The organism is Pseudomonas sp. PNPG3 (assembly GCF_023093815.1).
Taxonomy (GTDB): Bacteria; Pseudomonadota; Gammaproteobacteria; order Pseudomonadales; family Pseudomonadaceae; genus Aquipseudomonas; species Aquipseudomonas asiatica.
This window is the reverse complement of sequence record NZ_JALLKV010000001.1, coordinates 169,221-225,492: the sequence shown is the minus strand read 5'-3', so window position 1 is coordinate 225,492 and position 56,272 is coordinate 169,221. Positions and strand designations below refer to the sequence as shown.

51 protein-coding genes and 3 pseudogenes (2 of these 54 only partly in view) are annotated in these 56,272 nt (G+C 61.1%); 34 read left to right on the top strand and 20 right to left on the bottom strand.

Annotation, left to right across the window (positions count from 1 at the left end; translation table 11 throughout):
- Positions 1–793, top strand: the 3' portion of a protein-coding gene (hutH, locus tag MJ643_RS01045; protein WP_023661494.1) for a histidine ammonia-lyase. It extends 731 nt beyond the left edge of the window; 793 of the gene's 1,524 nt are visible here — the last part of the coding sequence; its start codon lies beyond the left edge, outside the window; the stop codon is at positions 791–793.
- Positions 794–939: 146 nt separating this feature from the next.
- Here hutH and MJ643_RS01040 read toward each other — a convergent pair.
- Positions 940–1,134, bottom strand: a pseudogene (locus MJ643_RS01040) (general stress protein); the annotation flags it as partial.
- Between the two features lie 224 nt (positions 1,135–1,358).
- On the bottom strand, positions 1,359–2,684 hold the full coding sequence (locus MJ643_RS01035; RefSeq protein ID WP_038409413.1) for an SDR family oxidoreductase: 1,326 nt from the start codon (positions 2,682–2,684) through the stop codon (positions 1,359–1,361).
- A 360-nt stretch (positions 2,685–3,044) separates the two neighbouring features.
- Here MJ643_RS01035 and MJ643_RS01030 point away from each other — a divergent pair, with 360 nt between their 5' ends.
- Positions 3,045–4,673, top strand: coding sequence for a mechanosensitive ion channel domain-containing protein (locus tag MJ643_RS01030; protein WP_023661498.1), 1,629 nt, complete (start codon positions 3,045–3,047; stop codon positions 4,671–4,673).
- A 125-nt stretch (positions 4,674–4,798) separates the two neighbouring features.
- Here MJ643_RS01030 and MJ643_RS01025 read toward each other — a convergent pair whose 3' ends face one another.
- Genes MJ643_RS01025 through MJ643_RS01015 form a run of 3 tightly spaced genes read right to left on the bottom strand, consistent with a single transcriptional unit; the run spans position 4,799 to position 7,094 of the window.
- On the bottom strand, positions 4,799–6,037 hold the full coding sequence (locus MJ643_RS01025; protein WP_208209230.1) for a DUF4010 domain-containing protein: 1,239 nt from the start codon (positions 6,035–6,037) through the stop codon (positions 4,799–4,801).
- Positions 6,022–6,843: a helix-turn-helix domain-containing protein gene (locus MJ643_RS01020; protein ID WP_208209229.1), complete on the bottom strand. Its 822-nt coding sequence runs from the start codon at positions 6,841–6,843 to the stop codon at positions 6,022–6,024. Before MJ643_RS01020 ends, MJ643_RS01025 begins: the two co-directional genes overlap by 16 nt.
- 2 nt (positions 6,844–6,845) lie before the next feature.
- Positions 6,846–7,094 carry a hypothetical protein gene (locus MJ643_RS01015; protein ID WP_031324572.1) on the bottom strand — a complete coding sequence of 83 codons (249 nt, stop codon included), beginning with the start codon at positions 7,092–7,094 and terminating at the stop codon, positions 6,846–6,848.
- A 372-nt stretch (positions 7,095–7,466) separates the two neighbouring features.
- Here MJ643_RS01015 and MJ643_RS01010 point away from each other — a divergent pair, with 372 nt between their 5' ends.
- Positions 7,467–8,393 carry a universal stress protein gene (locus tag MJ643_RS01010; RefSeq protein ID WP_038409417.1) on the top strand — a complete coding sequence of 309 codons (927 nt, stop codon included), beginning with the start codon at positions 7,467–7,469 and terminating at the stop codon, positions 8,391–8,393.
- 27 nt (positions 8,394–8,420) lie between these two features.
- Here the strand turns inward: MJ643_RS01010 and MJ643_RS01005 are convergent, their stop codons facing one another.
- The gene (locus MJ643_RS01005; RefSeq protein WP_024086871.1) at positions 8,421–8,969 is read right to left on the bottom strand and encodes a GNAT family N-acetyltransferase; all 549 of its coding nucleotides are present in this window, start codon (positions 8,967–8,969) and stop codon (positions 8,421–8,423) included.
- A 186-nt stretch (positions 8,970–9,155) separates the two neighbouring features.
- Between MJ643_RS01005 and MJ643_RS01000 the strand changes: the two genes are divergently transcribed.
- From MJ643_RS01000 to MJ643_RS00980, 5 genes are all read left to right on the top strand, one after another.
- A complete protein-coding gene (locus MJ643_RS01000; protein WP_038409419.1) occupies positions 9,156–10,070 on the top strand; it encodes a universal stress protein in 915 nt (304 codons plus the stop codon).
- 2 nt (positions 10,071–10,072) lie between these two features.
- Entirely contained in the window at positions 10,073–11,440 is a 1,368-nt protein-coding gene (locus tag MJ643_RS00995) for an MBL fold metallo-hydrolase (RefSeq protein ID WP_038409421.1), read from the top strand.
- A gap of 55 nt (positions 11,441–11,495) precedes the next feature.
- Positions 11,496–12,104 carry a hypothetical protein gene (locus MJ643_RS00990; RefSeq protein WP_023661505.1) on the top strand — a complete coding sequence of 203 codons (609 nt, stop codon included), beginning with the start codon at positions 11,496–11,498 and terminating at the stop codon, positions 12,102–12,104.
- 62 nt (positions 12,105–12,166) lie between these two features.
- Entirely contained in the window at positions 12,167–12,871 is a 705-nt protein-coding gene (locus tag MJ643_RS00985; RefSeq protein WP_038409423.1) for a phosphoribosyltransferase, read from the top strand.
- Positions 12,864–13,523 (top strand): alpha/beta family hydrolase, encoded by a 660-nt coding sequence (locus tag MJ643_RS00980; protein ID WP_038409425.1) that lies wholly within the window; start codon positions 12,864–12,866, stop codon positions 13,521–13,523. The genes MJ643_RS00985 and MJ643_RS00980 overlap by 8 nt, the downstream gene beginning before the upstream one ends.
- An 18-nt stretch (positions 13,524–13,541) precedes the next feature.
- On the opposite strand, the gene MJ643_RS00975 is transcribed toward MJ643_RS00980, so the two are convergent.
- From MJ643_RS00975 to MJ643_RS00965, 3 genes are all read right to left on the bottom strand, one after another.
- The gene (locus MJ643_RS00975) at positions 13,542–14,909 is read right to left on the bottom strand and encodes an erythromycin esterase family protein (protein ID WP_038409427.1); all 1,368 of its coding nucleotides are present in this window, start codon (positions 14,907–14,909) and stop codon (positions 13,542–13,544) included.
- 95 nt (positions 14,910–15,004) lie between these two features.
- Entirely contained in the window at positions 15,005–15,574 is a 570-nt protein-coding gene (locus MJ643_RS00970; RefSeq protein ID WP_015270127.1) for a GNAT family N-acetyltransferase, read from the bottom strand.
- A gap of 57 nt (positions 15,575–15,631) precedes the next feature.
- A complete protein-coding gene (locus MJ643_RS00965; protein ID WP_038409429.1) occupies positions 15,632–16,090 on the bottom strand; it encodes a hemerythrin domain-containing protein in 459 nt (152 codons plus the stop codon).
- A gap of 234 nt (positions 16,091–16,324) precedes the next feature.
- Between MJ643_RS00965 and MJ643_RS00960 the strand changes: the two genes are divergently transcribed.
- The gene (locus MJ643_RS00960) at positions 16,325–17,056 is read left to right on the top strand and encodes a helix-turn-helix domain-containing protein (protein WP_038409431.1); all 732 of its coding nucleotides are present in this window, start codon (positions 16,325–16,327) and stop codon (positions 17,054–17,056) included.
- Here MJ643_RS00960 and MJ643_RS00955 read toward each other — a convergent pair.
- The gene (locus MJ643_RS00955) at positions 17,031–17,756 is read right to left on the bottom strand and encodes a hypothetical protein (protein WP_023663331.1); all 726 of its coding nucleotides are present in this window, start codon (positions 17,754–17,756) and stop codon (positions 17,031–17,033) included. The two genes, MJ643_RS00960 and MJ643_RS00955, sit on opposite strands and share 26 nt — an antisense overlap.
- 194 nt (positions 17,757–17,950) lie before the next feature.
- On the opposite strand from MJ643_RS00955, the gene MJ643_RS00950 reads away from it, so the two are divergent.
- The 3 genes from MJ643_RS00950 (at position 17,951) to MJ643_RS00940 (ending at position 21,459) form a co-directional block, all read left to right on the top strand.
- Positions 17,951–18,511 (top strand): Hsp20/alpha crystallin family protein, encoded by a 561-nt coding sequence (locus tag MJ643_RS00950; RefSeq protein ID WP_023663330.1) that lies wholly within the window; start codon positions 17,951–17,953, stop codon positions 18,509–18,511.
- 63 nt (positions 18,512–18,574) lie between these two features.
- Complete coding sequence (locus MJ643_RS00945; protein ID WP_003256840.1) at positions 18,575–19,039, top strand: CBS domain-containing protein; 465 nt, start codon at positions 18,575–18,577, stop codon at positions 19,037–19,039.
- 44 nt (positions 19,040–19,083) lie between these two features.
- Positions 19,084–21,459: a phosphoketolase family protein gene (locus MJ643_RS00940; RefSeq protein WP_023663329.1), complete on the top strand. Its 2,376-nt coding sequence runs from the start codon at positions 19,084–19,086 to the stop codon at positions 21,457–21,459.
- Positions 21,460–21,466: 7 nt separating this feature from the next.
- Here the strand turns inward: MJ643_RS00940 and MJ643_RS00935 are convergent, their stop codons facing one another.
- From MJ643_RS00935 to MJ643_RS00925, 3 genes and pseudogenes are all read right to left on the bottom strand, one after another.
- Positions 21,467–21,892 carry a potassium channel family protein gene (locus MJ643_RS00935; RefSeq protein ID WP_003256841.1) on the bottom strand — a complete coding sequence of 142 codons (426 nt, stop codon included), beginning with the start codon at positions 21,890–21,892 and terminating at the stop codon, positions 21,467–21,469.
- Between the two features lie 27 nt (positions 21,893–21,919).
- Positions 21,920–23,760: pseudogene (ftsH, locus tag MJ643_RS00930) on the bottom strand (ATP-dependent zinc metalloprotease FtsH).
- Between the two features lie 27 nt (positions 23,761–23,787).
- On the bottom strand, positions 23,788–24,435 hold the full coding sequence (locus MJ643_RS00925; protein ID WP_003256842.1) for a BON domain-containing protein: 648 nt from the start codon (positions 24,433–24,435) through the stop codon (positions 23,788–23,790).
- A 197-nt stretch (positions 24,436–24,632) separates the two neighbouring features.
- Between MJ643_RS00925 and MJ643_RS00920 the strand changes: the two genes are divergently transcribed.
- From MJ643_RS00920 to MJ643_RS00905, 4 genes are all read left to right on the top strand, one after another.
- The gene (locus tag MJ643_RS00920; protein ID WP_024086880.1) at positions 24,633–24,887 is read left to right on the top strand and encodes a hypothetical protein; all 255 of its coding nucleotides are present in this window, start codon (positions 24,633–24,635) and stop codon (positions 24,885–24,887) included.
- A gap of 5 nt (positions 24,888–24,892) precedes the next feature.
- Complete coding sequence (locus tag MJ643_RS00915) at positions 24,893–27,175, top strand: heavy metal translocating P-type ATPase (RefSeq protein WP_038410398.1); 2,283 nt, start codon at positions 24,893–24,895, stop codon at positions 27,173–27,175.
- Between the two features lie 110 nt (positions 27,176–27,285).
- Positions 27,286–28,905, top strand: a complete 1,620-nt coding sequence (gene groL / locus MJ643_RS00910) for a chaperonin GroEL (protein ID WP_024086882.1) — start codon at positions 27,286–27,288, stop codon at positions 28,903–28,905.
- A 28-nt stretch (positions 28,906–28,933) separates the two neighbouring features.
- The gene (locus MJ643_RS00905) at positions 28,934–29,824 is read left to right on the top strand and encodes a universal stress protein (RefSeq protein WP_023662712.1); all 891 of its coding nucleotides are present in this window, start codon (positions 28,934–28,936) and stop codon (positions 29,822–29,824) included.
- Positions 29,825–29,839: 15 nt separating this feature from the next.
- Here MJ643_RS00905 and prs read toward each other — a convergent pair whose 3' ends face one another.
- Positions 29,840–30,799: a ribose-phosphate diphosphokinase gene (gene prs, locus MJ643_RS00900; RefSeq protein WP_038409436.1), complete on the bottom strand. Its 960-nt coding sequence runs from the start codon at positions 30,797–30,799 to the stop codon at positions 29,840–29,842.
- Between the two features lie 154 nt (positions 30,800–30,953).
- Between prs and MJ643_RS00895 the strand changes: the two genes are divergently transcribed.
- Positions 30,954–31,445 carry a BCAM0308 family protein gene (locus tag MJ643_RS00895; protein WP_023662714.1) on the top strand — a complete coding sequence of 164 codons (492 nt, stop codon included), beginning with the start codon at positions 30,954–30,956 and terminating at the stop codon, positions 31,443–31,445.
- Positions 31,446–31,500: 55 nt separating this feature from the next.
- Here MJ643_RS00895 and MJ643_RS00890 read toward each other — a convergent pair whose 3' ends face one another.
- Positions 31,501–32,490, bottom strand: coding sequence for a universal stress protein (locus tag MJ643_RS00890; protein ID WP_031325551.1), 990 nt, complete (start codon positions 32,488–32,490; stop codon positions 31,501–31,503).
- A 69-nt stretch (positions 32,491–32,559) separates the two neighbouring features.
- On the opposite strand from MJ643_RS00890, the gene MJ643_RS00885 reads away from it, so the two are divergent.
- The gene (locus tag MJ643_RS00885) at positions 32,560–33,450 is read left to right on the top strand and encodes a universal stress protein (protein WP_023662716.1); all 891 of its coding nucleotides are present in this window, start codon (positions 32,560–32,562) and stop codon (positions 33,448–33,450) included.
- A gap of 1 nt (position 33,451) precedes the next feature.
- On the opposite strand, the gene MJ643_RS00880 is transcribed toward MJ643_RS00885, so the two are convergent.
- Positions 33,452–34,027 carry a phosphoribosyltransferase family protein gene (locus MJ643_RS00880; protein ID WP_023662717.1) on the bottom strand — a complete coding sequence of 192 codons (576 nt, stop codon included), beginning with the start codon at positions 34,025–34,027 and terminating at the stop codon, positions 33,452–33,454.
- A gap of 271 nt (positions 34,028–34,298) precedes the next feature.
- On the opposite strand from MJ643_RS00880, the gene MJ643_RS00875 reads away from it, so the two are divergent.
- Genes MJ643_RS00875 through MJ643_RS00865 form a run of 3 tightly spaced genes read left to right on the top strand, consistent with a single transcriptional unit; the run spans position 34,299 to position 37,774 of the window.
- Entirely contained in the window at positions 34,299–35,492 is a 1,194-nt protein-coding gene (locus MJ643_RS00875; protein ID WP_023662718.1) for a cation:proton antiporter, read from the top strand.
- 39 nt (positions 35,493–35,531) lie between these two features.
- Positions 35,532–36,863, top strand: a complete 1,332-nt coding sequence (gene potE, locus MJ643_RS00870) for a putrescine-ornithine antiporter (RefSeq protein WP_038409439.1) — start codon at positions 35,532–35,534, stop codon at positions 36,861–36,863.
- The gene (locus MJ643_RS00865) at positions 36,860–37,774 is read left to right on the top strand and encodes a transporter substrate-binding domain-containing protein (protein ID WP_023662720.1); all 915 of its coding nucleotides are present in this window, start codon (positions 36,860–36,862) and stop codon (positions 37,772–37,774) included. The genes potE and MJ643_RS00865 overlap by 4 nt, the downstream gene beginning before the upstream one ends.
- A 109-nt stretch (positions 37,775–37,883) precedes the next feature.
- On the opposite strand, the gene MJ643_RS00860 is transcribed toward MJ643_RS00865, so the two are convergent.
- The 4 genes and pseudogenes from MJ643_RS00860 to MJ643_RS00840 all read right to left on the bottom strand — a co-directional run bounded on the left by MJ643_RS00860 (position 37,884) and on the right by MJ643_RS00840 (position 42,270).
- Positions 37,884–38,879, bottom strand: coding sequence for a hypothetical protein (locus tag MJ643_RS00860; RefSeq protein ID WP_232108990.1), 996 nt, complete (start codon positions 38,877–38,879; stop codon positions 37,884–37,886).
- A 58-nt stretch (positions 38,880–38,937) separates the two neighbouring features.
- A complete protein-coding gene (locus MJ643_RS00855; protein ID WP_232108991.1) occupies positions 38,938–40,356 on the bottom strand; it encodes a DUF2252 domain-containing protein in 1,419 nt (472 codons plus the stop codon).
- 335 nt (positions 40,357–40,691) lie between these two features.
- Positions 40,692–41,420 (bottom strand): annotated as a pseudogene (locus tag MJ643_RS00845) (divalent metal cation transporter); the annotation flags it as partial.
- 97 nt (positions 41,421–41,517) lie between these two features.
- On the bottom strand, positions 41,518–42,270 hold the full coding sequence (locus MJ643_RS00840) for an SDR family oxidoreductase (protein ID WP_023662722.1): 753 nt from the start codon (positions 42,268–42,270) through the stop codon (positions 41,518–41,520).
- Between the two features lie 100 nt (positions 42,271–42,370).
- Here MJ643_RS00840 and MJ643_RS00835 point away from each other — a divergent pair, with 100 nt between their 5' ends.
- From MJ643_RS00835 to MJ643_RS00775, 13 genes are all read left to right on the top strand, one after another.
- On the top strand, positions 42,371–43,327 hold the full coding sequence (locus tag MJ643_RS00835; RefSeq protein WP_023662723.1) for a LysR family transcriptional regulator: 957 nt from the start codon (positions 42,371–42,373) through the stop codon (positions 43,325–43,327).
- A gap of 127 nt (positions 43,328–43,454) precedes the next feature.
- A complete protein-coding gene (locus MJ643_RS00830) occupies positions 43,455–43,652 on the top strand; it encodes a hypothetical protein (protein ID WP_023662724.1) in 198 nt (65 codons plus the stop codon).
- A gap of 325 nt (positions 43,653–43,977) precedes the next feature.
- Positions 43,978–44,547, top strand: a complete 570-nt coding sequence (locus MJ643_RS00825) for an acyl carrier protein (RefSeq protein ID WP_023662725.1) — start codon at positions 43,978–43,980, stop codon at positions 44,545–44,547.
- Positions 44,548–44,558: 11 nt separating this feature from the next.
- On the top strand, positions 44,559–45,833 hold the full coding sequence (locus tag MJ643_RS00820; protein WP_100413531.1) for a beta-ketoacyl-[acyl-carrier-protein] synthase family protein: 1,275 nt from the start codon (positions 44,559–44,561) through the stop codon (positions 45,831–45,833).
- A gap of 157 nt (positions 45,834–45,990) precedes the next feature.
- On the top strand, positions 45,991–46,917 hold the full coding sequence (locus MJ643_RS00815) for a beta-ketoacyl synthase (RefSeq protein ID WP_208209235.1): 927 nt from the start codon (positions 45,991–45,993) through the stop codon (positions 46,915–46,917).
- The gene (locus MJ643_RS00810; protein WP_208209228.1) at positions 46,914–48,212 is read left to right on the top strand and encodes a beta-ketoacyl-[acyl-carrier-protein] synthase family protein; all 1,299 of its coding nucleotides are present in this window, start codon (positions 46,914–46,916) and stop codon (positions 48,210–48,212) included. The genes MJ643_RS00815 and MJ643_RS00810 overlap by 4 nt, the downstream gene beginning before the upstream one ends.
- Positions 48,209–49,414: a beta-ketoacyl synthase N-terminal-like domain-containing protein gene (locus MJ643_RS00805; protein WP_208209227.1), complete on the top strand. Its 1,206-nt coding sequence runs from the start codon at positions 48,209–48,211 to the stop codon at positions 49,412–49,414. The genes MJ643_RS00810 and MJ643_RS00805 overlap by 4 nt, the downstream gene beginning before the upstream one ends.
- 43 nt (positions 49,415–49,457) lie before the next feature.
- Entirely contained in the window at positions 49,458–52,328 is a 2,871-nt protein-coding gene (locus tag MJ643_RS00800) for an aminotransferase class III-fold pyridoxal phosphate-dependent enzyme (protein WP_024086889.1), read from the top strand.
- Between the two features lie 9 nt (positions 52,329–52,337).
- Positions 52,338–53,075, top strand: coding sequence for a 3-oxoacyl-ACP reductase family protein (locus tag MJ643_RS00795; protein WP_024086890.1), 738 nt, complete (start codon positions 52,338–52,340; stop codon positions 53,073–53,075).
- Positions 53,072–53,836 carry an SDR family NAD(P)-dependent oxidoreductase gene (locus tag MJ643_RS00790; RefSeq protein ID WP_039612918.1) on the top strand — a complete coding sequence of 255 codons (765 nt, stop codon included), beginning with the start codon at positions 53,072–53,074 and terminating at the stop codon, positions 53,834–53,836. The genes MJ643_RS00795 and MJ643_RS00790 overlap by 4 nt, the downstream gene beginning before the upstream one ends.
- A gap of 2 nt (positions 53,837–53,838) precedes the next feature.
- Positions 53,839–55,122, top strand: coding sequence for a DUF1302 family protein (locus tag MJ643_RS00785; RefSeq protein WP_208209226.1), 1,284 nt, complete (start codon positions 53,839–53,841; stop codon positions 55,120–55,122).
- A 50-nt stretch (positions 55,123–55,172) separates the two neighbouring features.
- Positions 55,173–56,009, top strand: coding sequence for an outer membrane lipoprotein-sorting protein (locus MJ643_RS00780; protein ID WP_024086892.1), 837 nt, complete (start codon positions 55,173–55,175; stop codon positions 56,007–56,009).
- Between the two features lie 33 nt (positions 56,010–56,042).
- Positions 56,043–56,272, top strand: partial view of an MMPL family transporter gene (locus tag MJ643_RS00775; protein WP_015270144.1) — the beginning only. 2,380 nt of this gene lie beyond the right edge of the window; only the first 230 of its 2,610 coding nucleotides appear in the window; its start codon is at positions 56,043–56,045; its stop codon lies beyond the right edge, outside the window.

The following is a 56,272-nucleotide window of genomic DNA, read 5'->3' as shown; positions in this document are numbered from 1 at the left end:
GAAACCGCACCCCGGCATGCAGCGCGTGGGCAGTAACCTGCGGCGCCTGCTCGACGGCAGCGAAATCATTGCCAGCAGCCAAGGCATTCGCACCCAGGACGCGTTGAGCATTCGCTCGATTCCGCAGGTTCATGGCGCCGCCCGCGACCAGCTGGACCACGCTGCGCGGCAGATCGAAACCGAACTCAACTCCACCACCGACAACCCGATGCTGCTGGGTACGCCCGAGTCGTATCGGGTGGTTTCCCAGGCGAATCCGCACGGCCAGTCGGTGGCCATGGCGGCTGACTTGCTGGCCATCGCGGTGGCCGAGATCGGGGCGATTGCCGAGCGTCGTCTCGATCGCCTGATCAACCCGTTGGTCAGCGGTTTGCCGGCTTTCCTGGTCAGCCAGCCGGGAGTTAATTCGGGGATGATGATTGTCCAGTACGTGGCTGCTTCACTGTGTGCAGAAAACCGTCAGCTGGCACAACCGGCAGTCGTCGACAACTACGTCACCTCCGGCCTGCAGGAGGATCATCTGAGCATGGGCACCAATGCCGGGTTGAAGCTGCACCGCGCCCTGGAGAACTGCACGCAGATCCTCGCCATCGAATACCTGTTGGCGGCCCAGGCATTCGAGTTCCTCAAGGAGCAGCGCTTTGGCGCGGGTACCAACGTTGCCTGGCGGTTGTTGCGCGAACGGGTCCCGGCGTATGCCCAGGACCGTTGGCTGGCCCCGGATATCGCCAGCAGCGCATCGATCCTGAAGGATCCGGGCCTGCTTGGCGCTGCATTCCCCGAGCTGCTATGACCAATGCAAGGGCCACTCATGGCTTCGGCTCGTGAGGGGCAGGACCTGTGCAATCGGGGGGGGGGCAAATGCCCCCTTGATTGTGAACGACCAATATTCAGAAAAAAGGCCAGGGTGCCATGCACCCTGGCCGAGCTCATTTCAAGTTAGCGATTTTCGCTACCACGACCGCCGCCGTGGCTGTTCTGTCCGCCTTTACGTCCAGCCTCGGAGGCGCGTTCACGGTCGTTGGCAAAGTTGCCCCCAGAGCTCTGACCGCCTTTGCGACCTGCCTCCGATGCCTTCTCACGGTCATTGGCAAAGTTGCCTGGGTTGTTCTGTGCGTTACCACCTTGGTTGCCACGATTGCTTTGGTTGTCAGCCATGATCTTTCACCTCATGTCGTCACACAGGAAAGTCTGTGTTCAATTCGGACGTCAGGCAGAGGGGCGTTTGCTCTACTGCATTTTGTTCGGCCCGACGGGTTGCGCGAAAGAACCCGTGCGGGCGCCTGTGGTGCAGCAGAGCTTTGTTCGCCAACCTTTGGGAAGGACCTGGCTTGCATCGACTTTGACGGCACGGTTGTTCAGCTCCTGCGTCGTGAATGGGTGATTGCAAAGCCTACGATCATTCCAAGCGCCGCGGCGCCGATCAGGAGAGGCGTCTTGTCCTTTGGCTTCCTCCAGCCTCCGTCGACACTCCTCCTGCCGCTCGGCGGCTCAAAGAGGTTGCCAGATGATGTTTCGGCTTTGGGACTGCGGTTTATCCCCCGACGCGTCAGCCACCCCGATAACAGAGGCAGGCCCGGTACCAGGTAGCTGGCCAGATGCGCCAGGCGGGCTGTGGCACCGACCGTGGTGTGAGCGCGTGGTGAAATTGCACAGGCCACCATCGCCTTCGCCACAAGTTCGGGATCATATACAGGGCCCGGAGGCGTCAGCGCATGGCCTGTGTAGTTGCCGCCGTCTCGGAAGCCCGGTGTGTCCATGACGGCCGGATAGATATCGCACACGTGGATATCGGGAAACTCCGTCAGTTCCCCCCGCAGCGCCTCGGTCAGGCCGCGCAAGCCGAACTTGCTCGCCGAGTACGCGGCTGCATAGGGTTGGGCCACCCAGCTGCCCAGTGACAGCGTGTTGATCAGGATGCCGCTGCCCTGGGCTTTGAAGAGGGGGAGGGCTACGAACGCACCGCGCAGGTAACCCATCAGGTCGGTCTGAATGACCTGCTCGTGGGCCTCCAGCGGTGTTTCCTCGAAATTGCCGACCGCCCCAACGCCGGCGTTGTTGATCCAGATATCGATTCGCCCGTGGCCGAACTCTGCTGCCTGTGCGGCCAGCGCTTGCACCTGGTCGTTGCGGGTGACGTCGGTCGTGATCGCGATGGCATCGGTACCGCAGTCGGTGCATTCATCCAGCACGTCGAACAACGCCTCTTCATCGCGCGCAGCGAGCACCAGGCGAGCACCCTTGCAGGCAAATGCGTGCGCGGCGGCCCGGCCGATACCGCTGGAAGCGCCAGTGATCACCACGACTTTGCCGCGCAGTGGACCTCTGCTCTGAACGCCCCCGCGGGGCGCTTCCTGTTCTGTGCCAGATTTCTTGTGGTCGTCAAGTGGCGCGATCGTTTCGCTGGCCTCGATCCGAGAAAGCTCAAGAGCGGTGCCATCGACCAGGGTCAACCTCAGCCCTTCAATCGTGCCAGCCTCCCGGTTCGGAAACACGGGTTCACCCTCGGCATCCACGCTGTCGTAGATGAAGCGCGTGCCTTCGATCCACCCCACGGCGGTCAAAAGCTCAGGGCCGAGATAATACTTCCCGTCTTGAAAGAAGCCAGGGAACTGATGAGCCCGCTCCACGTTTTCCACGCGATAGCGTTCTCCTGGTTTCATACCTGTCGCTTGATCGATCATTTTGCAAACCCCTGTAGTTGGACCTCGGAAATGCCAGCCTTTGCTGTGCTAGTCAGAAGCAGGCCCGGTGCGCTTGACGCCGCGCGGGCCAGCAACGCTCCGGATACCAACGCGCTCGTTGGCACCTGCCCGGCAGGCGCATCTTTGCGTGTTGGATATGCAGGGGAAGCCAGGGCGGACGGCAAAGTTCAGACCAACAAGTCCGGTGGTACCAAACGGTGCTTCGTTGCATCCGTGTGTCACTGGATGATGTCCTGAACCGCCGCGCCCGTATTTCCGCTGGTTCCTCGGCCCTGGGCAGTAAACGCTGTGCTATCACTACCTGCATGGTTTTCGCCATAGGGGCCCGGGGATTTCATGATGAAGCGCCTTTATTGCCTGCTGTTGATTCTTTTCACCCTGCAGCCCTTGGCCGGGCACGGTATCGACGTTGCAGGCAGTGCCACAGATGGCGTACCCGGTGAACCGGCCGAGCTGACCATCGCCAATCGCAGCATCTTCATCTTCCACGCCACCTTGCTGGGGGAAACGCCGGCGGCGCGGGTGCAACGGGCCACAGCCGTGATCGAAGAGGCATTGCGCGGGACTGATGAGCTGAAGGTCAGCGTCGACCCCATCCTGAATAGCCACCTGGTGCTATTGGGAGAGCGGCGTGCCTTCATCATTGCGCCGCAGGACCTGGGCCTGGCCGGTGGCGATACTCGCGAAGCCGCCGAGCAGGCAGCCGCTATGCTGCGCCTGGTGGTCGACGAGACCGGTCAGGCCCGCAGCCTGCGCTTTCTGCTCAAGGCAGCAGGCTACTCGGTGCTGGCCACGTTGATCTACGTGGTGCTCATCAAGGGCACCAACCTGGCTCGGCGCAGGCTCCAAGGCCTGTTGCCGCAGCTGATGCGCGAGCGCGCCCGGCAGATACGGCTCGGGCAGATGCCGCTGTTGGACATGCAGCTGGTCTACACCGTGATCGAACGCCTGTTGCGGCTGCTGCACTGGGGCGTAGTACTGTTGCTGAGCTACCAGTGGCTGAGCTTCGTGCTGTCGCAATTCCCCTACACCCGGCCTTGGGGGGAAAGCCTCAACGTCCACTTGATCGACCTGTTACGTTATCTGCTCGACGGCATTTTGCAGGCAATTCCCGGCATCGCCGTGGCCATCATCATTTTTTTCATCGCCCGCGGTATCAGTGGCTTCAGTCGGCGCCTGCTGGAGCGCATGGCCCGGCCGGGCACCCTCAAGTGGCTGACCGAGGAAACCCTGCAGCCAACCACACGCCTGACCTCACTTGCCATCTGGCTGTTCGCCCTGGTGATGGCGTACCCGTACCTGCCGGGTTCCGGCACCGACGCCTTCAAGGGGCTGTCAGTGCTGCTCGGTCTGATGATTTCTCTCGGCGCCTCCAGCATTGTCGGGCAGGCGGCAGCGGGCCTGATCCTGACCTATTCACGCACCTTGAAGGCTGGCGAGTATGTGCGGGTAGGTGACCACGAGGGCACGGTGACCGAAGTCGGCATGTTCAACACCACGATCCGCACTGGACTGGGCGAAGTCTTGACCTTGCCCAACTCGATGATCACCGGCTCGGTGACACGCAATTTTTCACGTGTTGTACAGGGGCAGGGCTACATCGTCGATACTGTGGTCACCATCGGTTACGACACGCCGTGGCGCCAAGTGGAGGCGATGCTGGTGGAGGCGGCCAAGCGTACCGACGGCATACTGGAAAAACCCAGGCCGCAGGTGTTTCAGACCGGGCTTTCGGATTTCTACCCCGAGTATCGCCTGGTGGCGCAGGCGGTGCCGAGTGAGCCACGGCCTCGGGCAGAACTGCTGAGCCTGTTGCACGGCAATATTCAGGATGTGTTCAACGAGTACGGGGTGCAGATCATGTCGCCGCATTACCTGGGCGACCCCGCGCAGGAAAAGTGGGTGCCGCACGAGCGCTGGTTCACGGCACCTGCGCGGAAACCTGATGTTGGCCAGCAGGGGGAATAGCGTCATAACCGGCGATCACGGGGTCGCCATGCTGCCGACGGTGCTCCCGAACCCGCGTTGGCCAGGCCGTTGCCTTCCTGGCCGGCTTCGTTGCGGGCACGCCTCTTCAGGTTGCTGATACAACCTCATATCAAAAGCCCCAGCCACATTGCGCCGAGGATGACCAGTTGGCCGGGAACAAGGTATCTCCCGAAGCTGCAGCCGCCGCTACCGAGGGACAGAATACATTTGGTCAATGTATTGCCGGTCAATGCCAGTAAACCGGGTACTACCAGGCCATCTACACCGAGTCTACCGGCAACGACCAGTGAGGCGACCGACGCTGTCGCTACGTGAGCATCGGCCAATCCGCTGATGAAGGCCGCGATACTGACCCCGTTGTGGCCCAGATGGTGAAGTAGAAATGCACAGAACAAGGCGATTCCGGTCAGCGCGACGGTGATGATCAGGGCTGTGAAGAGATCGAAGGCACCATCGCCCTGATGCGCTGTTGAAGTGCCTTGGTCGCTGCGCCAGGGCGCAAGCAACAAAGTGCCGTAAACCACCGTACCCACGGTACCGAGCCCGATCGAGGCCACGAAAGGCTTCAACAGGTGTCGGTCGACGATGCCTAGCACCAGGGCGAATTGCGCGATGCTGGCGAGGTTCGACAGTACGGCAGCGGCGGCCAAGGGCCTCACGGCTGTGACTTGCCGACGTGCCTCATGGGCAAGCAGCGCAATGGTTGCCGTGCCGGAGGCGAAACCTGAGGCGATCGCGCTCAGGGGCAAGCCGTAGCGTGGGCCCACCAGACGCATTGCGATATGCCCCAGTGCACCGACGGTCATCAGCAGGACGACCAGCGTACAGATGGTGCGAGGGTTGAGTGCGCCATACGGCCCCATGAACCTGTCCGGTGTCAACGGTAGCACCACCAGCGCTACCGTCAGCAGCATCAAACCATCGCGCAGCTCTTCCTCGCTCAGCTGCTGGAGCACGAAATGGTGCAGCTCGCGGCGCAGTGCCAGCAGCACGGTCAACACCACGCCGACCGCCGTGGCAAGTTCTGGCTCGTCAAGGCTCAGTGCGCCCAGCGTCAGCACCAGTAGCAGAGCGATTTCGCTGGTGACTTCAGGGTCTTTGTCGGCGTGTTTGCGGTAATGCATGCACAGCATCAGAACCAGGCCCAGGCTGGCGACCCCGACCAGCACCGGCCCGGCCAGCAACATGCTGACGTAGCCCAGCAGGGCGGTGATGGCGAAGGTCCTAAGGCCAGCAGCGGCATGATCTTCATTGCGGCCTTTCTTGCGCTCGCGCTCAAGCCCCACCAGCATGCCGATGCCCAGCGCGATGGCACCGTGGCCGACATTCACCGCGTCGAGCATGGCGCCTTCGGGGTGTCCTTGGGGGTGACTTCCGCGCTGCCTTGCTCGAGGGCTATCAAGGCTGGCAAATCGAGTATCTCGACAAGCCTGCCACGCATGCTGACGATGCCCAGCGCGCGCAAGCGGGCGACCGAGCGACACACGGTTTCCAGGCGCAGGCCCAGGTACGAAGCCATGTCTTCCCGGGACATGCGCAGCATGAAGCCGTGGGCAGAGTAACCGCGGCTGACGAAGCGCTGTGACAACCCAACCAGGAAGCTTGCCAGGCGCTGTTCGGCGGTGAGGTTGCACAGCATCAGCACCCGCTCATGCTCACGCACGATTTCTCGGCTCATCAAACGGTTCAGGCTTTGCTGCAGGACGGGAAAGTTACGCGCCAATGCCTGCAGCCGGCGATAGGGGACAGGGCACACCTCGCTGTCTTCCAGGGCAATGGCATCGCATACGTGATGTTCGGTGGCGATGGCGTCGAGCCCAAGTACATCGCCCGGCATCCAGAAATTGATCACCACTCCCTGGCCTTCGGCGCTGTTCAGGCTGGTCTTGAAGCTGCCACAGCGCACGGCATAAAGCGTCGTCAGCGGATCGTTGGCGTTGAACAGCGCGGCGCCTTTGCGAATACGCATGCGCGGGCCGATCAGTGCGCCCAGGCAACTGTTGTCATGCACGGGTAAACCGGTGGGCAGGCACAGCCCGCTGACACGGCACTCTGTGCACAGGGTCGTCAGCGGTTTCAGGTGAATCGGTGTTGCCGGGCTCGACGCTGCAGGTTGGTCGAGCAAGGTCACTTTCAGTAGGCCAGTCATTTTCAGGCCTCCTTCGCGCATCGGAGACCTGCCTGGGCTGCCATCCCTGCATTGGTTTTGCCAACGCTGCCCATACCTGGGCGTGGTGACCAGTCGGCGAGCATGTCCCGCGAGTGGGGCGCGTTGAGGCGCGCATTCAACCGGTCGACAAAGGCTTGCGCTTCGGCGGACGTAACGAAGCTCACCCGGCAGTCGTCCATGCGGACCCACCAGCGGTTCTGCTGAGGGCTATTTTCGACGTAGATGTTCATGGAAGCCTCCAAAAGCATGCATGAGCAAACCAACTGCAAATCCATGCGAAAACGAAGGCATCCCTGCCGGCAACAGGGGTGTTCAGGGCGTGATGGCCATTTTCATCGCACTATCGCGCCGGTTGGCGAACGACCATAGGCGACACTCGATGGTTTTCATGAGCGCCATGGCACGCCTCCGGGGCATTCGATGATTGTTGTTGGTGTAGGGTCAGATTGCGCCGTTAAGGGCCAGGAGCTTTGACCAGCATCAAATTTTCGCCCAGCGGGCGTTGCCGTTTGTCCGCCCAGTGGTTCAGTTGATAAACATCAAATCCGCCAGGTGCGGGTGATGGATGATCCAGGAACACTTCCCAACCGCTGAGGTGCGCCATGGACAACCCGCAAAGACTCCTGCTGATCGCCTCGCCTCTGATGCGGCGCACCCCGGTCTACGACCGTGCGGCTGCGCTGGCCAAGGCCAAGGGCATGGCCCTGCATATCGTTGCTTTCGACTATCTCGAAGGCCTTGCCACGGCGGGCCTGGTCAACGACAAGGCACTGGCTGTGATGCGTGAAGGTTATGTACAGCAACACCGTGGATGGCTGGAAACCCAAGCGCTTTCGATGCGCCGTAACGGGGTCACGGTCACCACCGAAGTGGTATGGGTGCAGCATCCGCTGGACGAGATCCTCGTCCACCTGCGCGAGCAGCCGTTCGCCATGCTGATCAAGGCCTTCGAGCATGAGCCCTGGTGGGCGCGGGCGATGTTCACCTCGCTCGACATTCAGTTGCTGCGGGAAACCCGCATCCCCCTGCACCTGGTGCATCAGGCCAGCCACGCGCTGCCGCGCAAGATTCTGGCTGCCGTGGACCTGTCCCGCCCCGAGGACCAGTTCGAGGGGTTCAACGACCAGATCATCAGTGAAGCGCTGAAACTGGCATTACAGTGCAACGCCCAGATCGAACTGCTATATGCCTACGACCTGGGGTCCATGTACCTGGACTCAGGCGGCAGCCGCGAGCATTCGTTTCTGTTCGACTCCAACCTCGCCCAGACGCTGCACGAGGCGCAAAGCGAGGCATTCCAGGCACTGGCCGAACGTAACGGTATCGCCGCCGAACACCGCCACCTGCGGCTGGGAGACCCTGCCAAGGTGCTGGCGCTGTTCATGGAGAACAATGATATCGATGTGCTGGTCATGGGCAGTTACCACCATCGCGGCATTGGCTGGTTCATCGGTAGCACTGCGGAGCGGGTATTGCATCGGTTGTCCAGCAGCGTGCTGGTGATATCACCAGAGCATTCCCAAGGCTGAGAGACAAGGCCCGAAAGGGCCTTGCTTTCAGGCGTGAAGATCGAGCTCGTGAAGGATTTCGCTGACATCGCCACCCAGGTAGCGGGAGGTGAACCCCAGGGTCTTGGTCAGCCGGTGCATGGCGTAGTTGTTCGCCAGGTCCCTGGAGATCATGCAGTGGAAGCCATTGCGCTTCGCGGCCGCAATCAGGTGCTGCATCAGCAGCCGGCCCAGCCCCTTGCGTTGCCATTCTTCATTTACGGCTACCGCGCATTCGCACTGGAGGCTGCCGGGAACACTGGCATACCGGCTGACCCCGATCTGGCGCAACTGGCCATCTGCATGGACCAGGGCAACGTAGGCTTCGCACTGGTGATGATCCACTGGCATATGCTGCGCATCCAGGCTCGGCACACCGCCACTGAGGCCGGCAATGAAGCGGAAACGCCGGGCCTCGTAGGCGATCGTGCTGAGAAAGCGGCGGTCCCTTTCGCGGTCTTCCTCGCGCAGGGGGCGGATCAGTACGGCAGAGCCATCAGAAAGCTTTTCGATCCAATACTCGCACGCGTCTGGCTTTTCAGTCTGCTGCCTGTTCATGTCGCCTCCCGGACACCTGGTCGATGCTTGCCAGAGCTGTTGTACCGTGCTGGGCGGCGCCGGTTCTGACAATCGTCAAGTTCCGGCTCGGATGGTGGTTTTCTGATCTGCATCAAGCGCGAACAGGCCTGCTTTCGGACAATCGCCTACATCATCACGCCAGCCGCGCAAGCCCGGAGGTTCGCCATGGGTCAATATCGACAACTGCTGGTGCTGCTCACCGAGCTCGATCCGCATTCGGCCGCGCTGCGCCGGGCCCTGGCGCTGGCGCATGTCAGTGGTGCCAGTGTGCATGTACTGGGCTTGTTCGAACCGACGCAGGAGCACCTGCTGCGCGAAGAGCGATTGAACGAGGCCGATATCCGGCGTCAGTTCGACCACTACGGTTTGCGGCTGGCGGGGTTGGTCGAGCGTCACCGTGGCAGCGGCATCGCTCTGACGGTCGACACCTTGCAGGCAGATGACATCCGCAGCCAGGCCATCGACTACATCAGCGAACTGCACCCCGATATGGTCATCAAGGACAGCGAAGTGACGCCAACCATGGTGCGCCTGTTCAGCACGCCTCTGGATTGCGCGTTGATGCGGGGCTTGAAGGGCATCACGCACTTCGTACCGGAGGCGGCGGTGTCGCTGCCCCGGCGCGTGCTGGTCGCCGTGGACACCTCCTTCAGCGAAACCCCCGAGGACCAGGCGTCCTTCAACCGCAGGCTGATTCGTGCCGCGCAGGCGCTGGCACTGCAATGTGATGCACAGCTGCACCTGCTCTCGGCCTACAACCTGGCGGGCGTGTTCGCCTCGGACATGAACGTTACCCAGGCGTGGATCGATGAGATGCGCAATGCCTTGAAGGAGCCGTTCGACACCTTGGCGGATGCCGAGGGGGTCCCGGCCGATTGCCGCCACTTCCTGGAAGGTGGCCCGGTTCAGGTGATTCGCGAGCAAGTCGCTGCGCTGGATATCGACGCGGTGGTCATGGGCGTCGTGCAGCCAAAGGGCCTGGACAAACTGCTCGGCGACACCACTGAACGCATCGTCAGCCGCCCGCCGTGCAGCGTCCTTGCGGTTCACCCTCAAGCGGCCGAAACCTTGGAGCCCTAGCCATGCAACTGACATTCCTCGGTGGTACCGGGACCGTGACGGGCAGCAAGTTCCTGTTGACCCGCGACAGCAGCCGCGTGCTGATCGACTGTGGGCTGTTCCAAGGCTACAAGCAACTGCGCCTGCGCAACTGGGAACCGTTATCGGCGGCGCTGCGCGCGCTCGATGCCGTGGTGCTGACCCACGCCCACCTCGACCACAGCGGTTATCTTCCGGTGCTCGCCAAGGAAGGCTATACCGGGCCGATCTACGCAACACCGGCCACCTGTGCCTTGGCCGAAATCCTGTTGCTCGACAGTGCCCGGCTGCAAGAAGAGCAGGCAGAGCATGCCAACCGGCACGGCTACTCGAAGCATTCGCCGGCACGCCCGCTTTACACCGAACAGGATGCAAAGCGTGCCTTGGCATTGTTGCGCCCTGTGGAGTTGCGTCACCCGACCATGATTGCGCCGGGGATGGAGCTGCTGTTGCGCACGGCTGGGCACATACTCGGCGCGGCGACGGTACAGATCAAGGTCGACGGCCAGACCTTGGTCTTCTCTGGCGACCTGGGCCGGCCACAAGACCCGATCATGCGCGCGCCGGAACTGATCAGGACGGCAGACGTGCTGCTGGTGGAGTCCACCTATGGCGATCGCCAGCATCCAAGCGAATCGACCGAGCAGTTTCTGGCCCAGGTCATCAACCAGACTCTCCTGCGCCACGGCATCACCTTGGTGCCCTCATTCGCGGTTGGCCGGGCCCAGTTGCTGATGTATTACCTGTACAAGCTCAAGCGCGATGGCCTGATACCCGACATTCCGGTCTACCTCAACAGCCCGATGGCTACAGACGCAACCACCCTTTACCAGCAGTTCCGGAGCGAGCATCGCCTGACGTTGGCGGAATGCGCCGAAATGTGCAGGGGCACGCATATCATCCGTACCGTCGATGAATCCCGGCATCTGGATCAGCTGCGTGAGCCCGCGGTCATTATCGCCGCCAGTGGCATGGCGACCGGTGGACGAGTCTTGCACCATCTCAAGGCACTGGCACCCAACCCGCGCAACAGCATTCTGTTCTCTGGTTTCCAGGCCGGTGGTACGCGCGGTGCCGACATCGTCGCCGGTGCGCGCAGTGTCCGCCTGCACGGTGAAGACGTGCCTATCCGGGCCCAGGTGCATGCGATGGATAATCTCTCTGCGCACGCCGATGCCGACGAGATCATGGAGTGGTTGCGCGGTTTCGCCCGCCCGCCACGCCAGACCTATGTCATCCACGGTGAGCCGCACGCCGCCGACACGTTGCGGCGGCGGATCAGCATCGAGCTCGGTTGGCAGGTGTACGTACCCGAGTACCACGAAACGGTTGCTATTGACCCAGTGCGCTAGCCTGGGCCGGGAGGCTGTCATGGATACACAAGCAAGGGCGAAACTCCGGGCCTGGATGCATCGGCCACGGGGTAGCCTGGGGTTTATCGTGGCAATCTTCGCACTGCTCGTCGTGATCGCTGCCTACCGGTCGTTGAACCCGAACTGGCGCCTGCCGATGCAACATCCACTTATGCTGCTGGCCTTGCTCGCCCTGTGCGTGGCGTTGGGGTGGGTGGTGCAGCGTGGCGTGAAACGCACGGTAGGCAAGACCATATTCAACGGCCAGGCCACGGGCTGGCAGGCTCGGCTTGCCTTCCTGCGCTCGGTCACCCAGGAGTCGAACGTGCTCTTGGGCATGTTGCTGTTCCTGGCGTTGCTCGCTGGCGGCACGGTTTGGCTGGCGGGGCGCTCGGTGGACCGAATCGTGGAGAATTGCACAGACAGCCTGCAGGCCCGGGTGAACACCCCTGAGGATGAAAAGCTCACGGCATTGGTCGGCAAGCCGGTGTGTACCTGCCTGGCGCAAACGTTTCTGGACCGTAATGGGGTGATACGCCTGGCCTTGTTCGATACGCCGATGCGGGAAGTGAGCGCATACAAGGCGTTGACGGCAGACGATGAACAGCGCTGCCTCGAGCAGTTCGACCTGCTGCCTGAAGAGGCCCGGGCGACGCTGCCTTGAATGGCGGTAGTGCTTGCCAGTAGCTGAAACGACAGGCGCCCGTCGCGGCGCGGGAGGTTTCCATGTCGCATGATCTTGCTCGTCGCACCCTGTACCCCGACCGTGCTGAAGCCGGTCGCTGCCTGGTGGCGTCGTTGAGCCGATATGCCGGACGGGCTGATGTGATCGTGCTCGCCTTGCCACGAGGCGGCGTGCCGGTGGCTTACGAGGTCGCTACCGCCCTCAAGGTTCGCCTTGACCTGCTGGTAGTGCGCAAGCTTGGAATACCGTCGCACCCTGAATATGCCATGGGTGCGATCGCCGGGGGCGGGGTGAAGATTCTCAACGACGATGCACTGCGGGCTTACCCGGTCGATCGCACCTTGCTGGAAAGCGTGGTTGCCAGGGAAACCCAGGAACTGATACGTCGCGAGCGCGCTTATCGAGGTACCCGACCACCGCTTCGGCTCAAGGACCAGACCGTAATCCTGGTTGATGATGGCCTGGCAACCGGGGCCTCGATGATGGCGGCCATTCAGGCGACACGAGCGTTGTCCCCTTTGCGTATCGTAGTCGCGGTGCCAGTCGCGCCACCGGAAACGCTGGAGGCCATGTGGGGCGAAGTAGACGAGGTGGTCTGCCCGCTGGTGCCTGAGCGGATGGTTTCGGTCGGCTACTGGTACCAGGACTTTCCCCAGACGTCGGACGAAGAAGTCATCGCGCTGATGGACAAGGCCGGGCTCGCGGAGTCCTCCAGGGCGCGTGCCGGGGAGGCTGAAGATGACTGAGGTGCAGCTGCGTTCGATGAAATGGCCGGGCGTAGAACTGCTGGCGGACCTACGGTTACCTACCGACACCCGTGCCTTGGTCATTTTTGCCCATGGCAGCGGCAGCGGCCGGCTGAGCGCCAGAAACCAGTATGTGGCGGACGTGCTCGCCAGTCGCGGCCTCGGCTCGTTGCTGTTCGACCTGTTGACCGAGCAGGAGCTGAGGCTGGACAACCAGACTGCAGCGCTGCGCTTTGATATCCCGCTGCTGACGAAGCGGCTTACGGATGTCATCGACTGGGTGGAGCAGGACCCCGAGCTTCGCTCATTGCGAATCGGCGTGTTCGGCGCCAGCACGGGTGCGGCGGCGGCACTGTGTGCGGCGGCTGACCGCCCGGAGGTGGTGGCAGCGCTGGTCAGCCGGGGAGGGCGTGCCGATCTGGCAGGTGAAGCGCTAAGTCGTGTGCAAGCCCCAACCCTGCAGATCGTCGGTGGCAGGGACGTGCAGGTCCTGGAGTTGAATCGCCTGGCCAGCGAGATGCTGCGTTGCGAGCATCGCCTGGAGGTGGTGGCGGGCGCTTCGCATCTGTTTGAAGAGCCAGGTACCCTGACCGAAGTTGCCGTCCTGGCAGGCGACTGGTTCGTCACCCACCTGCAAGCCTCTTCCCCCTGAGGCTTGCAGGCCGGATATTCAGACACCGAACGGATAGGTTTCGTCTTCCGGTTCGAGGTGCTGTTGTTTCGGTAGTGGCAGGGCGTTGACCGGCTGGGTCTGTTCGATCCAGAGCATGGCATCGAATTGCTCGGCCAGCACTGCTTCGAAGTAATGGCTCAGCCGTTCGCTTTCCGGTCGGTAGATGACGCCGATCGCGCGCTCGAGCAGTGGCATGGACAAGATGCGACGCAACTCCTTGCGCTGTGGGTCTCGCCAGTCGGTCAAAGAAGCCGGTACGCCTGCCAGGCGGAACTGGTGCTCCCAGCTGTCCGACCGCGAAGGGCGGACGTCCTTGATCAGCATGTCGCCATCCCAGTCACTGGCGGCGGCCACTTGACCGCGGTCAGTGGTCATGCCGATCAGCACGGCCTCCCGGCCAAAGGCTTTACGGCACAGTTGGCCGATGTTGAACTGGCCTTTCCAACCCATTTCCGTGGCATCTGCGTTGCCGATGTGGGAATTGTGTGCCCAGACCACGGCTTTGGCGTGTGGTCCGCGATGTTCCAGCAGTGCGCGCAGGGTATCGAACATATGCCGGTCGCGCAGGTTCCAGGAGGCGGTCGAGCCTCGGTAGATCGCGCGGTAATATTGCTCCGCAGCGATGATCACCCGTGCGTTCTGGGTGGCATTGAAGAACGCTTCGTCATTGCGGATCAGGCCCGACAGCTGTTCGGCCAGCATCACATTCAGTTGTTCTACCACAGGCTGCTCGCACGGCATGACGCCACCGCGCTCGACGAAGTGGCCGTACAGGGCCGGGTCATCCTGCCAGGGCGTCAGGCAACCATAACGGTGGCGCGCTTCGCGGGCCAGGTGCGGATCTGCCCGGTCCAGAAAGGCCAGCACTTCATGAATGGAGTTGCGCAGGCTGTAGACGTCCAGGCCTCTGAACTCCACGCGGCGCTCGACGGCCAGCAGGCGATTGTGTCCATGCAGCCAGTGGGCGAATGCCTTGACCTCGCTGTTGCGCCACATCCAGGTTGGGAAACGGCTGAAAATATGGCGCTTCCATGCCGAATGGGCCAAGCCCCGCACGTACTGGTCGACGTGCCCGGCATCCGGCCAGTCGGCTTCGACGGCCACGATGTTGAAGCCGTGCTGTTCGATCAACCGGCGGGTAATTGCCGCGCGGGCGCGATAGAACTCGCTGGTGCCATGGCTTGCCTCGCCCAGCATCACCACACGGGCGTCGGCGTAGCGGTCGAACAGCGCAGCGAAAGCGGGGGAGTCCAGGTCAGGCAAGGGTTCGGCGAATTGATGCAGCAGGGGGGCGATCTCAGCGCTGTCGACCTGGTATTGCTTGCCGTAGAGCTTTTCCATCAGTTTCCGCGAATTACCGTTCATGGATACCCTCCTCGTGCGGATAGGGCCGGAGGTCGTGGGGCTTGCAGCGGGCGGGGCAGCACGGTGGCTGCCCCAGGCGCTGGCGCAGCGGCGCTTCAGGTCAGGTTGAGGCGATGGATGACCTGGGCCGGATCATCCGGATCGGTAGTGGTGGTGAATCCTGCCGCCTTGGCCAGGTCGCGCATCGCCAGGTTGGCGGCTGAGTCGATCGAGTACATCTGCCGCAGGCCTTTTGCCCGGGCATGATCGGTCAGGTGCTTGAGCAGCAGGCGGCCCAGGCCATGGTGCTGCCAGCTGTCGAGTACTGTCACGGCGCATTCGCATTCATCCTTGCCGGCAATGGCGGCATAACGCGATATGCCCACCTCCTGCAGCTCGCCGTCCACATGGGCGAGGGCGACATAAGCCGCTTGTCGGTCCTGGTCGACCGCCATCAACTGGTCGAGCATCGCCTCACCGGGCTCTTTGATCTGGCACAGGAAGCGAAAATGCCGCGACTGCGGTGACAGCCGTTCGATGAAGGCCCTCTCGCGCTCCCGGTCCTTGGCTTGCAGCGGCCTGATCAGTACATGGGTGCCATTGTCGAGGGCTTCGATCCAATGTTCGCCCGCAGGCTTGGGAAACGAGGGCGCGGTATGTTGACGGGAAGTATCAGCAGAAGCCATGGCAGTATCCTCGTGTGATTGAGATGGGGCGGTTGGGCGCTTGAATTTGCAATCCGGTTAATGCCATTGATGTTTTATTTCCAGCCATTGACTGTTTGAAAGCCATTTGTCTGCAGCTGGAAAGAATATGTTTTCCTCCGACTCCATGTGGTCGTAATATTTTTCGATATAGTCATCGACAGTGTCAGCGATAACTTTCGTGTCTTTTGCCGTAGCCGCTAATGTCTTCAATTGCCCAGCAATGCGCGCAAATGCCTGGTGATCTCGCTCGATATCCAGGATCCGCGGGTGGATCGGCGCCTCCGTGGCCAGCAAGGCTCGCCGAATGATTTCTTCATTCTCATGGTGGTGCCGCTCTGCGTTGCTGTGCAAGGCCTCCAACATTTCGAACAAAAGCTTACAGTCATCAGTGGCATCGGGTTCATGCTTTAGCTTTTTCAGCAACTTCCTGATCTGGCTTATCTTATTGGCCATGTCATGATGATAGGCGTGAAGTTCGTTCAGTAAGGTATTCATGACACATCCTCTTCACGTTACCAGACAATGCAGATTTATAAGGCCCAGGGGCCTTCAGACAGGAACACGGGTTGAAGGCTGTCTAAGTCGAGCATGAGGGCAGCGCATTGGCCTGACTTGATCTTGATCAAGCTTTAGTGGGGCACCACCATGACCCTTGGTCAGTTGCCTCAGAAACCTCGGGCGAAGCGGCTAGCGTTTATAGAGCCCGCAAGAAAAAGCGGAGACATCGTCATGTCAGGCCCTGAAGATATGGGTATAAAGCCCCAGGTAAAGTGCCTTGCGTGCTCTTTGAGCCGACTGTGCCTGCCCGCCAGCCTAAGCGTCGATGAAGTGGAAAAGCTGGAGCGTATCATTCGCCGTAACCGCCCTTTGAAGAAGGGCGAGTATCTGTTCAAGGCCGATGAGCCCATGGGGCATGTGTTTGCCCTGCGCTCAGGGGTCATCAAGAATTTTCTGATTGATTCCGAGGGCAACGAGCGGGTCACCGGCTTCGTTCTGCCGGGCGAAATCTTGGGGCTGGACGCTATCGGGGCAAGTCATTATCGGAGCTATGCGTTGGCGCTGGACGTTTCGCTGGTCTGCTCGATCCGGCTGGACCAGTTGGTTGATCTGTCGGGGCAGATACCCGGATTGCGCTATCAACTGTTGCACATGCTCAGCCTGGGTATTCAAGGCAAGGACGAACACCTGCGCTGCTGCCACGGGCGAGCCGAGCAGCGCCTTTCGCTTTTCCTGTTGGGCATGGCGGCGCGTTATCAAGAAAGAGGTTTGCGTGCAGACGTCCTTAATCTGCCCATGTCGCGAGGAGATATCGCAAACTACCTGGACCTTACCCTGGAAACTGTCTCCCGGCTGTTCAGCCGGTTCAATCAGGCTGGGCTCCTGCAATGCGTTGGCCGGGAAGTCCGACTCATCGATCAACAGGGCCTGCTCAAGCTCAGTCGGATGGAGGAGCCGAATTGAGGGCCTCGAGAATCCTGTCATAACGTTGCACAGGCCCATTCAGAGGAAATTGACAATTCCAGAATGGACGCGACACATGGTCTGCCCGCAACCAGATACGCTGTATCGGGACACCTTTTTGCCAACAGATGCGCGCGGCATGCCTTGCCACCAAGGATGGCGCGCAGCAGTAGACAGTGTCCGGCTTGAAATCCTCCAGCTGTTCAGTCAGTTGACTCCAAACGCTTCTGCTGTTGCGCGGCACCGAGGTAAACGCTGAGATCCATGGCTTACATTCAGCGGGCAGGTGCTCCTGCTCAAAGCTTTCGTGCAACAGCCTCACCTCTACCCAAGGTAGCCAACAGCGAACCTCATCCAGTGTGCAAAGTAGCGCCAAAACCCCCTCACCGTGAGTGATAGCCAGCAGTCGCACAGTCTGCAAGGGCACCGGCCATGCGCTGCCCAGAGGGCCTGAGTACTCGAGCAGATCTCCGACCTTCAATGCCAGGACGCTGCGGGTGGCGACCATGAACCGACCTGCTGCGCCAGGCATGCTGATGTAGTTGCAGGTCCAGCGCTGGGTTTGATTCGTCAGTTGGCAATACTGGCCTGGCATCGCCTCGCTGCGTTGCGGGTTGCACAGCATCAGGCGAAGGTACTGTATGCCGGGCCCCGGCAATGTTTCCAGCAAACGGACACACTCACTGTCATCCTGGTCCATATGCGTCTCGAACAGGTTTGGGCGGGCCACGTTCCATATAAGCTAAGCCCCTGCGATGGCAACACTTTGATCAGGATCAAACCGACAGAGGATGGTGGCCGCATCCTGATTGATAAAGGTCAAACGGGGGCTTGCCTGCCAGCGCAATATCGAGGCGTCTCCCAGGGAGGCATTACTCATTAGAGGAGGTCGCCATGTCCGAAACAGCGAAGAAAGTACCTGTCACTTCCGCAACCACCCAACCTGCCAAGGCTACGCCGCCAAGTACCGAGCCATCGGACCTGTGGCGCCCATTCCAGCAGTTGCGGCGTCAGATCGACAGCCTGTTCGACGATTTCGGTCGCCGGCCATTGCGCATGCCGTTCAGCCATACCCCGTTCGATGTCGAGCCATTCTGGCGCCGTGAACTGTTCAGCCATGGCATGCCGGCGATGGATATCAGCGAACTGGCCGATGAGTTTCGCATCAGCGCCGAACTGCCTGGTGTGGACGACAAGGACATCGAGATCAAGCTGGTCAATGGCAACGTTGTGATCCGCGGCGAGAAGCAGGAAGAGGTTGACGAAAAACGCAAGGAGTACCACTTGTCAGAGCGGCACTACGGCAGCTTCGAGCGGGTTTTCCAGCTACCCCGTGAAGTAGATGCGGAAAAGATTAATGCACAATTCGCCAAGGGCGTGCTGCTGGTGCATCTGCCCAAGCGTGCAGAAGCGATTCACCCTGAGAAAGTGATTCCTATCAAAAGCAGCAAGTGATTGACCTGACCGATTTCAGGAGCAGGGACGCTCCGTCTTCGCATTCCAAAAAGGTGAAGCATCATGTCCATCGGCAAATACTGCAACCGGGATGTGGTCACTGCGCTCCCCAGCATTTCGATCTTCGCCGCAGCGCGGATGATGAGTCGGTACCACGTCGGTGACCTGGTGCTGGCCGAGCCTGTCGATCGAGACCGTTACCGGCCTATCGGCCTGATCACCGACCGTGACCTTGCGCTGAGGATCATCGCCTGCAACCCTCCTGACCAGGAAGACCTCCAGGCCATCGATGTCCTGCCACGCCCATTGATTACCGCAAACCAGAATGAAGACCTGTTCGATGTGATTCTGAACATGCGACGGGCCAACATCAGGCGGATCCCGGTGGTCGATGACTTTGGCCTGTTGGTCGGCATTGTCACTGCAGACGACCTGGTGGGGCTGTTGGCCGACCACCTGCACGAGCTGACCTTGCTGATCCGTCAGCAGAGCCGACGGGAAGAAGATATCCGCGCCGGGGATATCTGAACGCGTACACATACGCGTGCGCGCCATCGACAGAGAGGGCGATCATGAACGATTATCCAGGTACCGAGGAACTCGAATGGCTGGATGCCTACTGGCGGGCCGCGAACTACCTTACCGTTGGCCAGATCTATCTCCAAGGCAACCCCTTGCTGGCCACCCCGCTGAAGTTGGCCGACATCAAGCCTCGGTTGCTGGGGCACTGGGGCACATCGCCGGGGCTGAACCTGATCTACACCCATCTGAACCGGCTGATCCGCCATTACGATCTCAACATGCTCTTCGTCACCGGCCCTGGCCATGGCGGCCCGGCCATGGTTGCCCAGGCGTATCTGGATGGTACCTATACCGAGCTGAACCCTGCGATAGAACGCAATGCGCAGGGGATGGCACGGTTGTTTCGTCAGTTTTCATGGCCGTATGGCATTGGCAGCCATGTCGGCCCGCATGTTCCGGGTTCTCTGCACGAGGGTGGCGAGCTTGGCTATGCCCTGGTCCATGCCTATGGCGCTGCCCTGGATAACCCGCAGTTGATCGTGGCCTGCGTCATAGGCGACGGCGAAGCGGAAACCGGCGCGCTGGCCGCAAGTTGGCATTGCAACAAGTTCCTCAATGCCGCGCGCGACGGTGCGGTACTGCCGATCCTGCATCTGAACGGCTACAAGATCGCCAACCCGACGGTGCTGGCGCGGATCAGCGAGGACGAGCTGACCAGCCTGATGTATGGCTATGGCTATGACCCCTATTTTGTCGAGGGCGACGAACCGATGGAAGTTCATCGGGCGTTGGCCAGGACGCTTGATGTGATCTACGAGAAAATCTGCCAGATCCAGCGCCTTGCCCGGCACACCGAATCGGGCGTAGCCATCGACCGGCCGTTGTGGCCAATGCTGGTATTGCGCACCCCCAAAGGCTGGACGGGGCCGAAATTCGTCGATGGGCAGCGGGTAGAAGGGACCTGGCGCTCCCACCAACTGCCCCTGGGTGATCTTCGCAAGCCGCTGCACTTGCAGCAATTGCAGCAATGGCTGGAAAGCTACCGCCCTCATGAGCTGTTCGATGCCCAGGGCGCGTTGTTGCCGGAACTGGCCGCACTGGTCCCGACCGGACGGCGGCGCATGAGCGCAAACCCTCATGCCAATGGCGGGCTGCTGTTGCGGGCGCTCGACCTTCCGCGCTTCAGCGATTACAGCGTGAAGATGGACGCACCTGGACAGGTGCGTGCAGAGGCGACGCGGGTTCTTGGCAGTTACTTGCGCGATGTCATGAAGAACAGCCTGGTGTCCCGCGATTTCCGCCTGTTCGGGCCTGACGAGACGGCGTCCAACCGGCTGGACGCCGTGTTCGAGGCGACCAGCAAGGTCTGGCTGGATCCCCACGGCGTCGAAGATAACCACCTCGGGCCAGACGGCAGGGTAATGGAGATACTCAGCGAACATATATGCGAAGGTTGGCTGGAAGGTTACCTGTTGACCGGTCGGCACGGCCTGTTTTCCTGCTATGAAGCATTCATTCATATCGTCGATTCGATGATCAACCAGCATGCCAAATGGCTCAAGACCGCCGCCGAAGTGCCTTGGCGCAAGCCGATCGCCTCGCTGAACATCCTCCTGACTTCGCATGTCTGGCGCCAGGACCACAACGGCTTCTCGCACCAAGACCCAGGTTTCCTCGACCTTATGGCGAACAAGAAGGCCGACCTTGCGCGCATCTACCTGCCACCGGACGCCAATTGCCTGTTGTCCGTGGCTGACCATTGCTTGCGCAGCCGTGACTACATCAATGTGATCGTTGTCGGAAAACAGCTGGAATGGCAGTGGCTGGATGGGCAGGCGGCGAATCTGCATTGCCAGGCCGGCATCGGGCGTTGGGCATGGGCCAGCCATGATGATGACCTGCCGGAGGTGGTCCTCGCCTGCGCAGGCGATGTGCCGACGCTGGAAGTGCTGGCGGCCGTGACCCTGCTTCGTGATTACGTTGGCGACCTGCGGGTGAGGGTGGTGAACGTGGTTGACCTGATGGCACTGCAATCACCGCAACAGCATCCGCACGGGTTGCCCGACAGTGACTTCAACGCGCTGTTTACCGAAGAGCAGCCGGTGATCTTCGCCTTCCATGGTTATCCTGCCCTGATTCACCGCCTGATCTACAAGCGTGCCAACCCGCAGCGCTTCCATGTGCATGGTTTCCGTGAAGAAGGGGCCACCACCACGCCGTTCGACATGGCAGTCATCAACAACCTCGACCGCTACCAGCTGGTTCTCGATGTGTTCGAACGCGTGCCTCGCCTGCGAGCACAGGTGGAGCAGGCGCGAACCCGCTACTGGTCGACCATGGAAAGGCACAAGCTGTACCTCATCGAGCATGGCGAAGACATGCCTGAGGTTGCGCAATGGCACTGGACGCCACACCCAGACGCCTGAACAGGCGCTATTTGGCTTTCCAGTATTTCTGCATTTCGAGGAACAGGAACGACGCGGTCCAGGTGATCAGCACCAGGCCTGTCAACGCTTGCAGGCCGGTGAGGTACTTCAGATGGCCGTTAGGCGCGATGTCGCCAAAGCCTATCGTGGTGTAGGTAGTGAAGGAAAAGTACACGCAATCCAGGAAGCTGCCGTCGAAGTTGCCACTGAGCGTGCCCCAGCCTTCGGCGTGAATCATCAGGTAATACACCAGGGCGAAACACCAGACCTCCAGCGCATGAGCCAGCAGCGCGCCGAATACGCCTGCTACGATCCGGAATCGGCTCCACAGTTTCAGCCGCGGTAGCCAGTCGTTCAGGCGCAGCAGGCATTCGTAGTGGATGATCACCACCAGGATCACCACCAGCATGTTGATCAATGTGACGGTGAGCATGGTCGGTACTCGGACTGGATCGGAGTGTCATTTGGCCGCATCGACCAGATTATAGGTGGCAGGGTCCTTGGCCACCGGCAGCAGCGCCGGGAATTCTTCCGGGGTGATGGTTTCCCTGGCCAACAATAGGCGTGCCCAGTGTCCAGGTCGGCGCGTCGTTGCTCGAGCAAGGTCCGGGCACGGGCGTAAGCGTCTTCCAGCAGGCCTCGAATACCCAGGTCGATTTCGCGCGCGGTCTGCTCTGAGTAGTCCTTGCGCTCCTGGCGCAACAACGATTCGCCCAGGTAACTGGCCTGTTGGCGCTCCAGCACTGCCTGGCCCAGTTCCGTGCTCATGCCGAATCGGGTGATCAACTGGCGGGCGATGTCGGTGGCGCGTCGCAGATCGTCGGCAGCCCCGGTGGACACCTGGCCGAATACCAGGCTTTCGGCGGCTCGCCCGGCCATCAGCACGACGATCCGGTCGCGGAGCATCTGCGCGCTGATCAGGTAGCGGTCATCGGTCGGCCGTTGCAGGGTGAACCCCAGCGAGCCAGCGGCCCTGGGGATGATCGACACCTTGTGCACCGGGTCCATCGCCGGCAGGCTGCTTGCGGCCAGCGCGTGGCCCATCTCATGGTACGCCACGACCTGGCGTTCATCGTCGCGCAGCACGTTGCCCTTGCGCTCCACGCCTGCCACCAGGCGCTCGACGGCAGCGGTGAAGTCCTGCAGCTCGACCCATTGGCTGGCACGTCGGGTGGCGACGATGGCGGCCTCGTTCACCAGGTTGGCCAGGTCGGCGCCGGTCAGGCCGGGGGTGATGTCGGCGATGCGTTCGCAGTCCAGGTCGTTCTTGTAGACGATCTTGTGCAGGTGCACCTTGAGGATCGCCAGGCGACCCTTGCGGTCAGGCCGGTCGATCAGGATCTGCCGGTCGAACCGTCCGGCTCGCAGCAGCGCGGGGTCCAGTATCTCAGGGCGGTTGGTCGCCGCCAGCAGCACGACGCCTTCGCGTGGGTCGAAGCCATCCAGTTCGGCCAGCAGTTGATTGAGCGTCTGTTCCTTCTCGTCATTGCCACCCAGGCTGCCGATGCCACGCATCTTGCCCAGGGCATCCAGTTCGTCGATGAAAATGATGCAGGGCGCGGCGCGTCGGGCCTGGTCGAACAGGTCGCGCACCCGCGCCGCGCCCACGCCGACGAACATCTCGACGAACTCGGACCCGGAGATCGAGAAAAAGGGTACCGCCGCTTCGCCGGCGATCGCCTTGGCCACCAGGGTCTTGCCGGTGCCCGGGGGGCCGACCAGCAATGTGCCCTTGGGCACATGCGCCCCCAGACGGGCATAGAACGCCTGGTTCTTGAGGAAGGACACCACTTCGGTGAGTTCGCCCTTGACGTCGTCTATGCCCGCCACATCGGCGAAGGTGACCTTGATGTCACGCTCGACGTAGACCCGGGCGCGCGACTTCCCCACACCCATCAGACCGCCCAGGCCTTGTTTATCGGTTACCCCACGAAACAGGAAGAACCACAGCGCCAGCATCATTATCAGCGGCATGAGCCAACCCACCATGGCAGCCAGGTTGCTGTCCTCGGCAACTCCGGTGAACGTCACGCCCGTGCGGCCCAGTTGCTCGCTCAGTTGCGGGTCGATCCGCACCGTGGAGAACATCGAGCGGCCGGCGATGGGTTCCTGCAGCTTGCCCAGGATACGGTCGTGTTCGACCCGAAGGTCGCTGACCTTTTGCTGCTCCAGCAATTGCAGGAACTGGCTATAGGAGATGGTCTGCACGGCCGCACGGTCGAATAGGCCGAACTGAATGGCGGCCAGCACGGAAAGCCCGATCGCCAGCAAGTACAGCTTCCAGGGCTGATCTTTGTTCATGACCATATCTCGTGGTGGGTAGCCGGGTCAGGCGATCAACAAGTAGTCTTCGACCTTGCTCACGCCCGGCACCGCCCAGGCGGCGCGCTCGACCAACTCCCGTTCGCGAAGCAAATGCACCTTGCCTTCCAGCCTGACCACACCACCGTTGACGGTGACGCGAATGCCTTCGGCCTGAATCTCGGCGCTGCGCTTGAGTGCCTGTTCGATGTGGTGGCGAATATCGCTGGCATCGGCCCGCGCCTTCAAAGTGATGCGGTTCTGCACGCTGATCACGCCCGACAGACGCCACACCGCCTGTTCGATCACTTCCTTCTGGTATTGCCAGTCCAGTTCGCCTTCCAAGGTCACCGTGCCTTTGTGAACGGTGACCTTGATGCCCTCGACATTGGCATCCGAGCTCCAGGCGATGATCTTCAGGGCACGGCTGGCAATGGTATCGTCGGCGGTGCCTTCGAGTTTGTTCAGCCGGACTTCGATTTCCTCGGCCAGCCCACGCACGCCTTTCATGGCTTTTACGGTGCGCTCGGCACTGATCTTCTGGGCATAACTGCTGACATGGCCTGACAGTGTGACCACACCGTCCTGCACCGTCACACCGATGCTGGCGGCATTGATGTCAGGTTGAAACGCCAACTCTTCGAGCACCAGGTCGCGCAAATCAAGGTCGTTCATGATGGTCTCCGCTATCCATTGGAAAGGTGGGCTGAGATGTTCTCAGCCCATGTTTCTACCCCCCAGCGGTATTACGTGATTGACAAAGGTCAAAACCGGCGCGCTATCGCACGCTGGGCGAGATTGATAAATGTCAGGCTGCGCTGAGTGGCGATGCCGATACTGAGGGTGTCTTGGGCATGCGCGAGGGCACCAACATGCAACGCTATCTGCTTGCCGGATTGTCCAGTCTGCTGCTGGCATCGGCTTCGGGCTGTACCCCTTGGCACGCTGAAGAATACGACGCGCGCCTGGAGTCGGCCGAGAACAACGCGGCTACCGCCCGTTTGCGGGCCGACCAGGTGTGCTACCGCATCGACCTGGTCGAGCAGACCGCCAACGAGGCACTGCGCAGAGCGACCCAGGCCCAGGAACAGGTCCAACAGTTGCTGCAGCAGGCCAAGCGTAAGTGACCGCCATGTCACGTCGATGGCTGGACCCAAGCCTGTTGCTGGTCTGCGTCCTGGCCTTGCTGCTCGGAGGGCTGGCCTATGCGGCGCAGCAGCCGACCTGGGCTGCGCTGATCTGGGCCGCCGGCAGCGCGATCATGGCAGCGGTGCTGGCGGTGGAAATGGCCCGGCGCCTGGCCAGGCGTGAGGCGGGTATTGACCTGATCGCGCTGATGTCGATTGGCGCGGCCCTGGCCCTTGAGCAGATGCTGGTAGGCGCCGTGGTTGCGCTGATGCTTGCCTCGGGCCGTACATTGGAGACTCTCAGCTTGCGTCACGCCGAGCGCGAGTTGCGGGCACTGATCGACCGGGCCCCTCAGCGGGCCTGGATTCAAGAGCAGGATGGTTTGCGTGAGGTACCGGTGGACGAAGTCCGCGCTGGGCAGAGTGTACTGGTGCGCCTGGGTGAGATCGTGCCGGTGGACGGGTGGTTGCAATCCGAGCAGGCGACCCTGGACGAAGCTGCGCTGACTGGCGAATCGTTACCGGTTACCCGCCATGCCGGTGAGCCGGTGGCCAGTGGTGTGACCAACTCCGGTGCGCCGCTGCTGTTGCTGGCCACGCATACCGCGGCGCAAAGCACTTACGCTGGCATCGTGAAGCTGGCCGAAGCGGCACGTCAGTCACGGGCACCTTTCATGCGCCTGGCCGACCGCTATGCGCTGGCGCTGATCCCGCTGACATTGCTCATTGCTGCGCTGGCGTGGTGGGCCAGTGGCGATGTGCAGCGAGTGCTTGCCGTGCTTGTGGTCGCCACGCCTTGCCCGCTGATACTGGCGGTGCCAATTGCCATCATCTCGGGTATTTCGAGGGCTGCACGGCGCAACATACTCGTGCGTGACGGCGAGGTGCTTGAAGCCCTGGCAGGCATCCGCCAGGTGTTCCTCGACAAGACCGGTACCTTGACCAGTGGTCATGCCCAGTTGCAGTCGATCGAACTGAAGGGGCAAGGCGCGCCGTTGCAGATGCTGCAGTTGGCCGCTTCGTTAGCCCAGTCATCGACCCATCCGATTGCCCAGGCCATCGTTCATGCTGCCCGCCTGCGCAACCTGACGCTGACCGCGCCCGAGCAGGTGCAGGAAAGCCCCGGCCAGGGGCTTGCCGGGATCGTTCAAGGCAAGGCTGTACGCTTGGGCGCCCTGGCCTATGTGCAGAACGAGAAGGACGATGGCCAGTGGGCACAGGCACGTTTGCAGCAACTGGACTACCTGGCCAACAGCGGCAGTTTCGTGGCGGTTGACGGTGAGTTGAAAGCGGTACTGCGGCTGGCCGATGACCTGCGCCGGGAAACCCCCCAGACACTGCGCCGCCTGCGGGCGCGCGGGATCGAAAAGGTCGTCATGCTCACCGGTGACCGCCCGGAAACGGCGGAAATGGTTGCGCTGGCGGCGGGTATCGATGAGCTTCGCTCGGGGCTCTCGCCAGTCGACAAGATTCGCCTGGTGCAGGACGGCTGCCGCATGGCGCCCTCGCTGATGGTCGGCGATGGCATCAACGATGCGCCAGCATTGGCGGCGGCCGATGTCGGGGTTGCCATGGGCGCTTCTGGCGTCACGGCCTCTGCCCAGGCGGCCGGTGTGGTGTTGCTGATCGATCGTCTCGATCGATTGGTCGATGCCTTGGATATCGCCCGGTACGCCGTGTACATCGCCCGTCAGGGGGTATGGGTGGGCATGAGCCTGTCGTTGCTGGCCATGCTGGTTGCTGCCGCCGGCTACCTGCCCGCGTTGCTGGGGGCGGTGTTGCAGGAAGGTATCGACCTGTTGATCATCGTCAACGCCTTGCGTGCGCTGGGCCCCTTGACGGCCGGACGACGCAGCGGGCTTGCCGTCGAGGACCTGGATCGGTTGCAGGATGAGCATCGGCAACTCGACGGGTTGCTGACGGAGCTGAGCCAGATGGCCTGCGATTTCGCCAAACGTCCCATCGAGCAGGCGCGGGACGACCTGGGCAAACTGGTCACCGGCCTGCATGACCTTCTGGAACGCCACGAGCGCGATGACGAGCGTCGTTTGTATCCGCTGCTGAGCCGCTTCATGCAGGGCGAAGATCCGCTCTCGGCGATGAGCCATACCCACCGGGAAATCTTCCGCCTCATCCATCTTCTTTCCTGCATGAGCCAGGATTTCAACCGGGCGGCAGCGAGCCCGAGCCCTGACGACATCCAGCACCAGCTGATACGCCTGGACACCTTGGCCAAGTTGCATTTCGACCAGGAAGAAGCCCTGTACCGGTACCTGGATCAACGCTGAGCGCGGCGTTCAGCGCCCTGTAGGGTTGATAAAAATCAAGCACCCAACACGGTGCAGCGGGATGCTGGCAGCAGTTGTTCTCTGCCCTGGCCTGAACGGGAGGCAATACCATGCCCCACAGCAAAATCCTGTTTCGCTCCGCAGCGCGGGAGAAAATCCTCAGTGGTGCCACCCAGCTCGCCGATGCCGTGCGCGTTACGCTAGGGCCCAAATCGAAATCGGTACTGATGCAAAGCAGTTGGGGTAAACCGACTGTCTGCAACGATGGCGTGACCATCGCCAAACGCGTCTTTCTGCAGGATCCGGAGGAAAACCTCGGCGCACAGATGCTGCGCCAGGCGGCCGAGCGCACTGGTGAAGCGGTGGGTGATGGCACCAGTACCGCAACTGTGCTCGCTCACGCGATCCTGGCCGACGGCGTGCGCAACGTGGTGGCCGGAGCCAGTGCCATCGATCTCAAGCGAGGCCTGGACAAGGGCTTGGCGCTGGTCATCAAATCGTTGCTGGCGCAGTCACGACAGGTCTGCACTGCCAAGGAAAAAGCACAAGTGGCGACGTTGTCAGCGCACAACGATCCGTTGATTGGCCAGTTGGTCGCCGATGCCCTGGAAAAGGTTGGCGTGGAAGGTGTGGTCAGCATCGAGGAATCCAAGACCACCGAAACCAAGGTCGAGATCATGGATGGCATGCGCTTCGACCGAGGCTATGTGTCGCCTTACTTCGTCACCGACACCGAGAAGATGCAGGTCGAACTGACCGATGCCTGTGTCTTGCTATGCGATCACAAGATCGGCGCACTCAACGATCTGCTACCCCTGCTGGAACAGGTGGCGAAAAGCGGTCAGCCGCTGGTGGTTATTGCCGAGGACATCGACGGCGAGGCCCTGACCACGCTGGTAGTCAACCAGATCCGCGGCGTACTGCGCGCGGTGGCGGTGAAGGCTCCTGGGTATGGCGACCGGCGCAAGGAAATACTTCAGGACATCGCGGTGCTCACGGGGGCGACCCTGGTGTCGGCAGAGCTTGGCGTCACGCTCGATCAGTTGCAGCTGTCCCAGCTTGGCCAAGTGCACCGTGCGGTGGTGTTGAAGGACAGCACCGCGTTGATTGGAGGCAGTGGCACGCAGCAAGCGGTGGCTACCCGCGTTGCGCATATCCGCGCCCAGATCGAGGCCAGCACCAGCGATTATGATCGGGAAAAACTGCACGAACGCCTGGCCAGGCTTGCCGGCGGTGTGGCAGTGATACGTGTCGGGGCACCCTCCGAGGCGGAGATGAAAGCGCGCAAGGACGCATTGGACGATGCCCTGGCCGCCACCCGTGCAGCCATCGCCGAAGGCATCGTGCCTGGCGCCGGCCTGGCTTTGCTGAAGACTGTGTCGGTGTTGCTCGCTGAAGAGGAGAACAGCGAAGGCGATATGCGTACGGGCCTGCAGATACTGCGCCGTGCGCTGGAGGCCCCGGCGCGGATGATTGCCGATAATTCCGCGGTGGACGCGGGTGTGGTGGTGGCACGCATGCTCGCCGAAACGGGCAGTATCGGGTTCGACGCGGCGGCCAACACCTATGTCGACCTGTACGAGGCCGGCATCATCGACCCCACCAAAGTGGTGCGCATCGCCCTCGAGAATGCTGTTTCCGTCGCCAGCATCCTGCTGCTGACCGAGGCAACCATGACCGATATCCCGGAAAAACCAGCACCTTTGATGCAACCCCCAATCCCTGAGTGATCAGGCGAACCGATCATTGGAGGCTACCATGAGCCACTATCAACGCCTGTTGCTGATCCTGCGCCCGGCATTGTGCCAGTCCTGTGCCTTGGAACAGGCTGCCGCCCTGGCCAGGTCAAGTTCGGCAAGCCTGCACATAGTGGGTTTGCTGGAGTCGCTGGACAAGCTCAGGTTCCTGGAGACAGGTGACCCTCGGAGCGAGCGGCAGGCTTACCTGCAATCCCAGCAAGACCAGCTCGAGGCTCAGGCCAAGGTGCTACGAGCCTCGGGTGTGCAAGTGACGACGGAAGTCGCCTGGAGCAGCGATTTGCAGGCGGATATTCTCGAACATGCCCTGGAGATGCAGCCGGATGTACTGCTCAAGCAGGTCGAGCACGAGCCGGTGCTCAAGCGGGCCTTCTTTACCCCGTTGGACTGGCAGTTGCTGCGCCATTGCCCGATCCCGGTCTACCTGTTGGGCGCCGCCAGGCCGGCCTTGCCTCGCCAGATCGTCGCGGCGGTGGACGTGGCCGATCAATCACCCGAGGGCCAGGCGCGCAATAACAGCATCGTCCAGCAGGCCAATGCGCTGGCCTTGCAGACCGGCGCGCAACTGGACCTGCTGTTCGCCTGTGACCTGACCATGGCCTACATGGGCGACATGGGATATGGCGCCTGGGCTATTGGCGACGTCGGCGAGTCCTTGCGCCACGCCCTGGAGGACGATTTCAAGGCGCTGGCCGACCGCTACGGTGCGCCGGCCGAACGCAGGCACTTCCTGCTGGGCCGCCCGGTCGCGGTGCTGAGTGAATATGTCGAGACCCACCCGGTGGACGTCATCGTCATGGGCAGGCCGCTTGCCCGTGGGCTGGACCGACTGTTCGGCAGCACCACGGAGCATGTGTTGTACCAGATACCCTGCAATATCCTGGCGGTGTAGGGCGATGTCTGGGGTTCATGCTCCCCAGCCCCGGCGGTTGGCAAGCAACTCGGCGACCAGGGCGCTGGTATCGACGATATCCAGCCGCTGCAGGCATCGCACGGGCAGGCGAAAGGGCGCGATGCTGTCGGCCACCAGTACCCGTTCGAATACCCCGCTGTCGAATAGCTCGCCACCAGTGGTGAACAGGCCATGGGTGGCAGCGGCCAGCATGCGGCTGGCTCCGGCCTGTCGGCAGGCCTGGGCTGCGCGCAGCAGCGTCTGCCCCGTGCTGATCAGGTCGTCGAACACGATGACAGTGCTACCTGCCACGTCACCCACCAGGTGTTCACCGCTCAGGCCCGCCTGCTGGCGGTGCTTTTCCATCATGGCCACAGATACCGGGCGCCCGAGCAGGTCCGCCAGAACCTGGCGAAACTGCTCGGCGCGTTTGATGCCGCCAATATCCGGCGACACGACCGTGACTGTCTGCTCACCGAGCAGCGGGGCCAAGTGTTGGGCGAACAGCTCGGTGCATTGCAGGTTCCAGCTCGGGATTCGGTAGGCGTTGTCGAAGGCGCTGGGGTTGTGTACGTCCAGCGCCACCACGCGGTCGACACCGATGCTTTCCATCAGGCAAGCCACATGGCGGGTGATGGTCGCATCCTGAAACTCCACCTTGCGGTCCTTGCGGCCATAACACAGGTAAGGCGTGATTGCTGTCACCTGGCTGGCACCGGCGTCCTTGAGCGCACCACAGAAGAACAGCAACCGGCACAGCTTGTCGTGTGCGCTGTGGTGCGCGTCGCCATAGAGCGAGTGAAAGACGATGACCGATCGACCGTCGACCGATTCGCCAGGCCAGCATTTGTGTTCTCCGTCCTCGTAGTCACGCTCTTCATGTGCTGACAGTGTCCACCCCAGGCGTTGCGCCACGGCATTCCCATAGGCCTGGCTGCCTCGCAGGGCGAACAGTAACGGCGGTGTGTCATTCATGCCCTGCGCTCCATTGGTCGTACATAGCAACATAAGCTGAGTTGGACTGTGGGGTTTGACGTTTATCAAGTCGAGCATAGCCAGCAGGCGGACACTGGGCAGGTCAGAGCATGCCAAGGCCTGCGCACCTATACCCTGCACGGAGAGTACGCCAATGGACAAATACCAGAAAAGCCACAAGGACAAACTGTTCAAGCCACACCCGTTCGACCCCTATGCCACGCCGCTTCGTTCTGGCGGCAGCGCGCGTTGTCCGCAATGTGGCGTTGTCTACCACGGAGGGGAGTGGCACGCCTATGGGGCGATGGGGCCTGGGCCGGTGGATTCGATTGTCTGCCCCGCATGCCGACGTATCGAGGACCGTGCCGCTGCCGGACAAGTGCGGGTGTCGGGCCGTTTTCTGGCAGCGCACGAAGAGGAGATTCGCAAACTCATGCATAACGTGGAGCAACAGGAAAGGCAAAGGCATGTTCTTGAGCGCTTGATAGCCATCGAGTACCAGCAGGATCAACTGGTAGCAACCACCACTGGTACCCACCTGGCCAACCGCATCGGTCATGAGCTGGAGGCCGCCTACGATGGAACTTGCAGCTACCGTTACAGCGACAGCGATGTGTACTTGAGTATCGACTGGCATCGCGACTGAGGTCAGTTCGCCTGGTTTCACTCCAGGGAGAAGGTGAAACCAGGCAGGTGATCGTTCAACCGTGGATCGCCAGAATGCTGGAGTGAACCTTGTACAGGGTTTGCTCTGTAGTACTGCCAACGACCTTGCTCACCCCCTCGTGGTAGAGCGTACCCATCACTACCACATCGAAGCCATGCTTGTTCGCGTAGTCGCTGACCACGTTACGGGCAGCGCCTCGCACCAGGTGCAGATGATCTGGCTTGATGCCGTAGCGGCCGCCGAACGTCGCCATGCGCTCGCGCGCGCGACCAGATATTTCCTCTACCAGCTTGTCAGTCCAGGCCACGGGTGCGGCGGCATAGGCAACGAAGCTGGTGCTGGGTTCATAGGCCTGCAGCAGGTGCAGTTGCGCCTTGCATCGCTGTGCCAGTGCCTGTGCCGATTGCAGGATGTGGTCGTTGAGCCTGTCGATCACCGGGTCGTGCTCGACAAGATCCACGGCGACAAGGATGCGCGCTGGCAGCTTGGTTTCAGCCTGGGCCACCAGGTGCATCGGGATCGGGCAACGGCGCAGCAGTTGCCAGTCCAAGGGGGTGAGCAGGGCACGGCTCAAGGCGGTTTCGTGCCTGATGTCCTTGATCACCATCTCCACCCGGTGCAGTTGGGCCAGCCGGATCAAGTCCTTGAGCGGGTCTTCATCGTCCAGTGTCTCGGCGTAGGCGGTAATGCCCAGTTCGCCCAGCGCCTTCACCTGGTCGGCGAGCCAAGCCTTGCGGTGCTCGGCGTCCTGCTTGCGGGCATTGCTGCGCAGCACCTGGTCCAGGGTGGCCAGGCGTGAGGGCAGTTGACTGAGCACCACCAGGTGCAAGGTGGCGCCTGTCGTACTGGCCAGCGCCTGAGCACGCGTCAGGGCAGGCGAGGGGTGCAGGTCTGGATGGCAGATCAGTAGCAGTCGCGAGTAAGCGTTCATGATGGCCTCCACGGCGATGGCAGCCTCGATGAAGGCCCACCGGTACAGGCCAAGGGTGACGCACTGGGGCTTGATGGCCTTGATATTTATCAAGATTGGCTGAGCGGCAGCTTCGATAATGACAGCGGTGCGGCACCCCATATTCGCGCCAGGAGGTGGCTGATGAGCCCGTACCGCCGGATTCTTCTGGTCATGACCAAGGTCCAGGCCCATGCCGCGATGCATCGGGCCATGGCATTGGCTCGAGCGTCAGGTGCCTTGTTGCACGTACTGGGCATCCACGCCACCACTGAGCCTGGCCTGCCCGAGCCAGGGCAGCAAGCTTCACAACCTTCAGCCGCGTTCGCGCACTTCAGTGCCGGGCTAAAGGCTTTGCTCGACGAGCAGGCGCCCGCAGGGTTGCACACCACCTTCGAAGCGCTGGAAAGCTCCATGGCGCGTGACCTCGTACCGGCGTGCATTGCACGCTTTGCGCCTGACTTGGTGATCAAGGGGCTACCCGCCAGTCCGGTACCTGGCCTGAACGACAAATCCTCGGTTGACCATGTGTTGCTGCATACCAGTAAGGTGCCATTGCTGCTCGTGCCTGCCGAGGCCAGGGCCATGCCCGCGAACATACTGGTGGCCGTGGATGTGGCCAAGGCCGACCTTGCGCAGCAAGCGCTGAACCATGCGCTGGTGGAGGCAGGCCGGCAACTGGCGAGCCCATGCAACGGCCAGGTCCATCTGCTGTCGGTCTACGATCTACCGTTGGCCATGCTGGCCAATCCCGACCTGGCAGCGCCATGGGCGGAGCAAGTGCGCGAGTCACTCCAGCTACCATTCGATGAACTGGCCGATATCCATGGCATTCCCTATGCGCAGCGCCACTTTATCGAAGGTGCGCCGCTGCGCGTCATTCAGTCTCTCGTCCCCACGCTGAAGATCGATGTGGTGGTGGTCGGCGTGGTGCAGCCCAGACGTTGGGCCAAGCTGATCGGCGATACTACCGAACGGCTCGTCAATCATGCCCCGTGCAGCGTTCTGGCAGTCAGGCCCCCGTCAGCCGATTGATTCAGGCGGTATCGCCGGCTCGGCCGTGGCGAATCACTTCCACGCTGAAATCCGCTTCGAAAGGCGGCACATGACATTCGACGATGTCCTGCTCGGCGACTTGCAGGTGTATGCCCACGATGTGTGCATGCACGGGTTGGCGGCAGGCGTGACGGTCAACGAGCACCGCGCTGAGTACCCGTCGCGCCCCAATCTCAGCCAGGTAAGCGCAGGTGCGCAGCAGGGAGTGCCCTTCGTACAGCACGTCATCGACCACCAGCAAGGTGGTTTCGGCCAGATTCAGTTTGGCCAGCTCAGGGTTCTCGGTGAGCTGCGTATGGGCATGCAGGAGGCTGAGGTCGTCGGCGTAGCGCTTGACCTTGATCGGGTAGAGCGGCAGTGGCGCGGCACTTCCGGTCAGTTGCTGCAAGTGCAGTTGCAAGCGCCGCGCCAAAGGCTCACCTCGGCGTTGAATTCCCACCAGTACCAGGGGCTGCGCAGGCATCAGCGCCAGGGCCTGATACGCCATTGTACGCAGCACGCTATCGAGATCTTGTTCGTCATACAGGCGAACGCGTGAGGGAGCGGGGCGGTTCATGATTCTTGTCCGTAGCCGGCCAATGGTCATTGGCAAATTACGCTGCCACCGCCAATTGGACTTGATAAAAGCCAAGCACAGGTCAGTTCCATGACAATGCTTGCGGTCGATGTCGAGGGCATTGGGGCTGGCACCGCCCGATGCGCAGCGGTCTTGCAGGTTAATTACTTCAACTGTTGACCTAAGATAACTTCTGCCGCCTTTGGGATCGCCGCGCCACGGACGCAGTGGTAGCGTTTTTATACAGTCGTGTCGATCACGGTGGGTTGTCATGTATCAGAATCTGGCTGTCCTGGCTGCCTTGCTGGTGCTTTACGCCAACCTGGCCGGCGCGCTCGAATCCAGACCCGTCAACGGGCCCCTGTTGTTCCTGCTGGCGGGCCTGGTGGCCGGCCCGGCCGGGCTCGGGTTACTGAACCTTTCCCTGGACCGCCATGATCTTCGGCTACTGGCCGAGCTTACCCTGGCGATCGTGTTGTTCAGCGATGCTGCCCATGCTGATCTGGCTCAGTTACGCCGCAACCGGAGCCTGCCGCTGCGCCTGCTGGCGATCGGCTTGCCGCTGACCCTGGTCGCCGGTTGGCTAGCTGCGTGGCTGATGTTTCCACGCATGCCCTGGCTGGAAATGGCCCTGTTGTCGACAATCCTGGCCCCCACCGATGCCGCCCTTGGCAAGGCAGTGGTGACCAACCCCCTCGTGCCAGCCAGCGTGCGTGAAAGCCTGAATGTCGAAAGCGGGTTGAACGATGGCATTTGCGTGCCGGTGCTGCTCTTGTTGCTGGCATTGTTGATGGAGAGCCGCTCGACGATGCCTTTTGCCCTGGGGGGATACTTCTTGTTTGAGGAGTTGGGTATCGGCGCACTGACGGGGGCTGTGCTGGCGCTGATGGTGGGAGGGTTGTTGCGTCTTTCGCAGCGCCGCTGCCTGCAGGTGGAGTCTTGGCAACAACTGGTAATGCCCGCCCTGGCGTTGCTGAGTTTCGCCAGTGCCCAGGCAATGGGCGGAAGCGGTTTCATCGCGGCATTCTGCGCAGGATTGCTTACGGGGTACCTGTTCAATCGGGAAACGCAACTGCTGCTCAAGACCGGCGAATCCTGCGGTGAAGCGCTTTCGCTGCTGACCTGGGTGGTGTTCGGTGCCTACGTTGCGCCCAAGGCCTCGCAAATCCTGTCGCCCTCGGTATGGTTCTACGCGCTGCTGAGCCTGTCGCTGGTGCGTATGGTGCCTGTCTGGGTCAGCCTTGCCGGGAGCGAACTGACTGCCGATAGCCGTCTGTTCATTGGCTGGTTCGGGCCGCGTGGTCTAGCGTCTATCGTTTTCGCTGTGCTGGTACTCGATGCACGGTTGCAAGAGGGCAGCACGATCATCGCCACGACTATCGCTTGCGTCGTGCTCAGCGTGGTATTGCACGGCATAAGCGCTGCACCTGGGGCCCGTCGGTTGGGACGCAGCGTTGGAAAGTGACGATCGGTTCTTCGACAGGCTTTCGCGGAGGTTGCCGCCATGCGTGAAAAAGCAAAGAAAATGGGCCTGGTCGGACTGACGACACTGGTCACGGTAAACATGATGGGGTCCGGCATCATCATGCTGCCGGCGAGCATGGCGCAGATCGGCGCTGTCTCGCTGTTGTCCTGGGTGATCACGGCCATAGGCTCGATGGCTATCGCCTACTGTTTCGCGCAATGCGGCATCTACTGCACGCAATCGGGTGGCATGTCTGCCTACAGTGAACAAGCCCATGGCAAGTCTGCTTTCTTTCTGTGCTCCTACCTTTACTTTCTGTCACTGATGATTGGCAACGTGGCCATCGCCATTTCCGCCGTGGGCTACCTCACGCCTTTCATTCCCTGGCTTGGCAGTGGCGGCGGGCCGCTACTGGCAGGAGCGGTGATGTTGATCTGGTTTACCACCTTGTCCAACCTGGGTGGCGCCGAGGTTACCGGTCGTATTGGCGCGGTCAGCGTGTGGGGTGTCATCGTCCCGGTTGCCGGCTTGAGCTTGATCGGCTGGTACTGGTTCAGCCTCGCAACCTTCCAGGACGCCTGGAATCCAGGTCAAATGCCGGTGGCTCAGGCCATAACCAACAGCATTCCACTGACCTTGTGGGCGTTCCTGGGTATGGAATCAGCTGCGCAGAACTCCGACGCGGTGGAAAATCCGAAGCGCAATGTGCCTCTGGCATGCTTGCTCGGCACCCTTGGCGCGGCCGTGATCTATATCCTCTCGACCAGTGTCATCCAGGGCATCGTGCCGAATCCGGAGCTTGCCAACGCCAGCGCGCCCTTCGCCATGGTCTATGCACAGATGTTCAACGACTCCGTCGGCAACGTGATCATGGCATTGGCGGTGATCGCTTGCGTCGGTTCGTTGCTTGGCTGGCAGTTCACCTTGGCTGAAACCGCCAGGGTCACCGCCGGGCAGGGGCTTTTCCCAACGCTGTTTACACGCACCACGGCCCGTGGCGTGCCACTGGCGGGCATGCTGACCTGCGCGGTGCTGCAGAGCCTCATTGCCCTGTCGACGCTCTCGCCCAATGCCAGCGCCCAGTTCAGCAAACTGGTGAACCTGGCTGCCGTGACCAACATCATCCCCTACATCACCTCGCTGACCGGGCTGTTGGTGATCATGTACAAGGCCCAGGTACAGGCAGCCATTTTTCGCCGTAACAGCGCAATCATGGTGGTCGCGGTTTGCTATTGCTTCTACGCACTGTACGCCTCGGGCCTGGAAGCCGTATTCGGTGCGGCACTGATCATGGCGCTGGGTTACCTGCTGTTCGGCTTCATTGCCAAACGTTTCGTCAAGGCGCTGGACATGATCGGAGGTGCGCCATGAAGCGCGGATCGAAAGTGACCGGTTGGTGTCTTTTCAGTTTGCTGTCGTGCGCGTCAGCGGACAGCACCGTCGCCGCTGCCGACACGTTGGGCCGGTTACGCCAGGAGCAGGTGCTGAACCTCGGATTCATGGAGGGGTTCGCACCCTTCTCATCAGGCAGCGATCAGGCTCCGGAGGGGTATTCCATCGACCTTTGCCAAGCAGTCGTCGCACGTATTCGGGAATTGCCAGGGCTCGCTGGCTTGCAGGTGCGCTGGCACTCACTGGCAGAGCCAGAGGCTGTTCGGGCCGTGGGCAACGGGCAGGTCGACCTGCTGTGTACACCGATGGTGGAAACCAAAACCAGACGAGGCACGTTGGATTTTTCCATTCCGGTGTTTACCTCCGGCCTCGCGGCTTTGGTCAGGCGCGATGCACCTGCCAGCTTGCTCAGCCCCCTCAGCGGTAGCACGGACAATACCGGCCCGCGCTGGCGCGCGACGATCAATGCAGGGCTGAGCAAGCACAGTTTCGCCGTATTGCGTGGCACCTTGAGCAGCCGCTGGGCCCATGAGCGGATCCGCCAGCTTGGCTTGCAATCCACGCTCGAGGAAGTGTCGACGTACGAGGAGGGGGTGCAACGGGTGGCCGACCGCAAGGTCGACGCGTTCCTCGGAGACAGGGTGGTCCTGCTGGCCCACCAGGCCCGGCAAGCCGAACGCGACCAGCTGTGGGTTCCGGATCACCTGTTCGTCATGAGCCGGGTGGCGTTGTCGATGCCAAGGGGAGATGTTGATTTTCGCTTGTTGGTGGATACCGCCTTGAGCCAGGCCCTCTCGGGCCCGCAAGGTGAGGCGCTGTTCGTTCGCTACCTAGGTCCACAGTCCGCACAGGACCGCTTGCTGCAAAGCCTGTATCCGCTGCCGGACTAGTTGGCGGGGATGGTGATGACTGGTGTTTCCGGCGCGACGCCGGTTTCGGCAAGGGACAAGAGCACAAGGATGAACAGAAACTCGGACTTGGACCTCAGGTCGCGATCGTCTATCCAGAACCAGTGATCGCGATAGCGCACGGCCGTATAGGCATTATCTGGCTTGTGCTCGCTTGAGAAGATACGCACCAGTGGCGCGTCCCACTCGCTGGAAACCACAGGAAGGGCAGGCGCGGGGTTTGCCCGCCCTTCTTGCACATGGATGGGCGGGCGTCGATGGTGGCGGCAATTTCCGAGAAGATCTCCGACATCGAGCGCGTCAGCAAGGCCACTTCGGAATCGTTCCGCTGCACCGAGCCGAAAGTGAGGTGCAGTACCTCCGCATCGGGTCGAAGGTGCAGCGACTGACGCACCAGCTGGCGGTCTTTTTCGACGATCTCCGACCTGGTGTCGGCAATCAGCAGCAGCTCACTGTCAGCCCCAGCACGTTGACTGATCCGCATACCCAGCTTTTCCGAACGCTGAATCCGCCGAAGTGCATCCAGCACCGCATAGAACTCGGGGTCTGCTGAACGTAGCCGAGACGGGGAGGTAGACCTGTTGTACAAGCCGTTTGCAGCACGCGTGGTCAGGTGCAGCACGCGATCGACCGGATAGCCCGCCTGAATCAGCGAGAATATCGCCGCTGGCGAAAGCGGCGTGAGCAGATAGCGGGAAAAGCGTTCACCGGATAGCGGGGTGTAGCTGATGGTAGGGCGATCCGTATAAAGGCCGGAAGCGCCCAATGTCTGGCTGTTACCCTCGGCTGGTGAACCACTGAACCAACTTGCGGAAAGGTTTACCTGGCTTTGGATGGCCGTGGAACTGATCACCGATGACACCTCCAGATACACAGGGGCATCGGCGTAGCGCAACTTGACGATGTTCAACAGGGTCTGTTCTTTCCAGGTCGTGGCTATGACGGTCGCGTAATCGCTTCTATCGCGCTCGATAGTAGAGGGGCCGAGCGTGGAACAGGCGGTCAGCATCAGTGTGGCCGCGACGAGAGCGGTTCTGTTGAAACGGAAGGAGCTTGAATGCGCAGTGGAAACACGATTTTCATTCATCTTCTTGAATCCAGATAAATGCAGTTGGGTCACTCCCGGGCATAGGCCATGGCAGTGCTCAATCGTCTTCCTCGCGAAACGCTTTTATCCTGCCTTTTTTCTCGGCGTTGACCAGCGCCGCGTAGTCCCTGGCATTCTGCTCGGCATAAGCCAGGGCAAACTTGCCAAGGGCCTGATCGAAGGCGTCCGACTTGCCGAGATATCCGCTGATCAGTGCTGCGTCCCCTGACTTGGCATGCGCCCGCGCCAATGTCATGCCGCACACCTGCGCATACATGTTCATCTGCTCGAAAGACGCACCTTCCACCGGCAATGACATCTTCATATCGCGCAGTTGTCTGACGAAAAACTGCCGGCCCTTGCTGCTTTCGGTCCAGCCCAGAAAGATGTCGCTGGCGGACTGCGAAAGGCGCTGGCCGGTAACCACGCGCTGACCTTGATTGGCAAATTCGCTCTTGCCGGCATAGGGCGCCAGCACTGATGGGCAGGCTTCCTTGAATTGCAGCAGCAGCGGATGGTTTTCGGCTGAAAAGAACAAGCCAACGAAGCAGAACGTGCCCACGCTGCCGATGCCTACGGCTTTTACTGCAAAGTCCTCGAGGCGATAACGGTCGTAGAGAAATCTGCGCTCGGGTAGCAATGAGCTGCGGTAATCCTCAAGAGCCAGCTTCACGCGCTTGGCAAAACCGGCTTCATGGATATGGAACAGGATTGGCGGCTGGTCGACCAGGCGCCGCCTACCGCCCACTTCATCACTGATCTGGGGATACAGGTAGTCCCCAATGCGCGTTCTGGCCCTGGCTATCAACTCTTGCCGCGCTTTGCGGTATTTCATGCTGGGTGCCATGTCGATGATCGCTTGAGCGTCCAAGCGGTCGTACCAGACGTCAAGCGGACTCATCTCCGACAATTCACGCATGCGTTTGCGGTAGGCCTGCACGCAGGCCATGGCCAGTTGTCCTGCCTCCTTATCGTTCAGCCGATTGTCTTGGGCGGCGACGGCAAAACTGACCGCCAACCGTTTGATGTCCCATTCCCAAGGTGCAGGGAGCGTCTCGTCGAAGTCGTTGATATCGAAGATCAGGTTGCGTTCAGGGGTGGCGAACAAGCCAAAATTGAGCAGGTGGCAATCGCCGCACGCCTGGACGCGTACGCCGGTGCAAGGCAGTGTGGCGAGGTCGCGTGCCATCAGGCCGGCCGAGCCGCGCAAGAAGGTGAATGGACTGCGCAGCATTCGCCCGTAACGCACAGGCACCAGTGCCGGATGTCGGTCACGGTTGGACAGCTCGAGCAAACCGACAGGATCACGCTGCCTGGGCTTGCATTTCCACGTTGCTTGAGCCGCCCGCGGCATGACATCTCGTAGACGTTTGCCGGCCTCCAGTCTCTCCTTGAGCGAGTGAAAATTCTTATCTTCACGGATGTCGTCTATTACCCTGGACAACCGTTTGGTTGAACGCTTCTTGAACTCAGCCATGTCGGCACCTTGGATGAGCAAAGGGTGGGCCCGACCGACAACGGAACTCGTCTGTGATGAATCACTAATGCGGCGTCGAATATTCCCGGACAGCTACTGAAAAGCGTAGCAGTAATTCACTTATCCCAAATTGGCCGTGCAGCTACCAGTCTGTTGAGGCGGGCAGTGGCGTGACAAGGAGCGGTAATTGCCTTCGACACTGTGTTCAATGCTGTTGTGTTGTTGTTTGTCGTGCCTGCGCCGCTGCTGGTTTGCATCAAAGTGGTATTGGCGCGCAGGGCCAGAGGCGCACAAAGAAGCCCTGGCCAACATTGAGCCAGGGCCGCCAATTACCTTCAGGCGATAAGGTCCACTGCAAGTTGGAGGGCTACCCATAACGCCAGGCCAGTGGCGAATGCCAGCGCGATGTTTTCAAACCAGTTGTTGCGGTACGCCTTGCCCAGCAGCGATTTCTGGTTGGACATGATCAGCAGGCCCAGCGAGATCACCGGCAGGCCGATGATGTTCAGCGCGCTGACACCGATGGTAAGGGTCACGAAGTCGGGCATGCCCGGGATCGACCAGACCAGTGGCGTCACCAGGATGAACAACATGAACCACTTGTGCATCGGGTCGTTGTGGAATTCCTTTCCATAGCGTTCGCGCCGTTCGGGCTTCACATGTTGGAAAGCGTCGGTGATCAGCATGGGGAACGCAGTGGTCTTGCCGGAAATGCTGGCGAACAAAGTGGCGAATACGCCTACGAAGAAGATGTACCAGCCGATCGGGCCGAAGAACAGTTCCAACGCCTTGCCCAGGTCGCCGAGCGTTTTCACCTCGATGCCGTTGGGCCGCAGGATTTCCGCGCCGACGATCCAGATCGCCAGGTTGATGACGATACCGACGAATACCGCGAACAGCAGGTCGTTGCGCTGGATGCGTTTGTGTTGCGGGCCGACCCAGCCTTTTTCACGCATGACATAAGGGTGCACGAAGTTGGCTACCGAACCTGCCACGGCACCGATCACCGATACCGCTACCAGCAGAGCGCCGTGAACGCCTTCATCGGCTGGAATGCTGAAGCCGAAGTGAAGGGGCAATCTCAAGAGGGTGGGCCGAGACGACACCGAGAGGCTTCCTCAAATAGTGAGGGAAGGCCGCATTTGTCGCGGCCTTTACTCGTTAGACTTGCGCCTGGCCACCGTCGACGAACAGTTCGGCCCCGTTGACGAAGCTGGCGTCGCTGGACGCCAGGAACAGAGCGGCTTTGGCAATCTCTTCAGGCTCGCCGACGCGCCCCAAGGGAATCTGCGATGCCAGGTAGTCCAGCAGGCCTTGCTGCTGAGCTGCGTCCGGGCCGGCGAGGTCTACCAGACCCGGGGTGCGAGTCGCGCCGGGGCTTATGGTGTTTACCCGGATGTTGCGATCTTTCAGGTCGAGGATCCAGTTACGGGCGAAGGCACGCACTGCAGCCTTGGAGGCCGCGTACACGCTGAATGCGGGTGTGCCCGAGCTGGCCGCAGTGGAACCGGTCAAAATTACCGAAGCGCCTTGGGCCAGAAGTGGCAGCGCTTTCTGAACCGTGAACAGCGTACCTTTGACGTTACGATCAAAAGTGTCGTAGTAGTGCTCTTCAGAAATGTCTCCCAGAGGCAACATCGAGCCACCCCCTGCGTTTGCGAACAACACGTCAATACGCCCGTGCTCTGCAGCGACCTGCTGGTACAGGGCATCGAGTTCGTCCGGCTTGGAAGAATCCACTCGAACCCCGACTGCGCTACCAATCTGTGCGACGGCGTTGTCCAGCTCCGCCTGGCGGCGGCCAGTGATGAATACTCGTGCGCCTTGCTGAGCGAAAAGCTTGGCAGTTGCCAAGCCGATACCCGAAGTTCCGCCAGTCACGATTGCGATTTTGTTTTCAAGCTTGCCAGTCATGATCTTCTCCAGTGTTTGTGATGTTGCGTTGGGAGAAGCGTATCGACGACCGGAAAAAACCAAAATAGAATTGTTGTAAACTCATCGTTGCAGAAATGAAATGAGCAAACTTCCGGATTTTGAAGGGTTGGCGATGTTTGCCAAGGTAGCTGAGGAGGGTTCGTTCGCAGCCGCCGCCAGAGTCATGGGCGTTTCAGTGCCCACAGTTTCCAGGGCGGTAGCACGGCTGGAGGAGCGACTGGGGGGGCGCCTGTTCAACCGCACGTCTCGACAACTTTCATTGACCGAGTTCGGTCAGAGCATGGCGGGCAGGGCTGGGGAAATCTACCGACAGGCCGAAGAGGTGGAAGGCGAGGCGATGGAGCTCTCCGTTCGACCTCGCGGCCTGGTTCGCCTCGCGATCCCCATGTCGTTCGGCTTGAGATGGGTCGCGCCCTTGATGCCCCAACTCATTCGGCAGTATCCAGAGCTCTCGGTAGACCTCCATTTGTCCGACGCTTCGGTCGACCTGATCGCGGATGGTTTTGACGCGGCCTTGAGGATCGCTGCATTACCCGACTCCTCATTGGTGGCTAGAAAACTCTGTGCCGTGACTCAGTTTCTTGTCGCCTCACCGGCCTTCCTCAATCAGCACGGTAGGCCGAAGCACCCCCGAGAGCTGGCAAGTATGCCTTGCCTTAGCTACGCCTACCGTGCTCGGACGCAGGTCTGGAGATTCACTCATGCATCTGGAGTAGAAGAGGATATCGTGCCTACCGGGCCTTTGCGTGTCACTAATTCGGAGGCGATGATCCCAATGTTGCTAGAAGGGATGGCCATCTCTGAACTGCCTGAGTTCATCGCGAGTGAGTACCTGACGGATGGGCGCCTGGAAAGAATCTTGCCGGAGTGGAGTATGACTCGGGGCGGCTTGTATTTCGTGACACCGTCTGCGCGAACCCGGCCAGTGAAGATCAGAGCTGTTTCCGATTTCTTCTTTGAACACTTGTCCGCGCCGACGTGGCGCTGGACGCCCGGGTATGAGTCATCAGGTGATATTCAGCGAGCAGGGCTGTAGTAAGGTTGGTTCATCTACGGAGAATGACATGGGTAGTCAACTTCCAAAGGCCCTGGCCCATGAGAAACGCCGGAATCAGAAAAATTTTCCCGAAAATACCCTTTGATACTCCAGCAGCCTATGGCTGGTGCTTGCCAGCGCCGTAGCGCTTCTTGCGGGATCAGTATCCGCGCTGCTTCTGTTCTCCCTCGATCACGCGACCCAATGGCGTGCAACCCACCGCTGGGCCATCTGGCTGTTGCCTCTGACCGGCTTTGCAGTGGGGCTGGTTTATCACTTGATCGGCAAGCCGGTGAACGCAGGCAATAACCTACTGATCGAATAGATTCACGCCTCGAAGAAAACCGTTCCGCTGCGCATGATGCCTCTGGTGCTTGCGGGCACGGTTATATCCCACTTCTGGAACTATCGTGCTGTTTCAAGCAATCGATTTTGTCATTTTACGATCCCTCTGCAAGCACCATTGAGCTGCATAAATCAAAGGTTCCAGGGCGCGTCGGGATTTCTCGCAAAAAGCAATGCTGGCACGTTGACTCTCCCCTTAGGGGGAGACTTTAGACTCCCGGCCCTCGATATATCTGGCCTGAAAACAGCATTTTTTGGCCCGATGAATTTATTCATTCAATGCGGCTTTTGTAGGGAAACAATCAATGAACAATCCCTTGGAATTGGACAGCGTTATCAGCAGTACACAGGAGATTCTTGCGCAGTTGCTGGTGTTGGACCGGGCCGACGTGGCAGAGCACAGCAGTATCGTTGACGACCTCGGCGCCGACTCGCTGGACATCGTCGACCTGAGCTTCCAGCTGGGCCGTCAGTACGGTTGCACCTTGCCGAAAACCAGCGTGCTGGATCACGCGGTAGCGGTGTTCGGCGACGCCACCCGGTTTGTCGAAAAAGGTCGAATCACGCAGGACGGCGTGGCCTTGCTGGAGCAGAGCCTCAGCGCTTATGCGCCGGGCCAGTTGCACGCGGGCATGCAGCCGGGCGATGTCTTCTCGGCCACCACCGTGCGCAACTGGGCGCAGCAATGCCATAACGTTTTCAACTACCTCCCCGAGACCTGCCCTGAGTGTGGCGCGGTGCATGCCCAACTCAATGAACGCAAACAAGTGGTGTGTGGCGGTTGCAGTGCTCGTCTGACCCCTCTGGACGGTGACTCGATCTCGCGTCTGTTGGTTGAGCAGTACGCGGCCGCCCAGTTGAAGGCTTCGGCGTAGGGGTTGCCTTGATGCAGGCCCGAGAGGTTCTGGTCACCGGCTATGGTCTGGTGGCTCCCACGGCACTGGATGCAGCCTCGCTGTTCACGACGATCAGCGAAAACCGTTCCTGCATTCGCCAGCACCCGGCGTTTGTCGAACTGGGCTTTGCGAACCCGGCGGCCGGGTTTATCGATGAGCAACAATGGCAGGTGATCGCTGCGGCCTTTCCGGGCGATCTGCAGACCACCTCCCGCCAGGAATGGCTGGCGCATTACGTGGCCCGTCAGGCGTTGGCCCATGCCGGGTTGGCCGACGGCGCATTTGCCCGGGTCGCCAGCGGTATTTTCGTCGGGGCCAATAAATACTGCATGAGCGGTGATTTGCGGGACGCCAGCCGTTACATGGACGATCAGGGGCGGGTCGATCTTGACCAGTACCTGGATAACCACACCCTCAGCGGTGGGGCGTTCGCTCGGCGGGTTGATCAGCAAACCCGCCATCTCGCCGAATGGCTGGGTGTACGTGACCATATCTCCACACATTCCGATGCCTGTGCCGCTGGCACCATGGCCATCGGCAGCGCCTATCGAGCGATCGCCCGTGGCGAGATCGACCTGGCGTTGTGTGGCGCGGTGGAGTTGATGGCCCATGAATTGTCCTACTACAGCTTTGATGGGCTGGGCGCACTCTGCCAGCGAGTGGACTTTTCCCCACAAGAACAAAGCCGGCCGTTCATGCCAGACCGCTGCGGTTTTGTGCTGAGTGAAGGGGCGGCGCTGTTGGTGCTGGAATCCCGCGAGCATGCCGAGCGTCGTCAGGCCCGCTCGCTGGGCCGGGTGCTGGGTTACGCGAATCTGTGCGAGGCAGAGAAAATCACCTCCAGCAGCCGCGATGGCAGCAAGTACGCGGCCTGCATGACCGCGGCCCTGGCCGATGCCGAACTGCCCAGTGCGGCTGTGGACCATGTGAATGTTCACGGTACGTCGACACAAGCCAATGACCGTTGCGAGGCCCTGGGCCTGGCGCAGGTGTTCGGCGAAACCCTGGAGCAGATGACGTTCACCGCCAACAAATCTGCCGTAGGGCATTCGTTGGCCGGCAGTGGTGCCATTGAGGCGGTGCTGTCGTTGATGAGCATTCAGTCGGGAGTGGCCTTGCCGACCCTCAATTTTCAGCCGGAAAAATCCGAATTTCCGGAGTTGAAATTCCTTTGCGAACCGTTGCAGCAACCGATCAATGTCGTGCTTTCAAACTCCTTCGGGTTTGGTGGCGTGAACAGTTCGTTGGTGCTGGGCAGGGCATGACATGACCAGATCCAATTCAACTGCTGTTTATATCACTGCAGCGTCGGTACTCAACGCCGCCGGTACTGAATGTGCGCCTCGTGACAGTCAACCTCAGGCCGCGCAACCGCTGGATTTCGACCCGGCACGCCTGGCCCGTTGCGTCGCAGCGCCCGCCTTGCCGGCTGGTGTGTACGACCGTAAATTGTCCCGCAGCCTCGAGCCTCAGGGCGCGCGCCTGCTGTATTGCGCCGGCCGCCTCGCCGAGGCCTTGCGTGAGCTGGAACTGCCCGATGAGCGGATCGCATTGACCGCTGCCATTCCGGAAGTGGATGGCCCCAGCTCGTGCTGGGATGCAGTGCAGGCCATTGGCGCACAACCGGCGGATCTGTTGGCGCAATTCTTTGCCCACACACCGCCGCTGCATGCGCTGATGATGCTCAACAGTAGCGTCATGGCCCACGCGGCTGAGGCCTTGCATTGCAAGGGCCCCATGGGCGGTTTTTGCTCCCAGGGCAATGCAGGACTGGATGCTTTGATGGAAGCCGCCGCCCATCTGAGCGAAGGCCGTGCCGATGCTGCCGTCGTGGTCAGTAGCAGCCCGAACATCACCCCGGCATTGTACCTGCGTGACGCTACACACCCACCTGTGAACCCCGGCCCGTGGGTTTTCGGCGAAGGTGCTGCGGCACTGTTGCTGACGACCAAGCCGGGCCGCGGTGCTCAATCTGCGTTGCGCATTGCCGGGTTTGCCCGTGGTTACAGCGCGCAACCCGAGCGTGGGCTGGCGGTTGGTCGCGACGTCATCGAGCGTGCTTTGAGCAACGAAAAACTGTGTCTCAGTGATGTCGGGCAAGTCGTCGCCGATGCACAGGACCCGCAAATTGCCGCGTTGTTCACCCTATCGGGGCACACCCTCGAACACTCCAGGGCGTTGGTAGGTGACTTGGGCGCCAGCGCCTTGCTCAGCGAAATCGCTGTGACCTGGGCACTGGATTGCAGCCGTTACACGCTGTTGCTCGAACATAGCCGAGGTGGGCATTGGGGCGCGGTGCTGCTGGCCAGAACGTCGTCGGACACAGAGACAATGGAGAGTTACCCATGAGCCCCAGACGGATCGTGATCACGGGCATGGGCGCCGTCACCGGCTTCGGTTTCGAGTGGCAGTCCATGTGGCAAAGAATGTTGGCCGGCGAGCATTGCATTCGGCCGTGGCAACCGGAAGGCGTCGAGGCGGGTGCGTTCCCCGTGCGTTACGCTGCGCCCGTGGATATGGGCTTGATGCCGGCACACTTGAAAGACCATCCGGCCTGGGGGTTGTCGCTGGAAAAACGCACCCGTTTTGGTTGGGTCGCGGCCACCCAAGCCATTTCCGACAGTGGCCTGAGCCCCGAACAGTTGCGTGGCGCGGCGGTATTGTCAGCGTCCGGCGCACCTGCTCATCGTTTGCAGGACATGCTGCTCAGCCTGGCGGATGACCCGGCGCAGGCACCGTCCTGGGCTCAGTTGATGGCGCGACAGGCGCAGGTCGATCCTGACAGTTCACTGTGTCAGAGCAACGACCGCCTTGCGCGGGTAATTGCCGATGGCATCGGCAGTGAACGCCCGGTGATCAATATCAGCAGCGCTTGCGCGGGAGCATCCCAGGCCATCGGCAATGCATTCCAGATGATCCGTCGCGGCGAGGTCGAACTGGCCATTGCCGGGGGCGCCGATTCGGTGCTGAGCCTGGACACCATGACCGCGCTGTATCTGCTCGGCGCCGCCAGCAGCGAGCAGCGTTGGGGCACCGAACTGTGTCGGCCCTTCGACCGCCATCGCAGTGGCTTGATTGCGGGTGAAGGCGGTGGCTTTGTCGTGCTCGAAACCCTCGAACGGGCGCTCGCCCGAGGGGCAACGCCGTACGCCGAAGTGCTGGGTTTCGGCAGCAGCCTGGATGCCTACAAAATCACCGCACCCGACCCGCAGGGCCGGGGAGCGGTGCTGGCGATGCAGGCGGCCCTGACAGATGCCGGGCTGGAGCCGCAACAGGTCGATCTGATCAATGCCCACGGTACGTCGACACCCCTCAACGATGCCGCCGAAACCCTGGCGATCAAGACCCTGTTCGCCGAGCGCGAACATTATCGGCGGTTGCTGGTGACGGCCAACAAATCCCAGTTCGGCCACCTGATTGCGGCCGCCGGAGCACCGGAATTCATGCTCACGGCCCTGGCCTGCCGGGATGATCGGGTCACGCCGACCCTGAACCTGCATGATGCTGACGAACAATGCGACCTCGACTACTGCGCCCATCAAGCGGTCAAGCGCAAGGTGGACGTTGCCCTGAGCAACTCCTTCGGTTTCGGCGGCCTCAACACTTCACTGGCGCTGGGCAAGTACCGGGAGGCGCCGCGATGAAACAGGCGGTCGCGATTGCCGGTGCGGGTTGCGTGTTGCCCAGCGGCTGGGGTGTCGAATCTTTCTGGGCGGCTGCGAACGAAGGGCGCAGTGCAATTACGGCGCTGAACGCCCGAAGGTTCAGCAGCGAACGCGTGGTGGCGTTCGGGCAAATTCAGGATCAGGACCACCAACGCAGCCGAGAAGACCTTGCGCAAAACCTTCAACGTTACTGCACGCCGGCAGTGATCTGGGGCGTCAGCGCGGTACGTCAGGCGTTGGAAGAAGCAGGCCTGGCCGATGAGCAGGCGGATGTCCGTTTTGGTTTGTATTGCTGTCAGGGCGGCTACACCCATCCGTCTCTGGAATCCTATGCCGAGTTGTTGCTCGGCTGTCGGCAGGACGGCGTCGCCGACATGGCGGCGTTCGCCAAACGGATCCTGCAAGACCGTGCCCAGGACCCTTTTCTGGTGCTCAAAGGCTTGAGCAACTGCTTGCTCGGTGTCACCAGCCTGGCGCTGAAACTGGTGGGTGAGTGCAACGCCTATATGCAAGGTGTCGCCGGCAACCTGGCAGCCTTGCGTGAGGCTACGGCCGCTTTGCAGGATGGCCGAATCGACGCGGCGATCGTTGTCGGTGCGGGCAGCGAGCTGGATGCCTTGGCGCTGTCCGGGTTGGTTCAGGCGGGGGTCATCAGCGCCAACGGCTCGAACACTCTGCTGCCGTTTGACCTTCGGGGCACCGGCGGCATTGCCGGGGAGGGCGCGGCAGCATTGGTGCTGCGCCGGCGCGAAGACCTGCCGGCCGGCCCTCAGGCGTGCCTCGCCGACATGACGGCCCATGCCACCCTCGATCGCTTGAGCCTGCCCGACAGCCCAACCGATCTGTTGGTGTGCAGCGGCACCGGCGATGCGCACAAAGACCGCGTGTTGTGCCAGACGCTGGCCCTTGCGCGCGCCTCGCACATCACCAGCGGGTTGGCGATAAACGGCATTCTCAGCGCAGCGCCGAGCCTGGTGGATCTGATGCTTGCGCGTTGCGCATTACAGGCCCAAAGCGTGCCGCCGATTGCCGGTTTGCAGCAGCCAGTGGCAAACCTGCCGTTCATTCAGGGCGCGCCCCACGCCGCGAGCCTTGAGCATTGCCTGGTGCTGAACCGCGACGACAACGGATTCAGCGCCGCCTATCAAGTGCTCTACAGCGCAAAGGTCACTCAAGACTGACGCTGACTACCGCCTATTTTTTACTTTCAGGGATATGACAGTCATGGATTATCGCGATTTCGTTCGGCCCAAATTCGTCGGCCTGCTCCAGGCACTGGGCCTGGAGTGTGAGTTTCAGCGCGCCCTCGGTAGCCAGTTGTTCTACCGCAACCCCAAGGGCGACATGGTCACGGTCACCGACTTTCTCGGCGGTTACGGTGCGGCACTGTTCGGCCACAACGACCCACAGTTTGTCGATCAGCTCTGTGCGCTGCTGCGCAGCGACGTGCCGTTCAACGCGCAAATGTCGATCCGCGGTGCGGCCGGGCAATTGGGGCGAGAGCTCAGCGACGCCTTCAATCGCGAACTGAAGAACACCGAACGTTACATTTCGACTTTCTCCAACAGTGGCGCAGAGGCGGTGGAAATCGCCGTCAAGCACGCGGAGTTCCGTCGCCAGAAGAGCCTGCAAAAGCAGTTCGACGACATCGATTTCACCCTGGCCAGCCTGACCGCCAGCGAACGCGCTTACCGCGAGCTGGATGTGGCCGACCTCGACCTGCCTGCAGGTGTCCTGCCACCCACTCTGAACAGCGTGACCTTGCGTCAGGTGGTTGAAGCCGTTCGCCAACACAACCTGGCGCAGCTGCATATCGAACCGGTATTCATCGCCCTGCGCGGCAGCTTCCACGGCAAATTGGTCAATACCGTGCAACTGACCTATGGCCGTCAGTACCGCGCGCCGTTTGCCCGTTTTGGTCTGAACGTCGAGTTCATCGACCCCCAGCAGCCCCATCAGTTGCAGGAATTGCCGGCCCGGCACACGCACCATTGGCTGAGCCTGCAATGGGACGGCGAACACCTGAACGTGCTGAAACTGCCGTTCAGCGCGATTACCGCCGTGTTGATGGAGCCGATTCAGGGTGAAGGCGGTATCAACGAGTTCGCGGCCGAGTTCTACCTGGGGCTGCGCAAGCTGTGTAACGAGCAACAGTGCCCGCTGGTCATCGATGAAGTGCAGTCAGGTTTTGGTCGCGCCGGGACGTTTCTTGCCAGCAGCCAGTTCAACCTGCAAGGCGACTATTACTGCCTGTCCAAGGCCCTCGGCGGCGGCTTGATGAAAATCGCAGCGACGGTGATCCGCAGCAGCCACTACGAAGGCGAGTTCAGCTACATCCACAGCTCGACCTTCGCCGAGGACGATCCGTCCTGCCATATCGCGCTGTCGGCATTGCGCCGGTTGTTCGCCAATGACGACGCGATGCTCAAAGACATACGCACCAAGGGCGCGTACCTCAAAGCCTCGCTCAATGAACTGAAGATGGCCTATCCGGATGTGATCGCCGATGTGCGCGGGCGCGGCTTGCTGGTGGGTTTGGAATTGCACGACCTGAGTGTCAGCAGCTCGCTGGTACAGGCGTCGGCCCAGTACAACGATGCCTTGGGTTACTTGATCGCCGGCTACCTGTTGCAATTCGAAGCGTTGCGGGTAGCACCGTCGGGCAGCAACTCCAACGTGATTCGCCTGGAGCCGCCAGCCTGTATCACCCTGGGCGAAATCGACGGGCTGATCGGTGCCCTGCAACGGGTCTGTGACATGCTGCGCCGTGGCGATGCGTTGCCGTTAGCGGCGGGTATCTGCGCGGACTCGATTCCCGCCGTGCCAGCCCGTCAGGACGATTTTCGGGTGGCCGAGCCCGTTGAAAAAAACGATGCCAAGGTCGAAGTCGTCGCCCGGGTAGCGTTCATCAACCACCTGATCGATGCCGATATCCTCGGTGACGTCGATCCCTCGCTGGCAGCCCTGAGCCCGGAACAGAAACGCACGTTCATCAACCGCACCAAGCCTGAACGCCGCGCTGCGCCAGTCGGCCCGGTGATCATTCGGTCGCGCCTGGGCATGGCGGTGGAGTTCACGTTGTACCCGCTGTGCATGGATTCGGATGCCATGGCCGAGTACATCCTCAGCGGTGACCTGGACAGTATTCGCGAAGAAGTCGGCAGGCGTGTCACCGATGCCCGCGCCGATGGCTGCAGCATCGCCGGCCTCGGGATGTACACCTCGATCGTCACCAACAATTGCCAGGCGCTGAAGATTGCCGACATGGCGCTGACGTCCGGCAATGCCCTGACCATCGGCATGGGGCTCGAAGCCATCGAGCAAGGCTGTGTACAGCAAGGTCTGGCACTGCGCGAGCAAACCGCTGCCGTTGTCGGCGCCGCCGGTAACGTTGCGTCGACCTATGCCTCGTTGCTGTCCGCCACTGTCGATCACCTGATTCTGATTGGCAGCGGTCGTGACGGCTCGGTTCGGCGCCTGGAGAAAACTGCGCAACAGATTTACGCCGACGCGGCGCGTTCGATCCTCAAAGGCACGGCCGAACATGACCGGTTGGCGCAGCGACTGCTGGCCCTTGATGGTTTTCGTGGCTTGTTGCACTCGCATGGACAAAAAGCCGACCTCGGTTTGCACATCGCCCGTCTGGTGGATGAGCGCCTTGGCGCGAACGCCTTCATCACGGTCACCAACGATCTCGAAGCCCTCAAGGGTGCACGGATTGTCCTGTGCGCTGCCAATGCGCCTCAGCCGTTCCTCGGCGCCGAACATTTCGCCGAGCGCAGCTTGATTTGCGATATCGCCGTGCCGCTGAACGTTCATCAAGACATGCCGAGCCAACGCGAAGACGTGCTCTACATGCACGGCGGCATCGTCCAGACGCCGTTCGACGACGGCCTGGCGCCCAACGTGCGGGCCTACCTGAAAAAAGGTCAGCTGTATGCGTGCATGGCCGAGTCGGTGTTGATGGGCTTGTCTGGCATGAGCCAGCACGGCTCCTACGGCGATATCAGCCGGGAGCAAGTTCAGCAGGTCCGCGCACTGGCCGCGACCCACGGCTTCACCCTCGCGCAATTCAAAACTCAAAACTCGCTTTAAGGAGCGGTCATGACTCAGAAAATAGCCGTCGTGACCGGCGGCAGTCGCGGCATTGGCAAGTCCGTCGTGCTGGCCCTGGCCGGCGCGGGTTATCAGGTTGCCTTCAGTTATGTCCGTGACGAGGCGTCAGCCGCTGCCTTGCAGGCGCAGGTCGAAGGGCTCGGCCGGGAGTGCCTGGCTGTGCAGTGTGATGTAAAGGATGCGCAGAGCATTCAGGCGTTTTTTGAACGGGTCGAGCAGCGTTTCGAGCGTATCGACTTGTTGGTCAACAACGCCGGTATCACCCGTGACGGTTTGCTCGCCGCGCAATCGTTGAGCGACATCACCGAGGTCATCCAGACCAACCTGATCGGCACGTTGTTGTGCTGTCAGCAGGTGCTGCCCTGCATGATGCGCCAACGCAGCGGGTGCATCGTCAACCTCAGTTCGGTGGCCGCGCAAAAGCCCGGCAAGGGCCAGAGCAACTACGCCGCGGCCAAAGGCGGTGTAGAAGCATTGACGCGCGCACTGGCGGTGGAGTTGGCGCCGCGCAACATCCGGGTCAACGCGGTGGCGCCCGGCATCGTCAGCACCGACATGAGCGAAGCCCTGGTCGGCGCCCATGAGCAGGAAATCCAGTCGCGGCTGTTGATCAAACGGTTCGCCCGGCCTGAAGAAATTGCCGACGCGGTGCTGTATCTGGCCGAGCGCGGCCTATACGTCACGGGCGAAGTCTTGCCCGTCAACGGCGGATTGAAAATGCTATGAGCCAGGCACGCACGATTGTGATTACCGGCGCGGCCAATGGTATTGGCCGCGCCGTCGCGGAAAGTTTTGCAGCCCAGGCCGAGCACCTTTTGATCTTGCTTGATCGGGATCTGGCAACCTTGCAGCGGTGGGTCACCGAGGGCGAATTTGCCGCTCGCATCGAAACCCATCAAGCGGACATCGCCGATCTGGCCAGCCTGCAACTTCTGTTCAAGGGCCTGGCCAACCGGGTCGGCTTTGTCGATGTGCTGGTCAACAGCGCCGGGGTCTGCGACGAGAACGAGCCCGAAGACCTGGACAACTGGCACAAGGTGATTTCGATCAACCTCAACGGCACTTTTTACGTCACCTCGTTGTGCCTGCCACTGATGGCGGATGGTGGGCGGATCGTCAACATGTCGTCGATCCTCGGCCGAGCGGGCAAGGTCCGCAACACCGCTTACTGCGCCTCCAAGCACGGCATCATCGGCATGACCAAGGCCTTGGCGCTGGACCTGGCGCCACGGCGAATCACCGTCAATGCCATCCTGCCCGCCTGGATCGACACACCGATGCTGCAAGGCGAATTGGCGGCTCAGGCGCGCATCGCCGGAATCACCCATGAGCAAATCCTGCGCAATGCCAAGAAGAAGTTGCCCCTGCGGCGCTTCATTCAGGGCGACGAAGTGGCGGCCATGGTCCGTTATCTGGCGAGCCCCCAGGCGAGTGGTGTCACAGCGCAAAGCCTGATGATTGACGGCGGTGCCGGGTTGGGAATGTAGCCATGGCTCGACTGGGATTGAACCGCGGCCTTTTGGCCGCGCTGGTCAGCCTCGGCTCGCCGGTTGCGATCGCCGAGTGGTTGCCGGAGCATCATGAAGCGGAGATCGGCGTAGCCACGGCCGTGCGTCTGCACGGTGACGACCAGGTCACGCAAAAGGCCGTGTACCTCAAGTTCAGCCTGGAGGATGCCTGGGACAGCGGCTATTACAAGGCCAAGGGCCGAGCCCGTTACGACTTCCGTTATGACGGCAACAACCCCTACAGTGCGCAAGCCCGGGACGATTACCGGGCGACCGCCGATTGGCGGCACCTTTACTGGGGGCTCTACGTCGGTGACGGCGAGCTGACGGTGGGCTGGCAGCAGGTGGTGTGGGGGCGTGCAGATGAATTACGGGTGCTCGATCAGATCAACCCGCTGGACTATCGCGAGGGGGTGATCGGTCTGTTGGAAGACAGCCGCATCGCGGTGCCGATGATTCGCCTGGTGCAGCCGGTCGCCGAGTGGGAGCTCGAAGCGCTGGTGATCACTGATTTCGTGAAAAACCAGGCGCCGGCCGTCGGCAGCGAGTTCGATGCACCGATATTTGCCACACCCGATCCGCAGATGTTTGTGGTCGATTCGCGGCCCGGTTATGACGGTCACAGTGGCTTCGGTTATGGCGCCAGTGCCAGCGGCCGGATCGGCACGGTGGATGTCAGCTTCGTTGCCCTCAACGCCCGCCAGCAGGACCCGGTTTACGCCGTCGAAGGCCAGACCGAAGAGGGCCTGATTCGCCTCGAACGGCAATTCCCGCGCTATTCCATGGGCGGCGCCAGTGTGGCCATCGATGCCGGCCACAGCATCGTGGTACGCAGTGAAGTCGCCTACTTCGACAATTGGCGCGTCACCAATCCTTACCGCGCTTACGGCAGCGACCAGACGGCGATGACCAAGTCGCTGCTGGGCGTCGATTACCTGTTGCGGGACTGGCTGATCTCGACGCAGTGGCAACATCAGCGGCTGCTCGACTGGCAGCCCGGCATGGTCCAGGACAAACGCGACGACCTGTTCACCGTGTCTGCCGAAGGCTCGCAGTTCCAGGATCGCCTCAAGACCCGTCTGGTTTTCGGCATGTCGCCGCCAGCGCAGGACGACAGCTTCGTTCAGGGGATCTTCACCTACAAACCGGTGGACTGGCTCAAGTTGGGGCTCGAAGTCGATGTGTTCTTCGGCAAGCCCGACCGCCAGTTCGGTGCTTACGCCAACCGCGATCAGGTGCGCTTGTCCGCCGGTTATCTGTTCTGACCACACCAGTGCGGTGTGCGAACCACTCAAACAATGAAAAGGAAATCGCGATGTTGCCCATCTTCAAGACCCTGACTGTAAGCGCACTGTTGCTGAGCGCCGCTGCCGCCATGGCAGCTGAACCACGCACGGCCGACGACATCATTCGCCAGGCCCGGGACCGCGATGACGGCAAGAGCTTCATGTCCCAGGTGTCTCTGATCCTGATCGACAAGCAAGGTAACAGCCGCATCCGCGAGTTCAGCTACCTGCAAAAGGATTACCCGGACAGCGACAAATTCACCATGTATTTCTCCGCGCCGAGTGATGTGCGTGACGTCGCCTTCCACATCGAAAACCCGCGCGAGGCCCTGGGCCTCGAAGATAGCCAATGGATGTATTTGCCGGTCAGCCGACAGACCCGAAGGATTTCCACCACCGACAAGCGCGGGGCATTCATGGGTAGCGACTACTCCTATGCCGACCTCGACAAGATTCGCGCCGAAGACTATCGCCAAACGCTGGTTGGCGAAGAGCAGTTGCAGGGCCGCGATTGCTACGTGATCGAGCGTGAGCCGGCGACGCCTGCCGTGCTGGCCAAGACCGGCTACAACAAGCTCAAGGTCTGGGTTGACAAGAAAAACTCACTGGTGCTGCGCCAGGACTTCTTCGATGTAAAAGGTGTGATGTTCAAGCAGATGCGCACTCTGAAGACTGAAACCATCGACCAGATCGACAGCATTACCTTCAGCGAAACCGAAGACTTCATCGCCGGTACACGCTCTCAGCTGCGCTTCAACCAGTTGCAGTACAACGTCGCGCTGGACGACCGCCTGTTCACGCAGGCCGCGATCAAGCGTGGGCTGAAAGCCGGCGACTTGCCGGAATACGCCGTGTCTGCCCGCTAAGCGCCGCTCTCGATTCATCTGGAACCCTCATTCATGGAAAGATACCTGAACTTCGTCGAGCGCTATGCGCGGGCAATTGTGTTCGTGCTGGTGGCGATCACCGCCTACTTCACCTACACCCTCGGCGCGCTGATGTCGGACACCAATCCGTATCTGCTCAAGGACACTCACCCGGCGCGCAAGACGATCATTGATTTGCAGCGCGAGTTCACCGGCACATATGACTCGGTCATGGTGGCGCTGAGCAACCCCGAGAGTGTCTT

Bases quoted from the DNA above. Each gene is read 5' to 3' on its own strand.
- MJ643_RS00805 (WP_208209227.1), top strand. From the start codon at position 48,209: ATGAAACAGGCGGTCGCGATTGCCGGTGCGGGTTGCGTGTTGCCCAGC.
- MJ643_RS00965 (WP_038409429.1), bottom strand. From the start codon at position 16,090: ATGAATACCTTACTGAACGAACTTCACGCCTATCATCATGACATGGCC.
- MJ643_RS00940 (WP_023663329.1), top strand. From the start codon at position 19,084: ATGAACGATTATCCAGGTACCGAGGAACTCGAATGGCTGGATGCCTAC.
- MJ643_RS00990 (WP_023661505.1), top strand. From the start codon at position 11,496: ATGCATCGGCCACGGGGTAGCCTGGGGTTTATCGTGGCAATCTTCGCA.
- MJ643_RS01015 (WP_031324572.1), bottom strand. From the start codon at position 7,094: ATGAACATCTACGTCGAAAATAGCCCTCAGCAGAACCGCTGGTGGGTC.
- MJ643_RS00785 (WP_208209226.1), top strand. From the start codon at position 53,839: ATGGCTCGACTGGGATTGAACCGCGGCCTTTTGGCCGCGCTGGTCAGC.
- MJ643_RS00955 (WP_023663331.1), bottom strand. From the start codon at position 17,756: ATGGACCAGGATGACAGTGAGTGTGTCCGTTTGCTGGAAACATTGCCG.
- MJ643_RS01020 (WP_208209229.1), bottom strand. From the start codon at position 6,843: ATGACTGGCCTACTGAAAGTGACCTTGCTCGACCAACCTGCAGCGTCG.
- MJ643_RS00810 (WP_208209228.1), top strand. From the start codon at position 46,914: ATGAGCCCCAGACGGATCGTGATCACGGGCATGGGCGCCGTCACCGGC.
- MJ643_RS01035 (WP_038409413.1), bottom strand. From the start codon at position 2,684: ATGATCGATCAAGCGACAGGTATGAAACCAGGAGAACGCTATCGCGTG.
- prs (WP_038409436.1), bottom strand. From the start codon at position 30,799: ATGAATGACACACCGCCGTTACTGTTCGCCCTGCGAGGCAGCCAGGCC.
- MJ643_RS00820 (WP_100413531.1), top strand. From the start codon at position 44,559: ATGCAGGCCCGAGAGGTTCTGGTCACCGGCTATGGTCTGGTGGCTCCC.
- MJ643_RS00795 (WP_024086890.1), top strand. From the start codon at position 52,338: ATGACTCAGAAAATAGCCGTCGTGACCGGCGGCAGTCGCGGCATTGGC.
- MJ643_RS00885 (WP_023662716.1), top strand. From the start codon at position 32,560: ATGAGCCCGTACCGCCGGATTCTTCTGGTCATGACCAAGGTCCAGGCC.
- MJ643_RS01025 (WP_208209230.1), bottom strand. From the start codon at position 6,037: ATGCTCGACGCGGTGAATGTCGGCCACGGTGCCATCGCGCTGGGCATC.
- MJ643_RS01000 (WP_038409419.1), top strand. From the start codon at position 9,156: ATGGGTCAATATCGACAACTGCTGGTGCTGCTCACCGAGCTCGATCCG.
- MJ643_RS00945 (WP_003256840.1), top strand. From the start codon at position 18,575: ATGTCCATCGGCAAATACTGCAACCGGGATGTGGTCACTGCGCTCCCC.
- groL (WP_024086882.1), top strand. From the start codon at position 27,286: ATGCCCCACAGCAAAATCCTGTTTCGCTCCGCAGCGCGGGAGAAAATC.
- MJ643_RS00915 (WP_038410398.1), top strand. From the start codon at position 24,893: ATGTCACGTCGATGGCTGGACCCAAGCCTGTTGCTGGTCTGCGTCCTG.
- MJ643_RS00865 (WP_023662720.1), top strand. From the start codon at position 36,860: ATGAAGCGCGGATCGAAAGTGACCGGTTGGTGTCTTTTCAGTTTGCTG.
- MJ643_RS00970 (WP_015270127.1), bottom strand. From the start codon at position 15,574: ATGGCTTCTGCTGATACTTCCCGTCAACATACCGCGCCCTCGTTTCCC.
- MJ643_RS00860 (WP_232108990.1), bottom strand. From the start codon at position 38,879: ATGAATGAAAATCGTGTTTCCACTGCGCATTCAAGCTCCTTCCGTTTC.
- MJ643_RS00950 (WP_023663330.1), top strand. From the start codon at position 17,951: ATGTCCGAAACAGCGAAGAAAGTACCTGTCACTTCCGCAACCACCCAA.
- MJ643_RS00905 (WP_023662712.1), top strand. From the start codon at position 28,934: ATGAGCCACTATCAACGCCTGTTGCTGATCCTGCGCCCGGCATTGTGC.
- MJ643_RS00935 (WP_003256841.1), bottom strand. From the start codon at position 21,892: ATGCTCACCGTCACATTGATCAACATGCTGGTGGTGATCCTGGTGGTG.
- MJ643_RS00980 (WP_038409425.1), top strand. From the start codon at position 12,864: ATGACTGAGGTGCAGCTGCGTTCGATGAAATGGCCGGGCGTAGAACTG.
- MJ643_RS00800 (WP_024086889.1), top strand. From the start codon at position 49,458: ATGGATTATCGCGATTTCGTTCGGCCCAAATTCGTCGGCCTGCTCCAG.
- MJ643_RS00780 (WP_024086892.1), top strand. From the start codon at position 55,173: ATGTTGCCCATCTTCAAGACCCTGACTGTAAGCGCACTGTTGCTGAGC.
- MJ643_RS00790 (WP_039612918.1), top strand. From the start codon at position 53,072: ATGAGCCAGGCACGCACGATTGTGATTACCGGCGCGGCCAATGGTATT.
- potE (WP_038409439.1), top strand. From the start codon at position 35,532: ATGCGTGAAAAAGCAAAGAAAATGGGCCTGGTCGGACTGACGACACTG.
- MJ643_RS00835 (WP_023662723.1), top strand. From the start codon at position 42,371: ATGAGCAAACTTCCGGATTTTGAAGGGTTGGCGATGTTTGCCAAGGTA.
- MJ643_RS00960 (WP_038409431.1), top strand. From the start codon at position 16,325: ATGTCAGGCCCTGAAGATATGGGTATAAAGCCCCAGGTAAAGTGCCTT.
- MJ643_RS00895 (WP_023662714.1), top strand. From the start codon at position 30,954: ATGGACAAATACCAGAAAAGCCACAAGGACAAACTGTTCAAGCCACAC.
- MJ643_RS00920 (WP_024086880.1), top strand. From the start codon at position 24,633: ATGCAACGCTATCTGCTTGCCGGATTGTCCAGTCTGCTGCTGGCATCG.
- MJ643_RS01010 (WP_038409417.1), top strand. From the start codon at position 7,467: ATGGACAACCCGCAAAGACTCCTGCTGATCGCCTCGCCTCTGATGCGG.
- MJ643_RS00825 (WP_023662725.1), top strand. From the start codon at position 43,978: ATGAACAATCCCTTGGAATTGGACAGCGTTATCAGCAGTACACAGGAG.
- MJ643_RS01030 (WP_023661498.1), top strand. From the start codon at position 3,045: ATGAAGCGCCTTTATTGCCTGCTGTTGATTCTTTTCACCCTGCAGCCC.
- MJ643_RS00925 (WP_003256842.1), bottom strand. From the start codon at position 24,435: ATGAACGACCTTGATTTGCGCGACCTGGTGCTCGAAGAGTTGGCGTTT.
- MJ643_RS00855 (WP_232108991.1), bottom strand. From the start codon at position 40,356: ATGGCTGAGTTCAAGAAGCGTTCAACCAAACGGTTGTCCAGGGTAATA.
- MJ643_RS00875 (WP_023662718.1), top strand. From the start codon at position 34,299: ATGTATCAGAATCTGGCTGTCCTGGCTGCCTTGCTGGTGCTTTACGCC.
- MJ643_RS00880 (WP_023662717.1), bottom strand. From the start codon at position 34,027: ATGAACCGCCCCGCTCCCTCACGCGTTCGCCTGTATGACGAACAAGAT.
- MJ643_RS01005 (WP_024086871.1), bottom strand. From the start codon at position 8,969: ATGAACAGGCAGCAGACTGAAAAGCCAGACGCGTGCGAGTATTGGATC.
- MJ643_RS00840 (WP_023662722.1), bottom strand. From the start codon at position 42,270: ATGACTGGCAAGCTTGAAAACAAAATCGCAATCGTGACTGGCGGAACT.
- MJ643_RS00995 (WP_038409421.1), top strand. From the start codon at position 10,073: ATGCAACTGACATTCCTCGGTGGTACCGGGACCGTGACGGGCAGCAAG.
- MJ643_RS00975 (WP_038409427.1), bottom strand. From the start codon at position 14,909: ATGAACGGTAATTCGCGGAAACTGATGGAAAAGCTCTACGGCAAGCAA.
- MJ643_RS00985 (WP_038409423.1), top strand. From the start codon at position 12,167: ATGTCGCATGATCTTGCTCGTCGCACCCTGTACCCCGACCGTGCTGAA.